Genomic DNA, 57,671 nt, shown 5'->3' on the forward strand with positions numbered 1-57,671 from the left:
TCTGTCACAGCAGCGATATCATGCTCATCTGCCGGTCTATACTTCATAAATTAACGCTCCCCCCATCCTTCACATTAGCCACTCGCCAATCCAGACAACTTTTTCAAAGCAGAAACAATCTTGACAACCCCTTTGCGCTGAGACATTTCAGCCTCGTAGAAGCGCCTGCCGCTCTCACCCATTTCTTGCCAGCCATCTTTTTTAGCCAACATCTGGGTGATGGCCAGTTCGATACTCGAGATGTTATCAGGCTCTGCACAGACACCAGCACGTGCCTCACTTACAATTTGATTGGCTTCCCCGCCGACGGCCATCAGGACAGGTTTACTCGAACTCAGATACGCCTGAATCTTAGAGGGTATGGTAATCTTAAACAGGGATTCGTCCTTCAAATGCACAACCAGCACATCCGCCTGGCGTAGATAATTGACTATCTTCTGAGGCGCAACATAGCCGAGGAAGAAGACGTTATTCGCGCCAATAGCCTGCGCGTGAGCGATCAACTCATCCTTCTCAACTCCCGAGCCTATTATCGCCAGGCAGACAGATTTATCCACGCATCGCGAAAACGCAGAAATCACGCTTTTCAGCGACTGCGCCGCCCCCAAGTTCCCTGCGTAGACGAAGGTATGTTCAAAACCGGACGGCAAAACTCGTTCGCAGTCTTCTGTAACAGTCTCGCCTTGATTGGCATACCAGTTATATACAACGCTTATTTTTTCCGCCGGAACACCCCGGGCTATCAGAGCCTCTCTATATCCGCGTGACAACACCACCACATGAGCAGACTGTTTATATACGAAATTACACAGTCTATTGATCATGCCGTATAGGACACCCTTCCCCTGCGTACCTGTTGCCACAAGAGCGTCAGGCCAGAGATCCTGAACATCCGTAACGAAAGGTACACCCCTGATCATTTTAAAGAGCGACGCCACTATCCCCGTTGTCACCTGAGGATGATAGGCATAGATAACGTCAGGTTTTCGTATCACCGCCACCGCAATAAAAGAACTGACCATGAACGAGAAATAATTCAGCGCCCGAAAAAGCCTAGACTTTGAATGTGAGATAAAAGAAAAGACCCTGATCACTCGTATTCCAGAATGCGTCTCCACCTGCCAGGGTTTTAGCTTGTATCCTGGAAAAATCTTGCCTACTGGATAGTTCGGAAAAGTCGTCACGACATCGACATCGAAGCCTTGCCTCTGCATTTCCTGCAAGAAGCCCAGCCCTTTTATTGAGTACTCTGGATCGAACAACTGACTGATAAATAGTATCCTCATTTAAAACTTCTTCCAGACCACCCGCCCCACATAATCGACATAGCTATGAATGATCCGGACCACCTTTTCAGCAACATTCGGCATGCTGTAATCCTCTACCTGACGCAATAGACGCTGGCTCCCTGCAGGCTGCTCTTCAAGCACGCTGAGCGCCTGCAGAACGCGTTCAACCTCAAGCCCGACCATCATGACCGATGCCTCCTCCATTCCTTCCGGCCGCTCATGTGCCTCGCGAATGTTCAAAGCGGGAAAATTCAGGATAGAAGACTCTTCAGAGATAGTGCCGCTATCAGACAGAACGGCTTTTGCTGTCATTTGAAGCCTGTTGTAATCCTTGAAGCCGAGCGGCTTGAGCAGTCGGACCTGGGGATGGAACTGAGCGCCCATGGCGTTAACTCGCTTCAAGGTGCGTGGATGCGTCGAGACGATTACAGGAAATCCATACTGCTCGGCCACTGTATTCAAGACCTCGACCAACTTGCTGAAGTTCTTATCGGAATCGACATTCTCCTCACGATGCGCACTGACCACGAAGAACTTACCCGCCTCCAACCCCAAGCGCGCCAACACGTCCGACTGCTCGATACCATCCCGATAGTGATTGAGCACCTCGAACATGGGGCTGCCTGTCTTGATCACCATGTCCGGTGGCAACCCTTCGCGCAGCAAGTAGTCCCGGGCAATGGTGCTGTAGGTCAAGTTGATATCGGCAGTATGGTCCACGATACGCCGATTGATCTCTTCCGGTACACGCATGTCGAAACAACGATTACCGGCTTCCATATGGAAAGTCGGTATCTTGCGGCGTTTGGCTGGAATCACGGCCATACAACTATTGGTATCACCGAGTACCAGCAAGGCCTCCGGCCGCACGTCGGCCAAAATCCGATCCACCGCGATGATCACATTACCGATGGTTTCAGCCCCCGTAGCGCCGGCCGCATTCAGGAAATGATCGGGCTTGCGAATGCCCAGGTCCTGGAAAAATATCTCATTCAGTTCGTAGTCATAGTTCTGTCCAGTATGGACCAGCACATGATCGCAGTACTGGTCCAGCTTTGTCATGACGCGTGACAAGCGAATAATTTCCGGACGCGTACCTACCACAGTAACAACTTTCAATTTTTTCATTGCGACTCTCTTCAAGGGTGCCTTTATGCCTCGGTACCGACGGGACGCGCATAGGTATCTGGGTGGTCACGGTCGAAAATCTCGTTTGCCCAGAGCATCACAATCATTTCCTCGTCACCGACATTGGTGATGTCATGAGTCCAGCCAGGTACGGTTTCGACTATTTCTGGCTTTTCTCCAGCGGTGAATAGTTCATGCCACTCGCCAGTCACGATATGGCGGAAGCGGAAGCATGCTTTGCCCTTGATCACGAGGAACTTTTCCGTCTTCGTGTGATGGTAATGACCACCTCGAGTAATGCCAGGATGAGCGGTAAAAAAGGAAAACTGACCAGAATCTCGGGTCTTCAGCATTTCTACGAACACGCCACGCGGATCACCATACTTCGGCACTTCATACGTAAAACGCGCAGGCGGCAAGTAACTGACGTACGTCGAGTAGAGGGCACGCACCAGACCAGTACCGACGGCCTCGGTAACCAATGTGCTACGGCTATCGTGGAAGGCTCGTAATTGTTCGGCGAGCTTGCCGACCGTGATGCTGTATTGCGGATCGACGGTTACAAAGGGGGCTCCGGTCAAACGGCCATCCAGTACCGCGATGAAGTGTGCGATCACATCATCGATATACACCAGGGTGACCGACGCCTGAGGGTCATTGATCTGGATAGGTAAGTCACGGGCAATGTTGTGGCAGAAGGTCGCCACCGCCGAGTTGTAGTTCGGGCGTGCCCATTTACCAAACACGTTGGGAAGACGGAAAAGGTGCACAGCGGAGCCATGGCTACTGGCTAGGTCAAGCAGCGCCTGCTCCGCGCCTCGTTTGCTGCTGCCATAGGGGTTGTCCAACTCGGCCTGGCTGGATGAGGTATACAGCAGAGGAATGGGCCGCCCGCTGCCTACAATAGCCTCGCACAAGCTGCGCGTCAGGTCAGCGTTTCCGCTTTGAAACTCCTGGGGGTCCTTCGGTCGATTTACGCCTGCCAGGTGAAACACGAAGTCGGCCTGCGCGACGAGCCCCGGCAGTTCGGCCAGCGAATCACTCCGGGTAAAGCACAGCACCTCGACCTCCTGCCGTTCCCCCAAGTGGGCAACCAGATTACGGCCGATAAAGCCATTGGCGCCGGTGATCAGCACTTTCATTGGTTACTCCTCCGGCGTCGCGTGTTCGCCACGCTGGATGGCAAGCATAAAGTCCAGCTTGAGCAGTAACTGCTGCATCCCCTCCACCCCAAGGCGCTCGGTGTTGTGGGAGTTATAGTCTTGCATGTGAGAAATTCTTTCCTCGCCCTGCTCGACGAACTTGGCATAGTTGAGATCGCGCAAATCCGGCGGCACACGATAGTAATCGCCCATGTCCTCGGCACACGCCATCTCCTCCCGGCTGAGTAACGCCTCATACAGCTTTTCGCCATGCCGAGTACCGATCACCTGAATCGGATGCTCGGGTTTGTCGAGCATCCGCGTCAACGCCTTGGCCAAGGTTTCCACCGTGGCTGCCGGTGCCTTCTGCACAAACAGGTCGCCGTTGTTGCCATGCTCGAAGGCATACAGCACCAAGTCCACGGCATCGGCCAGAGTCATCATGAAACGCGTCATGTTCGGATCGGTCAACGTCAGCGGCTTGCCGGCGCGGATCTGCTCGATGAACAAGGGGATCACCGAGCCACGTGAAGCCATGACGTTGCCGTAGCGAGTACCGCAGATAACCGTCTTGTCATCGTCGGCATAGCGCGACTTGGCGACCATGACCTTTTCCATCATTGCCTTGGAAATACCCATGGCGTTGATCGGATACACAGCCTTGTCCGTGCTCAAACAGACAACGCGCTTGACGCCGTTCTGGATGGAGGCCTCCAGCACGTTTTCGGTACCGATCACATTGGTTTTCACCGCTTCCATCGGATGGAACTCGCAGGACGGCACCTGCTTCAAAGCCGCAGCATGGAATATGTAGTCAACGCCACGGGTTGCGTTCAAGGCACTGCGGTAGTCCCGCACATCGCCGATGTAAAACTTCAGCTTTGAGTTGGCGTAGCGCTTACGCATGTCATCTTGCTTTTTCTCATCGCGGCTGAAGATGCGGATCTCATCGATATCGGTGTTCAAGAATCGCTTGAGCACCGCATTACCGAACGACCCCGTTCCACCGGTGATGAGTAGCTTTTTACCTTTGAACATATACAAACGGCCTCATCAAACTAATCCATGAATCTTCTTATGCCGACACGCGCAACTCATCAAGCACATACGCCAGTTCCTCGACGGAATAGACCCGCCTTATTTGACTATCCGTCAACGACGGCAGCATGTGCTCAACATAGGCCCGGTCTCTTTGATCCGTTAAAACGGCCACGGGTGTGGAATTGTTATAGATCGCCTCCACTAACACGGTAGACTTCCTGGCCACACAGACCTTGCTAGAGATAGAGGCGTCATAATCACTGACAAACGTCACCCGCCCGGCATAGTCTCGATAATGCTCCACACTGTCTCTAGGGTGAAGCTTTACGGCCACCGGATAGCCCAAACCGAGCAGTTCCCCCAATATTGCGCGGTTTACTTCCAGACCGCGCGACTCCGGGAAGAATACCAGGCCCCTGACAGGCGAGACTTCTTGGTGGCGCGAGAACATCTGCCGTGCCACATACTCATCAAACAGGAATTGCTGCGCCCCCGGGTACAGACCAGTTAGGTGCCGGCGGGCCTGCTCTGTTGTGCAATAGAAGGTATCACCGACCAACCCGGCTGGGGTCCGGAAGGCATACTCAATACCGTGCGGCACACATACGGCGCGCACCCCATAGTGCTTGCACAGCCTCTTTTCCAGAATGGCGAACCTGTCCTCCTTATTACCGGTGTAATAAGTGTCACACCTGCCGCTCTTGACCAGCAACTCGAAGTAATACTCAAAGATGCACTTGTGGGCTATTCTCTTTGAGAAATAGTACAGAACGAACCCGGCGCCCTCCCAGCCCAATAGCTTTCTGCAATCACTCGCCACCAATAAATAGTCACGAACGGCCAACAGCGGCACTATCAGCAGTGAGAAGCCCCGCTGGTGCGCCGTGCCGAATGCATACATCGACGCCGCAGAGGACTTCCTTTGCAGAAGGTCATCATAATAAAAAGCCACCTGCCCGGTTTCAGACAGAAAGCGCATTTTCCCGTAGGCCGCGGGGCTTCGAATGACAGAAAAAACAGGGGCAACGTCCGTTGCCCTTGCGTGTCTGGTGAGCAAAGCCAACCCGGGAAGAACCAGGGCACTTAGCAAAACCAGGAAGAACGCCAGTACATACAGTGCTGCCCCCGATAGACAGAAAAGTAATCGGCTAGCACAACCGATGGGCAGGCCTTCGCCCTTCGCCGCCATCGCGACACTGGACCACTGACCCACACGCGCCCTGAACCGTACCCGCTCCGCTCCGCTCAACCTAAACAACGAGGCGATCTCCATTACCCTCAGGTAGAAGTGCATGAAGATCTCATTGATATAGTCGGAAACCCCAACCACGCCGTCCGCAGCGTGGTTGATCTGATCGAGGAAACTCCGCGAATAGACCGCCCCCGGATCCAGCGCCAATCCGTCTGGCCCCACCAGCTCTCCAGACCGGATGCAATCAATGAACTTTATCAAAAAAACCACCAAAAAATATCCAACAACCGAACACTAAGGTTTGTTACTCCCATACTCGAATATATTTGAAACATACTCGAACGAACCAAGCAAAAAATACACAGTTGTCACCAGAACACCAGCATTGAGCCCTTTATTAACAGGCAGAGCGTAATACAAGAAAACAAAGTATGCCAGTATATTAACCCGATCGCCACCAACCAGCATCACCACCAACACCAGCGGCACGAAAACAAGAAGAGCTCCGAACTTATCCCTGGCATAATAAAGCGCAAGCAACAAAAAAACAAAGACCCTAAGCAATTCGTCAAAACCACGAAGCCCATCATAGTACGAATAAAATTTCGACAGCAACTGTCCCGACACAAGAGAAACCGGAACCAATAGAAGAACAACAACTACCAAGAAAGTAGCCGAAACCCTTCCCGTCAATAAAAACCGACAAACCTGCCCACAGAATATTCTAAAAAAGATAGCAGCGTAGACAATGACGGTTTGCGCATGCGAAACCAAAGCAAGGAACGAAAAAAAATAAAACAATCTAAGCCTTTCAGCATACAAAAGAGACAAGCCCAAAAAAATAAAACCGAACTTCAATCTCTCCGCTGAAAAATACATCGCAATCAAATAATAGTTAGTCGCAACAAGAAACGCAGAAACAACAACCGAAGCCCCCCATCGCCTAAAAACCCCAAAGGCAACCCACGCCAGAAACGAATTGGCAATCGAAACAAATATATCCTTATCCAGGTAACGCCCAGCGAGCCAAGAGAAGAAGAAGTGGACAAATTCCAAGGAGTCTATTGACTCCGTATAATAAATATAACCTTCAACAAGAGACAAGCCCATTAGGCCTTCATAAACCTTCCGGTAATGCACCTGATCCCCTAAAACATAAAGAGGACCAATGTACATACTCCCCACAAAAACGAACAAGACCACTAGCATCCGAACTGGGAAAGCTAGTAACCCTTCCAACCTCTGCGCATCAACATGCACATTAGCCCCCATGATAATCAAAGACAATCACCGAGACTCTCAAGCGTGTAGTGTGCGTCACTAAAGTCAAAATTCGACTCGGACCATCCGCTTACAAAGGCAAAATCCAAGCCGGCGCGTGTTGCAGACTCAAAATCGTACTGACTATCCCCGAAAAACACAGCCGGCTTGGCGATAGTCCCTCGCTCAATTTCCCGTGCCAAGATCAAATCCTTATTATCAGGGCTTCCGAACACCCCCCCATCAAACAAGGACTCAAGATTTCGAATTGAGAAAATTCGCCGCAACTCGTCTTGATCGCCACCAGACACAATTAACCAGCGACTATTAGGAGTTTTTTCACGAAGCAAGTGCAAGCCTTCCGCCATCTCGCAATTTAACAACCCTTGCCACACACTCTCCGCATAACTCTCCAACAGAGTTTTCAACTCAGCCTCATCAATTTTTTTCCGCCCCACCACCTCACTCAAAAAGAATTCAAACTTCTTATAACGCGAGACCCCCCCATGACCAACGTGATAGTCGACCAATGCCTGTGCCGCTGACTCCCCATAGGGGAGAGCCGCGACATAAAAGGCCTGTGTTTTAACACTATTGGAGTTTAAAACAACACCATCACAATCAAACACCAGCGTTCTATATTGACTGACATCAAATACCGTCATTGCATCATTCTCTGCAACTCTCGTTCAACGGCCTGGACATCCTCTGGCACATCTACCGCCAAGCTGCCCGGCTGCGTCTCGATCATCCGAATCGAGGCGCCCCACTCCAGAAAACGCAGGATCTCGATGTCTTCGCTCTGCTCCAGGGTGCTCTTACGGCCAAACTGGCCATAGCGCAGGAGATCCTCCCGGCTAAACGCATAGATACAGACCTGCTTGTAATAGACCCGCGGCTGATTTTCCTTGCTCTTGAAGCCGGGCAGCGCCAGCCGTGACATATACACCAGACGGTGGTCATCGGTAAAAATGACCTTGGGGATGTTGACGCTATGGGGATCTTCCTGGTCGCTGATCGGGCAAAAACCATTGATCACGTCCCGCGGGTAGCGCTTCTTGAAGTCCAGCACCTTGAGAATATCGTTCGGATCGAGCAGCGGTTCATCGCCCTGTACGTTCAGATAAATATCTGCATCGATTGCTGCGGCGGCTTCCGCCAGGCGATCGGTGCCGGTCAAAGCCTTGTCGCTGGTCATGATCGCGTTGAAGCCCGCCCCCTCCACAACCTGCGCAATACGCTGGTCTTCGGTTGCGATATAGACATCCTGCTTAGGCAGCGCTTTGGCACAAAGCTCTGCCACCCAGAGGATCATGGGCTTGCCCAGAAGGGGCACCAGCGGCTTACCGGGAAAACGTGAAGACTTGAAACGTGCCGGAATGATGATGACAGTTCTCATGAACTCGCGCTCTTAACTAGGCATTCATTGAATAGACGGAGGTGCTGGCCAACTCGTACAGCGTCGGTGTAATGGCCAACAGCGGAAGGGCGTCGGTCGCCGTCTGATAGGCCTGGAAAATTTTGTCGGCCTCTTGTCGTCGCGGATCGTCTGCGCCGTAGCCGTCAAAACCCGCAAGGTAGATCGACTTAGCCTGGCCACTGGTGGCAATCGCCAAGGCATAGGCAATCACGAGAGACGTTGGCAACTGGGCAAAGTTCTGGTGGAAGGCAAAGGCACCGGCTTGTACGCTCAAGCCGAAGTCCAGCAACTGCTTGCCCGCAAGGGCCCCCTGCACGTCTTCCGGCAACATCGACGCTGGAGTCGCCAGAGGCTGCGGCAAACGGGCATGCTCATTACAGTCTGCCAGCAGACGCACAGGATGGCAGGCAGCCCGTATGTCGATGAGTTCATCATCCAGGCTTTTCTGTGTGTTCAGCGCGATCACAAACGGCTTCTGCTGGCGAATGAAGGTTTCCAGTGCCAAACGATGCGCCTGCACCCCTGGCCCGGTACCCAGGATCAGAACATCCCGCCCCTTGATCATGTCCGCGGGAGTCCAGCTGCCTCTGGGTGCTCCGCGGTAGAAGTGACGTGCCGCCTCCAGCGTGGTGAGACTGAACTTCTTGCCGCCCTCGGTCTTCAGGTGATCGATCACCGCGAGGATATCCTCCTCGCTGTAGCGACTGTCACCTAGCATTTCCTGGATATAGGAAGGGTGAATGCCATGCTTGCCAGCCAGAAAGTAATAGGGATTGCTGCCCCAGCCGTAATGAGCCTGCATCGGCTGGAAGTGCCTGCGGATCACCGCCAGCAACGGCGTGATGTTAGTTGCCGTGCTGCGCTGGCCCTCGAGGGCCAGCACCAGGTATTCGGTCTTGGCGTTACCGGGGCCGCGGCCCATGCCCGTGACAGTTCCGTCGACCCAAGCCGCACCGGACTCAACGGCAGCAATGGAGTTGGCGAGCGCTTGTCCCATGTTGTCGTGGGTATGGATACCCAGGGGGCCGGACCAGCCCGCCTTGAAGGCCTCAACCACCTGGCGGGTATGGGCCGGGCTCATGCTGCCCATGGAGTCGGCGAAGTAGAGCACATCGACCGGGTAGTCGCTGGCCATTCTGGCCAGCGCGGTCAGGTCACCCAAGGCCCGATCCGCAACCTGCATCAGATTGAAACCGACAAGGTAGCCCCGCTCTTTCAACCAGGTGGACGCCGATAGGGCTTCTTCGAACTCATGCACATGGCAGGCGATACGCACAAGCGAGATGGGTGACTCACTTGCCGGCCCGAACAGGCGCTGCAGCCGTGTCGGCACGTCTTCTCGATGACCTACTAGTTCGCTGGCATTGACCATCACCCCTAGTTTCAGGCCCTCAGGTATCGACAGACTGCGAATGAAGCTGTCAGTGGTATAGGCACACCCACCCTTGAAACCATCCCGATTAAACGAGCGAAGTCCCAGTTCGACGTAATCCGTGCCGATGCTGAGCATGGCCTGAAGATAATCTTCAATCAGTTCCCGGGAAAAGTTCCAGGAGTTGTAATAGCCACCGTCACGCAGGGTGCAATCGAGAAGCACGATAGATTTCATCAGAACAGTTACCTCAACCGAGTGAGCGACCAAACATCGCCCGATGCTTGATTCTGAGCAGTGACTTTAGGTCCCTATCAAACCAGTCCATCAGATAGTTTGCAAAGAAAGTACAGGCCAAGGTGGCAATCGCTGCCCCTTCGATGCCGTAAATAGGGATAAGCAAGAAATTCAACCCGACGTTTACCAGCGCTGCCAGCGCGGTACGCAAGGCAAATTTCCTCTCCATTTTTTCAACATTGAAGTAGCGCGCCGAAACGGATCCCATCGCGGCGAAGACTGCGGTCCACATAATTATATCGACAACTGGCGCTGCGGCTCGGTAGGCGCCACCAAATGCAAGAACCATCAAGTTCTCACTCACCAGAGAAACTGCAATGGCCGCCAACACGCTCATCCAGATCAGCAGCCCGAACAACTGCGCCAATCTCTTGTGATAGTTTGCTTCATCACCCTGTTTCAACTTGACTATCGCAGGCAGCAGCGACACCGTGATGATCGCCGTTACAATGGCCCAGGCCTCATACACCCTAACGGCGGCCGAATAGATGCCGACCTCATGCAGGCCCAGCATGTTCCTGATCATTAGCTGATCAATTCGCATGTAGACTTGGATAGCGACAGCCCCCAACACCAACGGCCAGGCACTCCTCAACATCTGCCGTGCGTCGTACCATGAAAACAACCGAAAAAAACCTGAGCAGTTATTTCCCAACGCCGCGACAACCAATATCACGGCGAGCACCGCGTAATCCACCATGAATGCCACGACAAACCATATCAGATCGGCTTGGGCAAATATCAGGCACAACTTGACCAGCGCCATAAGGAACAAAGCAAGCGACTTGCAGATCGCCGAATACTTGGCCTTCACTTGTGATTGAAAATAGAAATCGACAACCAGAAATGAAGTAAATATAGTACTGACAGCAATAATACTCGCGTAGACCTTTACCGAAAGAATCTCACCCGAACTCCACACCACGACGCCGACCAGCAGGCAGCAGCACAGCGCAGCGACAACCATCATCCAGAAGGCCGTCCCCATCAACAGTAGTCTTTTCTCCGGCGCACTAACCAGTTCGCGAACCAAGATCGCATCCATTCCCAGACGACAGATGGCAATCATGAAGGTGGCAATCGCCAGCACATAACTCAACACGCCAAACTCTTCAGGGCCGAGATAGCGCGCAATATAGATTCCCACGAAGACACCCGAGAGAATCCGCAGAAACTGCTCGGCCAGCATCCAGGATGAATTCAGGAAGTAGCGCCGAAAAGTGCTGTTCTTCAGAATCTGAGCCTTTGCAATCACGTCTAGCTCATCTCGCACGACAGCCGTCAGCCAAAACGATACCGGTCATTCGGCACGCCACGCGGAAGTCTTCCGCTAATGAGGCCAAACTCACACCCCACTCACACATTTGCATAAATGCTGCATACCATATTGCCGCCCTAGTCGATAAAGCCAACTCACTCTGGCTTCTGATGTCTTCTTACTGGCCCCGCAACCGCGCGGTAAAAGCTTGCCGGTCTACTCTGTCTTCCGCTGCGCAGAGACCACCTGTGCTGGCACTCTAGAAATCACAACTGCCTGATGCTAGTGTCTTTGCATATGGCACTTACGTACCACGTCAGGCAACTACTCCCGAACCCTCGGCTCGCCATACTCTACCCTGACCCCTGGCAATTATTCACACATCCGTTCATCAAACCTCTCCTTCTGTTTGTTCCGCAGGGGCCCGATCTTCACCTATGGTATGGACTTGAGTCCGAATGTCATAGCGTTGCCTGCCCAGATCGGCATAGTCGGTGCCTTAACTACAGCTTTATGCCACCTGCGCCAGGACAACGCGGGCCCGGTCGAGTGAGCAAGGCGATGGGTCCGGGGACCGCTGCGTGAATCTCAGGCAATGGACGATTCGACCACTGCTGCAGATTCCGTTCCCCGTGATGACGATGACCGGACGAGCGGTTTCCACCAACGGATGGACCATTGGCAGGCGCGCCTGGCGTCTATCGACGCTTGGCGACGGCGCGAACTGCTGCGAATTACGACAGCACACCACTCGCTGCGGCCCTTCGTTGCGCCAGAAGGGCCTGGGCACGCGGCAAGTCTGGGTAGAACGGCTCGCCTGTGGCGAGCCAAAGCTATTCGGTAGCTGACAGTAGGCCCCGGTCGTGCCGTCAGCCGCGATATGAAGCAGAAAGTGGAGGCAGCTCATGTGGTTGATCCGTGTTAGTCCGTTAACGATGCCGGCGGGTCGAGCGGTGCCGGCGATACACCCCTGACCTGGGGCCATATGCCTACCCCAAGAGCGGGTAGAGCTTGCTTGTTTCTGGATACGAACAGAATGCGTCATGCATATCGCTTGAGCTGGGAAGGCCCGGTGCGCACAGCCCCCTCCCTACAGGCCGTCATATCAGGACGCCAACTCCGACTGATCGGAACGACGTCGCAAGATGGCGCGACGCAAGGCACTGCGCAGCAAGGCGATAAATAGACCCAACATGCCACCGAGCACCACGCCCAAAGCCAGAGTCAGCGCCCTCTTGGGCTTGATGGGCTTTAGGGGCTCCACAGCGAGTTGGTCGACAGACACTAGTTTGAGATCAGCCACGTCGACGCTGAGGTTGCGCAAGCGGGTAGCCTCCTCTCGCCAGATGGCCAGGTCCTTGAGGAACAAGTCTTCGTTCTCGCGCTGCTTGAGCACTTCGATCTGCCGGTTATGTGCCAGCAGTTGCAGCTCCTTGGCAATTTGCGCGATACGCGGCTCGGTGAAGTCGTCGGAGCGGCGTTGCAACAACGCATTGCGCTCTGCCTCCAGGGCTTCGCTGCCCATGAAGTAGAGTGGTATCTGCTGGTTGTTGACCTCGGTACGGATCACACTACCCTGCGTGAGCCGCTCGCCCTCGCCCAAGGCGGAAGGCGTGGTGGGTTTGCCAATACCCAGCGCCTTGGCTATGCGGATCGCCTCCTCCAGTTGAGTGATGCGATTGTCGCGATGGACCTTGAGCTGTTGACGCAAGGCTCTGAGCTCGTCTTGTAGCTGCGCACGCTTGAGGCTGTCGGCCTCGAGCAGCGCGGCGATCCTGGCCTCCTTACTCGCTTCGTAGCTAGCGCGGGCCGCCGCCATCTTCAATTCCAGTTGATTCAGGCGGTTCTGGACCACCGTTTGCAGATCATCTGCAATTCGTTCGCGCTCCGACTCAATGGCATGGTCGACTAGGCCATTGACCAGGGCTACGCCGTTGACGTCCGCCGGATAGGTCAGCTGGACTCCGACGTAGGCGCTCATGTTGTCGGCTCTCTTCGAGTCGGGCTGGAGCATTTTAAAGGCCTCCCGATTGAAGCCTTCGAAAGTTTGCTCAAAGCTACGACCTGGCTCACGCAAAGCCTCGAACAGCTCTGGATTGGCCCGGAAGAACGCCATACGACTGTCATAAGACTCCAAAGCCTCCCCTACGCGCTGCAAGGCCTGGCCAGGCTCCAGTTCATAGACGCCGGTGTGGTTAAGGGCATCCAGGTCCTTGATCGCCGCAGGGCGCAACAGGCTTTGCACTTGATATTCAGGGGTGGTGAAAAAGGCATAGGACGCCGCCGCCGTGGCGATCAACAAGGTCACCACGGCAATGAGCAGTTTCTGCTCCCAGAGTGAAAGAAATAACGTGGCCAGATCGATTTCTTCGTTCGCAGCTGGTTGCACAATGGGGGAGATTGCATTCACGGCCAAGATCCATCTTTCAAAATAGTTGCCACCGATACGCCAGTTTCCGGCGACTGTTGGTGCCCGATCGAGCCATAGCTGCCTGGCGCAACCCTTTCAGGGAGACGCGGCCTATAGGACTTGTAGCCGTTACTGCAGCAGGGGCTCGGCGGCATTGTGCCTGCGACAGGCAACATTACAAGTCTTGACAGTCCGCTTTCAGATACCGAAGGACAAACGGGCACTCTGTGCGATATTCAACAGCCGTTGTGCCTCATATTTTGACGCCAGCCCCTCTAAGTGCTCTAAAACTCTCGACATGCACGCTGCGGGAGCTAGATGCTTTCGCTTCGAGGACGCACCTTCTGAGTGGCTGGGTGAACCTTATACTGATGCAGTAGGCCTGATATCTGAGCAAGGCCCGGGCGGATGCCGATTTGCCGAGGCAATTATGTACGGCTACACGAATATGACCTAGGCTGCGTCGCTTTGCCTGGGCCGCAACAAGTTACGCAACAACGCCACAAAGACACCAAGCATCAGGCCAGCGACTCCGCCCAGACCAATCACCAGCGCTTTCTTCGGCTTGACCGCTGAGAGCGGTTCGAGTGCCCGCTGATCAACCCTGACCAGTTGCAAAGTGCCAGCATCGAATTTGACCCCTTTTAGTTGTGCCGCCTCCTGACGCCATTTCGCCAGGTCCTTGAGGTATAGATCCTCATTCTTGCGCTGCTCAAGGATTTCCACCTGCCGGTTGTGACTCAGCAGGGCCAGTTCCTTCTCGAGCTCAGCAATCCGCGGCTCACTGAAGTCGTCCGAACTACGCTCGCTCAAGGCCTGACCTTCGGCCTTCAAGGCATCGACCCCCATGAAGTAGAGCGGAATGTCCCGGCTGTTGACCTCTGTGCGCATAACCCGCCCCTGGAGCTGCGCGTCGGCCATGGCCGATGGCGTGGTGGGTTTGCGAATGCCCAGAGACTCGGCGATCTGCATAGCTTCGTCGAGCTGCTTGATACGATTCTCCCGACGCATCTTCAATTCACCACGCAAGGCGCGCAACTCGTCCTGCAATTCTGCCCTGCGCAAGGCATCCTGCTCGAGCAGGCTGGCTATTCGTGCCTGCTTGCTCGCCTCATAACTTGCCCGGGCGGCCTCGATCTTTTGCTCGAGGGCAAACAGGCGGTTGGCTATCAACACGTTCAGGTCCGTGGTTATGCGTTCGCGCTCTGTCTCCTGCACGGCAGCAACCAACCCATTGACTACCGCCACGCCATCCACCCCCTTGGGGTAGGTCAGCGACATACCGACAAACTCGCTCAGGCTATTGGGTTTCTTCAGATCGACCTGCAACATGGCGAACGCCGAGCGGTTGAACTCTTCGAATACCTGTTCAAGCGAACGCCCAGGCTCAAGCAGTCCGGTAAACAGCTGTTGATTGTCCCGGAAGAACTGGAGGCGGTTCTCGTAGGAAGACAACCCTGCACCGACACGCCTCAATGCTTCGCCCGGAGTCAGCTCATAGACGCCGGTGCCGTTCAACTCATCGAGAATACCCCGATCCACCGGACGCAGCACACTCTGCACCTGATAATACGGCGTGGCCAGGAAGGCATAGGCTGCAGCACCCAGGGTAATCAGGCAGGCGAACGTTAGAATCAGGTGTTTCTGCTGGAGCAGTGAGCGAAGCAGTTCGATCAGGTCGATTTCATCGTTGCTATAGCTGGGCTGTTGCGGTTGGTCTGGCATAGGCCGGCAAGGGGTCCGTCTGAACAATGGTCTGTCGCATGGCATGCGATCACTTCAAAATCCCCCTCCTTGAGTACCCTGCCTCTCGTGTGCAGACAGTAGGAGGTGCACTCCTTGCCCCAGCCTGAATGTGACAGCAGCCCAGCAGATTTGTTCATCGCTACCCCGAAGCCACAAGATCAGTTCTGCCGCAGGTCGATTTACGCCTCTATCCATTTGCAGACAGCGACTTGCACATCAGTAAGGGGGCAACAAGTTGCCCCCTACCGTTCTAGTTAATGCCTCATTCTGTTTTGGTAGCTGCCACCTTTATACCGCCAATGTGAAGTCCATCTGGGTGATGGTCGTCGCATCGTTGATACCGACCAGGCGGATGGTCCCGCCTCCGACCGACACCAATGTGTCGGCACCGGCATCCGCGATGGTTACGCTGGCGGCAAAAGTCGCCGCAGTCACACCCAGTGCGGCGATGTTGAGCAGATCCTGGCCGCCGACGGGATCGGCGTCGAAGTCCGTAATGATGTCGTTGCCGAAACCTGGGCCGAACATGAAGATATCGTTGCCCTGGCCGCCGACGAGCGTATCGTTGCCGGCTCCGCCTGTTAGGGTGTCATTGCCCACACCGCCCCTGATGACATTGGCCAGCGCGTTGCCGGTACCACTGAAGTTCCCGGTACCGCTGTAGGTCAGATTCTCGACGTTAGCCGTCAACGTGTAGCTCAGCAACGAGGTCCAGACCGTATCGCTCCCCCGCCCGGCGAGTTCGACCACCACATCCCCAGCGTCGGTAACCGCATAGATGTCGTTGCCCGCTCCGCCGTACATCGTATCGGCACCCGCACCACCGACTATCACATCGTTGCCCACGCCGCCCCTGATGACATTGGCCAGCGCGTTGCCGGTACCGCTGAAGTTCCCAACACCGCTGTAGGTCAGATTCTCGACATTGACCGTCAGGGTGTAGCTCGACAGGGACGTCCAGACCGTATCCGTACCGCCATCCGCAAGCTCAATTATCACATCACCCATGTCAGTCACAGCATAGATATCGTTGCCCGCACCGCCGATCAACGTATCGTTACCTGCTCCACCGATTATTGAGTCGTTACCAATGCCCCCCACGACCCAGTTATTCAGCGCATTGCCTACCCCCGTAAAGTTGCCACTACCGCTGAACGCAAGCCTCTCGACGTTAGCGCCCAGTGTGTAGCTCAAGAGTGATGTCCAGACCGTATCTGTGCCTTCCCCGGCAAGCTCGACCACCACATCCCCCACGTCGGTAACCGCATAGCTGTCGTTCCCCGCTCCGCCGATCAGCGTATCGGCAGCTCCTCCACCAACTATTGAATCGTTGCCAATGCCCCCCCTGATGACATTGGCCAGCGCGTTGCCAGTACCACTGAAGTCATCGACACCGCTGTAGGTCAGATTCTCGACATTGGCCGTCAAGGTGTAGTTCGCCAGAGACGTCCAGACCGTATCGGTGCCTTGCCCAGCAAGCTCGACCACCACATCCCCGGCGTCAGTAACCGCATAGATATCGTTGCCCGCTCCGCCGAACATGGCATCGTCACCAGAACCGCCGATCAGGATGTCATTGTCAGCCCCCCCATCAAGTACATCGTTATCCGCACCACCATCGAGCCGGTCGTTGCCAATCCCTCCCTCCAGCACATCATTCCCGGCCAGTCCATTAAGAATGTCGTCTCCAGCAAGTCCCTGGATCTCATCATCGAACTCAGTGCCATTCAGTACATCGCCAGCAGTCGTACCGGCGATCAGGTTGACCACCGCCGCGGTTGCCAGCGAAGTCACAGTCTCCAGGTTTCCGAGGTCATCGGTGTAGCTGACCACGACTCGCAGCGCTTGCCCGGTCAATGCCAGGCTCGGCGTGAAGGATGCCGCGGTTGCGCCCAGGATGTTGTTGAACACCCCGCCGGTCCCGGCCTGCCACTGGTAGGACAGCGTCGGGTTCACCGGACCATCGGGATCGGTGAAAGCACGGCTGGCGGTCAGCAGCTGGCCCACATTCGGCGTGGTATCGCTGATCAGCATGGTGCCAACCGGCGCGTCATTGACCGAAACAGCTGCCACCGCACCAGTCACCGCCGAGAATACGGTCTCGAGTACGCCGTTGGCATCCTTGTAGATAGCCTTGACGCGCAGGGTCAGGCCGGCGAGATCGTCGGTCACCCGGAAGGTCTGATTGTTCGCGCGTTCGTCACCCAGTGCGGTGATGGCAACGATGTCCTCATATACCCCGGTGCCGGTGAAGTCGGCTTGCCACTGATAGCTCACCGGCCCGGTCACCCGACCGAGCCCCGGGTTGTCGGCATCGGTCACGGTATCGACGTTAGCCGACAGCAAGGAACCGACTTCCGGGTTGTTGTCATTGATCGAGGCCAGGCCCACTGCTTCGGCGTTCAGGCCAGGCACCAGCACCACGGACTGGTCGTTGAACTGCAGTCGCTCGATATTGCGCAGCGTGTCGGTGCCCTCGACGCCGCCCAGGCCATCCGGGCCGTTGTCGGTGACGGTGAAGGTGCCGTTGGCATTTTCGACGATGGTGTAGTTAGCCAGCGGGCCGGAATAAGTGGCCGTGTCGAAGTTGAAACTGCCATCGCTTGGCAGGATCTCCCGGACGATTACCAACTGTCCCGGGTTGATCAGGCCGGCGAATACGTCATCCACCAGCTCCGTCATGCTGTTGGCGCTGCGGATCTCCGCGCCGGAGCCATCGGCATTCTCGCGCACGCTGATGCGCACGTTCAGCCACAGGTCGCCGTCGATCAGGTCGTCGCCACCGTTACCCTGCAGCAGGTCGCTGCCGTCGCCGCCGAGGATGATGTTACCGGCGCCAAAGGTGGTTACGGTCGGCACCGTAGGCGTGCCGAGCATGCCGTCGAGGAAGCCCTGCAGGCCGTCGATCAGGGCGATATTGGTCAGCACGCTGCCGTTGAAGCCAGACGCGGCGATCATGCCGGCATCGAAGTCATCGCCTAGCAGGATGTCGCTGTGGGCCGAACCCGACAGGCCTTCCATGGACTCGAAGCGGGCGAGCACCGTGCCGTTGGATGGCGGCAGAATCACTTCGTCGAAGGCGCGCAGACGCATGTCGACGTAGGCACCGGCCGGGTCATCCTTGAACACCGCCCAGTCGAAGCCCGAGCCACCGATATAGCGGTCGGTAGGGCCACCATTGCCCATCATGATGTCGTCGCCACCCTCGCCGCCCATGCGGTCGATGCTGCCACCGCCGACGAACACGTCGTTACCGATGGTCGCATCCAGCCCGCGGACGTCGAAGTTGTCGCCGGAGCTGCCGTCGGCCATGCCCAGTTCGAGCCAGTCATCGCCTTCATTACCGAGTACGAACTCGTCGGCTATGTCGCCCAGAATAAAGTCGTTGCCCGGCCCACCGAAAGTCTCGTCACTGTCCTCACCGGTGACGATGAAGTCGTTGCCGAAGCCGCCGAGGATCAGGTCGATGCTGTTGCCGCCGTGGATGGCGTCGTGGCCGTCGCCACCTTGCATGTTGTCTTCGCCGCCCTGGTCGGTGAGGATGTCGTCGCCGTCGCCGCCGAGCACGATGTCGTTACCATCGCCCCCTTCGAGCCGGTCATTGCCCTGATCGCCGTGCAGGGTGTCGTCACCGATGCTCGATACCAGGATGTCGTCGGCAGCGGTGCCGCCGAGCACGATGTGCTCATCGCCGGTATAGCGCAGGTAGTTGGTGTCGCCCCCCGGGGTATCCGGATTGTCGCGGATCACGTCCGGCGTCAGTAGCGCGCCACCCAGCGGATCGGAGTTGCCGGCGATGCCGTCGGCCCCCACCTCGTCATCGGCGGTGCCCTGGATGCCATCCAGGCCGGCCTCATCCAGGCCGGTGAACTGCCGGCTCTGGTCGACCTCGAGGATGAAGCCCGGGGTCGAGAACACGTCACCCGGCAGGTGGGTGGCATCGGTGTTGGCCATGATCATGCGGGCGAAGGAGTTGTTCTCCAGCTCGGAGAGGAAGTTCAGCCCCGCGGTACGCTCCAGGTAGTAGAAGCGGTCGCCGTTCTGCAGTTTCTCCAGCTGGTTCTCGAACACGAAGTTGAAGGTCGAGCCGAGCATGCCGCCGAACGGCATCTGCCGCTCGGCCAGGCCGCCGACCCACAGGTCGATGTCATCGACGCCGGTGGTGGTAATACCGCCCACCATGGCGTAGATGCCGGTGCTGTTGAGGAAGGCGATGCGGTCGACGTCGTCGGCGACAAAGGTCCTCTCGTCCAGCTCCCCGGCATTGATCACGGCACTACCGCCCAGCACCAGTGCCGCGGCAACCGCGCGCTTCTCGGCCAGGGTATCGACATCGACGGCCAGCAGTTCGGCATGGGTGCCGTAGGCGGCGATGAAGTTCACCAGGGAGGTCGGGTGACGCATGTTCATCGCGAAGTCGACCCAGCTCGAGTACGGCGTGAGCTGGCTGTCGCCGGTGTTTTCCCAGAAGTCGCGACGCGCGGCATTCAGCGAAGGCGTGCCGGTATCACGAGCCCGGGCGATGTTGATCGCCGGCAGGTCCAGCGGCAGGCCCAGCAGATTGTTGCGCAGGGCTTCGGTGACGAAGTTGTCGATCTCGTTACCGGCCTGGCGGGTCACGCCGCGGACGATGGCACCCGCCGCCTCTTCTGGGGTAAGGGTGCCGTTCTGGCTGAACTCCAGCGGATTGAGGAAGGCCTGGATCAGCCCGACCTCGCTGGAGGCGTAGTTGGGGTCCAGACGATCGACGGTTTCCAGCAGCATGGTGTGGCCGAAGCGGTACACGGCATGGGCGAACTCGGCGACGATCGCCGGGTTGATCTCGCCGTCATAGCCCTGGCCTTCGCCGAGGAATACATCGACCTGCGGTTGGATCTTGCGTGCGAACTCTTCGAACACCAGATGCTGGTATTCCATCTCGGTGGTGAACTTGGCCACATGGAACAGTCGTTCACCATTCCACTCGAGGGCGTCGATCTCGACCTGAGTGGTCGGCAACGCCACGATCGGGGTGAGCAGCCAGTTATTGATGAAGTCCACGTCGTTCGACGCCAGCACCACGTCCTTGGTGTGGGCGACGACACGGTTATGCTCGGAGTGGAACACATGGTGCACGGAGGTCAGCGCGATGTTCTCGTTGACCCTGCCGTCACCGGCGATGAAGTGCGCCTCGAGCAGCTCATTGTCGAAGAAGCCGTTGGTCGAGATAGGATCACCGGTCACCGGGTCCACGCCATTGGACAAGCCAACGGCATCATCGCTATCGGCCATCAGTGGCGCGCCGGTCTGCGCATCGAACGGGTTGGCCGCATGGGCGATATCGACCAGGAAGCTATGACCGGTGCGCAGGGCACCGACCGCCGCCGGGCTGACCGGAGCCAGCGGATCGCCCTCGACCAATACATCGTCGGCCGTGCCGAGCAGTCCATCGGGGCCCAGGTCGGTGACCAGCTGCACGCGGCCGTTCGGCCCCGGAATGAAGTTGCCGTACGGATCGACCGCCACCAGCGGCACGTTGAGCGCATCGTGGTCGCTCAGTTCGATGCCGAGGATGTCGCGGGCCTGGGCTTTGATTATGGCCCAGGTGGCCATGCCGCCGATGCTCATATCGTCGGCAGTGCCAAAAATGCCGTCAACACCGACATCACGGTTGGTGATCAGCTCGCCTGTGGCAACCGGCTGGCTTGCACCATTGAGCGCGTATGCACGCAGGAATACCTGGTGCGCGGGGTGCGAGGCATAGGTCTGGTTCTGGTCAACGAACGGCGAGGTCTGGTTGTTGTGGATATGGATGTCATCGGACGTGCCCAGCACGCCGTCCGCACCCGGCTGCACGTCGACATTGGTGGCGCGGGTGAGCAGCATGAACTGCTGGGCCGGGTTGGTCAGCTCGTCGCCGGTACCGGCGATGCCGTCGGCACCATGGGTGATCAGCGGATCGTCCGGCTGCAGCGGCACGAAGACGTTGCCGTTACCGCCCTTCTGCACCAGGTCCAGGCCATGGTCGAAGAACTGACCGAAGAAGGTGAACCAGGCGTTAAACGGTGCCGACAGACCTTCGTCCGGCGCCGTATTGGGCAGGATCAGGGTCTGCCCGCGCGGGATCTCGACGCCGTCCAGGTCGAGAATGCGCGGCGTGCCGTCGACGTTGAACAGCGGATCGCCGGTGACCGCATCGAGCATCTGGGTGCCCAGTCCGGCATCGAGGAAGGCCTGCACCGCCGATGGATTGGTGATGGTCTGGTCGGCGATCAGGTTGCTGATGATGCGTGGATCGGCGTCGGCGACGTCGGTGGTCGAGGCGTAGTTGGTGTTGGTGATCTCACCACCAGGCGCCGGTCCGTTGATGTCGAAGCTATCGCCGTCCATGTCGTCGCGGAATTGCTGCTCCAGCAGGAAGGGGAAGCCTTCATCGGTCGCACCGAAGCCGCTCTGTCCTTGCACCAGGTTATTGAACGAACCATCCACCGTGCGCAGGCCGAACGGCACTCGCGAATTGGGCAGCAGCGACAGCAGGTCCGCACCGGCGGCATGCTGCTCGGAGATGAAGATCTGCTCGAGGATGAACTGCAGGTCCGAACGGATCAGGTGCAGGCCGCCACCCGGGCTGACCACTGCCGACTCGGCTGGTATGGCCGCCGGGGTCGGGAAGACGCCGGCAGCCACCGGGGCGGTACCAGCCGAGAAGACCATTTCCGTGGTGCCGAGGTCATCCCGGTAGATGGCCTTGACCCGCAGCGCCAAGCCTTCCAGGTCCGGGGTCACGCGGAAGGTATTACCCAGCTGGGTTACCGGGTTACCGCCGCCCAGGGCGACGATGTCTTCGAAGATGCCATCGCCGAAGGTGTCGACCTGCCAGATGTAGCTGATCGGCCGACCGTCGAGGGTGCCGCCAGCATTGTCGCCATCGGTGATGCCGGCAACCGAGGCGGTCAGTACCTGCCCCACCTGCACCGTGCCGCTCACCTGTATCAACCCGTCTGGTGACCAGTTGCCAAACTGCTGGGTACCGGCGATCTGCGCGACGAACTCACCGGTCGTGTCGTCGCGCACGAAGGCGACATCGTTGAATTGCAGCCGTTCGATGCCGCGCAAGTGATCAATGCCGTCACCGTCGATGAAGGTATCGATCACGGTGAAGACATCGTCGCTGAAGTCCGCCGTGCCCTTGTCGTCACGGCTGATCACGTAGTCCTCCAGCACGACGCCCAAGTCCGGGTCCAGGCTGGAGAAGTTGCCGGTGAATACCGCCGTGTCGAAGCTATCGGGATCGAGCAGAATCTCGCGGACGATTACCAGCTGGCCCGGGTTGTAGGTGCCGTTGAGCATCAGCGGGATCATCGGCTTCATGCTGTCGAAGCTGGCGATCTCCACCCCAGTGCCGTCGGTGTTCTCACGCACGCTTATGCGTACGTTCAGCGTGCGTTCGCCGTCGATCAGGTCATCGCCACCACGCCCTTCGATGATGTCGCTTCCACCACCGCCGAGGATGATGTTGCCACCACTGAAGCTGCTCGTGCCCGGCGCCAGCATGGCGTCGAGGAAAGCCTGCAGGCCGTCGATCAGGGCGATGCCTGCGGCATTCAGCGTGCTGTTCTGCACTCCATCGACGTTGATGGTGGTGGCATCAGAATGGTCGCCACGCAGGATGTCGCCTTCGGCCGAGCCGAACAGGCCTTCGACCTGGACGAAGCGGTCGAGGATGCCCTGATTGGAGGCCGCCACCGGCGGCTCGATCAGGTCATTGACCAGCATGTCGACGCTGACGCCGAAGCGGGCGAACTTGTAGCCGACCCAGTCGAAACCACCACCGCCACTGAAGTGGTCTTCGCCCTCGGAGCCCATCATGATGTCGTCACCGCCCTCGCCGTCGACTTCGTCGAAGCCGCCGCCGGTGATGAACACATCATGGCCAAGTATGGTGCTGGCCGCCTGGGGATCGAAGTTGTCGCCGGCCGCACCATCAGAGGTGCCCAGTTCGATCCAGTCGTCGCCCTCGTTACCGAAGGTCGGCAGGTTCAGCGGCGCCCCGTAGATGAAGTCATCGCCAGGCCCGGCGAAGGTCTCGGAAACGTCTTCACCGGTGATGATGAAGTCCTTGCCATGGCCGCCGAGAATCAGGTTCTCGCCGTTGCCGCCCTGGATCACGTCGTTGCCGTCGTTACCCTTGAGCACATCGTCGCCGCCCATGTCGGTGATGATGTCATCGCCGTCACCGCCCTCGATGACGTCATTGCCGTCGCCGCCTTCCAGGCGGTCGTTACCGCCGTCACCCCAGAGGGTGTCGTCGCCGATGCTGGAAATCAGGGTGTCGTCGCCATCGGTGCCGCCGAGCACCACGTGCTCGTCACCGGTGTAGTGCAGGTAATTGGTTTCCACCGCCTCGGTGCCCGGGTCGTCGCGCATCACCAGCGGAATCAGCGGGTCTTCGCCGACTGGGTCGGCCATGCCGAGCCCTTCGTTGAACTGGCGGCTCTGGTCTGCTTCGAGAATCAGGCCGGGAGTGGAGAAGATATCCGCCGGCAGGTGCAGGGCATCGGTGTGGCGCATCACCAACTTGGCGAAGGAGTTGTCTTCCATCTCGGTCAGGAAGTTCAGCCCCGCCAGACGGCCCAGGTAGTAGAAGCGGTCGCCGCTCTGCAGAGCCTCCATCTGGGTCTCGAAGACGAAGTTGAAGGTCGAGCCAAGCAGGCCGCCGAAGGGCATCTGCGCCTCGGCCAGACCGCCGACCCAGAAGTCGATGGCATCGACCCCGGTAATGGTCACGCCATCTGCATTGTTGGCCCAGTCGCCGGTACCGTGGAGGAAGTCCAGGCGGTCAGCCGATATTACGCTGTCACCGTTCTCATCGACACCGAACACCAGCTCCATGGCCGCGGCACGCTTGTCCGCCAGGGTCGAAGCACTGGTGATGGTCGAGTGGGTGCCGTAGGCCGCGATGAAATTGATCAGCGACAGCTCATGCTTGAGGCTGCCCAGCAGGTCGACCCAGCTGGTGTAGGGCTTGAGCTGGCTGTCGCCGGTCGCTTCGTAGAACGAACGGCGCGCCGCGTTCAGCGACGGTACACCGGTGTCGCGGCCACGGGCGATGTTGATCGCCGGCAGGTCCAGCGGCAGACCCAGCAGGTTGTTGCGCAGCGCGCCCGTGACGAACTCGTCGACCTCGTTACCGGCTTGACGGGTCAGGCCGCGCACCAGGGCACCGGCCGCCTGTTCGGCCGTGACGGTAACGCCGCCGAGCTGATTGAAGGCCAGCGGGTTGAGGAACGCCTCGATCAAGCCCATGTCGCTGGAGACAAAATTAGGGTCGAGGCGGTTGACCGTCTCGGTCAGCATCGAGTGGCCGAAGCGATACACCGTATGGGCGAACTCGGCGACGATACTCGGATCGATGGTGATGTCGAAGCCGTCCGGGGCCAGGAACTCATCGACCTGCGGCTGCACCTTACGGGCGAACTCCTCGAACACCAGGTGCTGGTACTGCATCTCGGTGCCGAATTTGGCCGCCTGGAACAGCCGCTCGCCGTTCCACACCAAGGTCGAAAGGTCGGCCGGAACCGCAGCCACCGGGGTCAGCAGCCACTGGTTGAGGAAATCCAGGTCACCGGCATTGGCTGCCTCGATCGCCACGTCCTTGGTCAGCTCGACCAGGCGGTTGTGCTCGGAGTGGAACACATGGTGAATGGCGGTCAGGCCGATGTTCTCGTTGACCCGGCCGTCACCGGTGATGAAGTGGGCATCGAGCAGCTCATTGTCGAAGGTGCCCGGTTCCGACAAGCCCACGGCGCTGTCGGAGTCGGCGGCCAGCATGTCGCCCGTCTGGCTATCGATCGGGTTGGCGGCATGGGCGATATCGACCAGGAAGGCTTGGCCGGTACGTACTGCGCCGGTCAGGCTGATCGGCGCCAGCGGATCGCCTTCCACCAGGAAGTCATCGGCGGTGCCCGGCAGGCCGTCCGCGCCAAGCATGACCACCTGCGGGAAGCCGTTGACGCCAGGAATGAACTTGCCGTAGGCGTCGGTCGCCAGCAACGGAATGTCGGTCACATCGGCGTCGGTCAGGTCGATGCCCAGCAGCGCGCGCGCCTGCGCCTTGACCACCGCCCAGGTGGCCATGCCGGTGCCGAGTACATCGTCCGCGGTACCGAACTCGCCATCAGGCCCCAGGTCCCGGTTGTTGATCAGCCTACCGGTCGATACCGGCTTGCCGTCGGCGTTCAACTCGTAGGCTCGCAGGAACACCTGGTGCGACGGATGCGAGCTGTAGGTCTGGTTCTGGTCGACGAACGGCGAGGTCTGGTTGAGGTGCTCGTGCACGTCATCGGCAGTGCCAAGGATGCCATCCGGACCCGGCTGATTGGTCGCCCGTGGCAACACCATGAACTGCAGCGCCGGATCGATCAGTTCGTCGCCGGTGCCGGCAACGCCATCAGGACCGTGGGTGATCAGCGGGTCGTCCGGCTGCAGCGGCATGAACACCAGACCGTTGCCGCCCTTTTGCACCAGATCCAGGCCGTGATCGAAGAACTGGCCGAAGAAGATGAACCAGCTGTTGAAAGGTGCAGAAAGCCCCTCGTCCGGCGCCGTATTGGGAATGAACAGCGACTGGCCCGCGGGGACCTCATTGCCCTCCAGGTCCAGCAGGGTGCCGATCGGGAAAGGCACGCCTCCCCCATCGAGCTGGCTGCCGTCGGCCAGCACGCCCATGCCGGCATCAACGAAGGCCTGCACCGCCGCCGGGTTGGTGATCGTCTGGTCGACGATCAGGTTGGAAATCGTGCGCGGCTGCGAGTCGATCACCATGCCGCTGGTCTGGGTATAGGACGTGCCCATCTCCGCCGGGCGGAACACCGGATCGAGCATGCGCGGGAACAGGTTGTCGGCCGCACCGAACTCCGTCTGCCCAGCAAGCAGGTTGTTGTTGGAACCATCAACCGTGCGCAAGCCAAACGGCACCAGGGTATTGGGAAGCAGCGACAGGATGTCTTCGCCATTTGCATCCCCCTCGGCAATGAGGATCTGCTGAAGGATGAACTCAAGATCGGATTTGATGAAGTTGGCCATGACATTTTCCTCAACACTGGCTGCAACCGGGCAAATTCAGGCTGCAAAGAACCGCTCCGCTTTTTGCGAAGTGAATTGAAAACCTTGGCTTTTTTAAGGACGCCCTCAGCCACAAGGCTGGAGATGGCTCGCAGCCTTTGCTGGTCGGTTATCGATGGCTGCCCCTAGGACCGCACGGGCCTGTCAGGCGGAGCTACGTCGAAGACGGGGACTGAACGGGATGCGGAGATGACCTGATGCTGTGCCACCCAGACCGCCTCCTATGCGGTGTACGAAATTGCCTCTGTCCACGGTGTTACTCCTGAGTTGTACGTTGGCAAGGACAGATGTCGGCGCCCTCTCACCTTCGCCGGACAGCTGCCATGGACGTCTTTCTCTTTTCACACGCTTTTCACACTCCATGGTCCTTAGGAAAGTTCCACACCAGGGGGTTGTCAAGGAATTGTCCAATTCCAACAAAACTCAAGAAAAGGCACTTAATATATTGTTTTAAAAGCACTTTTAGTTTATGAGTGACAGAGAAGAGTCGTTTTATCGAGGAGTTCGGCAAAGATTCGGAGCGGATGAACGGCACTCTGCGACATCGCAAGCGCGAACAGGGATGAGAACAATAACTAAACACGCGAAGCGGCCCGGCGTCCTGAGCCTCGGGCAACTGCAGTGGTCAACGGCGATCTCACGGCCTCGCAGGCCGCTCACAAGGCCTTCTCGTCTAGAGCAACGGGAAGAGCTCGGCTCGATTGAGAATGCTGCGCTCGCCGCCTCTGCGGGCCCCGCAGGCTATTGGCGCTGCGAACGATTGCGGCAAGAGTCCAGGCTGGCGCTTTCCGCCTCTCGCATGACTGTGGACGAGCCGCTGCATCACCAGCAGGCTGTCTGGCAGATGTTTCGAGACTACCCATGGACCGACGCCACAGGTGATGGTCGTCAACGGGGTAGGAAGCCCATTGACGACCATGGTCGAGGAGAAGTCCGCGTGTAAGGCCAGACTCGCCCCTGCTCGTGTGGCAGCCCGGTTGAGCAGAGCCTGCGCAGACTGGGCCCGGTGCAGAAAGGTTTGAAGCGCGGTGTTCCCACCGCACTTCCACAGATTTCACGCTTCACCCTGGCGGGCTCCTTACACCGCCAGGATGAAATCCGCCTGGGTGATGGTCGTCGCATCGTTGATGCCAACCAGACGAATGGTCCCGCCGCCGACCGAGATAAGCGTATCGGCGCCCACATCGGCAATGCTCACGTTGACCGCGAAGTTCGCCGCAGTTACCCCTAGAGCGACGATATTGAGCAGGTCCTGGCCGCCGACGGGATTTGCGTCGAAGTCCGTGATGATGTCGTTGCCGAAACCTGGGCCGAACATGAAGATATCGTTGCCCTGGCCGCCGACGAGCGTATCGTTGCCGGCTCCGCCTGTTAGGGTGTCATTGCCCACACCGCCCCTGATGACATTGGCCAGCGCGTTGCCGGTACCACTGAAGTTCCCAGTACCGCTGTAGGTAAGATTCTCGACGTTAGCCGTCAACGTGTAGCTCAGCAACGAGGTCCAGACCGTATCGGTCCCCTGCCCGGCGAGTTCGACCACCACATCCCCAGCGTCGGTAACCGCATAGATGTCGTTGCCCGCTCCGCCGTACATCGTATCGGCACCCGCACCACCGACTATCACATCGTTGCCCACACCGCCCCTGATGACATTGGCCAGAGCGTTGCCGGTACCGCTGAAGTTCCCAACACCGCTGTAGGTCAGGTTCTCGACGTTAGCCGTCAGGGTGTAGCTCGACAGGGACGTCCAGACCGTATCGATGCCTTGTCCGGCGAGTTCGACCACCACATCCCCCACGTCGGTAACCGCGTAGATATCGTTGCCCGCTCCGCCGTACATCGTGTCGGCACCCGTACCACCGACTATCACATCGTTACCCACACCGCCCCTGATGACATTGGCCAGGGCGTTGCCGGTACCGCTGAAGTTCCCAACACCGCTGTAGGTCAGGTTCTCGACGTTAGCCGCCAGCGTGTAGCTCGACAGTGACGTCCAGACCGTATCGATGCCTTGTCCGGCGAGTTCGACCACCACATCCCCCACGTCGGTAACCGCGTAGATGTCGTTGCCCGCTCCGCCGATCATCGTGTCGGCACCCGCACCACCGACGATAACATCGTTACCCACACCGCCCCTGATGACATTGGCCAGGGCGTTGCCGGTCCCCCTGAAGTTTCCGGTGCCGCTGTAGGTCAGGTTCTCGACATTGGCCGTCAGCGCATAGCTCGACAGTGACGTCCAGACCGTATCGATGCCCTGTCCGGCGAGCTCGACCACCATATCTCCCACGTCAGTAACCGCATAGATATCGTTGCCCGTTCCACCGGACATGGTGTCGTTGCCAGAGCCGCCGATTAATGTGTCATTACCAGCACCACCATTAAGTACATCGTTTCCCGTTCCACCATCGAGCCGATCATTTCCAAGCCCGCCATCTAGAACATCATTTCCGGCCAATCCATTAAGAATATCGTCCCCATCAAGCCCTCGAATCTCATCATCGAACACCGTGCCATTGAGCACATCATTGCCGGCCGTGCCAACAATCAAATTGACCACCGCCGCGGTCGCCTGCGACGTCACTGTCTCCAGGGTGCCCAGCTCATCCGTATAGCGCACCACCACCCGCAACTGTTGCCCAGCCTGCGCCAGCGTGGGGGTGAAGGTCGCAGTGGTGGCGCCGGCGATGTTGCTGAAAACACCACCTGTGCCGGCTTGCCATTGGTAGCTGAGCAGCGGGCTGACCGGGCCGTCCGGGTCGGTGAAGGCCCTGGTCGCCGTCAGCATCACGCCGGTCCGTGGGCTCATGTTGCTGATCAGCATGGTGCCCACCGGCGCATCATTGACCGATACTGCGGCCACTGGGTCGGTCACTGCCGAGAACACGGTCTCGAGCACGCCGCGGGCGTCCTTGTAGACTGCCTTAACCCGTAGGCTCAGCCCCGCGAGGTCAGCAGTAACCCGGAAGGTTCGACCGGTGGCCAGGATGTCGCCAAGCCCGGCGACCACGATAATGTCCTCGAACACGCCCGTGCCGGTGAAGTCTGCCTGCCATTGGTAACTCACCGGACCGGTGATGCGGCCCAATCCCGGGTTGTCGGCATCAGTCACGCCCTCAACACCGGCGCTGAGCAAGGAGCCGACTTCCGGGGTGCTGTCGTTGATCGACGCCAGCCCCACCGGCTCGGCATTCAGGCCCGGCACCAGCACTACCGACTGGTCGTTGAACTGCAACCGCTCGATATTGCGCAGCGTGTCGATGCCGTCCGGCCCGACAATTCCGCCAGGTAGCAGGTCATCGCCCAGGTCCTCGACCGTGAAGGTGCCATTGCCGTTCTCGGTGATGAGGTAGTTGGCCAGCGGCCCCGAGTACATGGCCGTGTCGAAGTTGAAGCCGCCCTCGCCCGGCAGGATCTCGCGGACGATCTGCAGCTGACCGGGGTTGATGGTGCCGGCGAACACCGCATCCAGCAGGGTGAGACCGGCAGGTGTGCCGGCCAGGGCCCCGGATTTGTTCTGCAGGACACCGGTCATGCTGTTGGCGCTGGCGATCTCGACATTGCTGGCGTCACGCACGCTGATGCGCACGTTCAGCCACAGGTCGCCATCGATCAGGTCGTTACCGCCATTGCCCTGGATGAGGTCGCTGCCGTTGCCACCCAGGATGATGTTGCCAGCGCCGAACGAGGTTACGGTCGGCACGGTAGGCGTGCCGAGCATGGCGTTCAGGAAACCCTGCAGGCCGTCGATCAGGGCAATATTGGTCAGCACGCTGCCTCTGAAACCAGAGGCAGCAATCATGCCGGCATCGAAATCATCGCCGATCAGAACGTCGCTGTGGGCGGATCCCGACAAGCCCTCCATCGACTCGAAGCGTGCCAGCACCGAACCGACGGACGGCGGCAGGATGGCTTCATTGAAGGCCCGTAGGCGCATGTCGACATAGGCGCCGGCCGGGCTGTCCTTGAACACCGCCCAGTCGAACCCGGAGCCGCCGATATAGCGATCCGTTGGGCCGCCGTTGCCGACCATGATGTCGTCGCCACCCTCGCCGTTCATACGGTCGATGCTGTCGCCGCCGATGAATACGTCGTTGCCGATGGTGGCGTCCAATCCGCGCACATCGAAGTTGTCGCCGGCACTGCCGTCGGCCATGCCCAGCTCGATCCAGTCATCGCCTTCGTTACCGAATACGAACTCGTCGGCTATGTCGCCCAGGATGAAGTCGTTGCCTGGGCCACCGAAAGTCTCGTCGCCGTCCTCGCCGGTGACGATGAAGTCATTGCCGAAGCCGCCGAGGATCAGATCGATGCCATTGCCGCCATGAATGGCGTCATGGCCATCACCGCCCTGCATATTATCGTCACCACCCTGGTCGGTGATGATGTCATCGCCGGCGCCGCCGAAGATAATGTCGTTGCCCTCGCCGCCCTCGAGCCGATCGTTGCCTGCATCACCGTGCAGGGTGTCGTCACCAATGCTGGCGATCAGGATGTCGTTGCCGGCAGTGCCGCCGAGCACCACGTGCTCGCCACCGGTATAGCGCAGGTAGTTGCTGTCTGCGCCCGGGGTCGCCGGATTGTCGCGGATCACGTCTGGCCGCAGCAGTGCGGTACCGACCGGATCGGCCCGGCCGTCGACACCCAGCCCGGTGAACTGCCGGCTCTGGTCGACCTCGAGGATGAAGCCCGGGGTCGAGAACACGTCACCCGGAAGGTGCGTGGCGTTGGTGTTGGCCATGATCATGCGGGCGAAGGAGTTGTTCTCCAACTCGGTTAGGAAGTTCAGCCCCGCCGTGCGCTCCAGGTAGTAGAAGCGGTCGCCGTTCTGCAGTTTCTCCAGCTGGTTCTCGAACACGAAGTTGAAGGTCGAGCCGAGCATGCCGCCGAACGGCATCTGCCGCTCGGCCAGGCCGCCGACCCACAGGTCGATATCGTCGACGCCGGTGACGGTCACGCCGCCGACCAGGGCGTAGGCGCCGGTGCTGTTGAGGAAGGCCAGGCGATCGCCAGCGATGGCGTCGGCGTCGAAGATGCGCTCCGTACCACCGACCCCTCCGGCATTGATCGTCGCGGTGCCGCCAAGCACCAGCGCCGCGGCCACCGCGCGCTTCTCGGCCAGGGTGTTGACGTCGGCCGCCAGCAACTCGGCATGGGTGCCATAAGCAGCGATGAAGTTCACCAGCGAAGAGGGATGACGCATGTTCATCGCGAAGTCGAACCAGCTCGAGTACGGCTTGAGCTGACTGTCGCCGGTATTCGTCCAGAAATCGCGACGCGCCTCGTTGAGCGAGGGCGTGCCGGTATCGCGGGCACGGGTGATGTTGATGGCGGCCAGATCCAGTGGCAGACCCAGCAGGTTGTTACGCAGCGCCTCGGTGACGAAGTTATCGATCTCGTTGCCGGCCTGCCGGGTAACCCCGCGCACTATGGCCCCGGCGGCCTCTTCAGGGCTGAGTGTGCCGCCCTGGTTGAACGCCAGCGGATTGAGAAAGGCCTCGATCAGCCCCAGCTCGCTGGAGGCGAAGTTCGGGTCCAGGCGGTCGACCGTCTCGAGCAGCATCGAGTGGCCGAAACGGTACACCGCGTGGGCGAACTCGGCGACTATCGCCGGGTTGATCTCGCCGTCGTAGCCCTGCCCCTCGCCAAGGAACACATCGACCTGGGGCTGGATCTTGCGGGCGAACTCCTCGAACACCAGGTGCTGGTACTGCATCTCGGTGGAGAACTTCGCCACCTGGAACAGCCGATCGCCATTCCACTGCAGAGCTGCGACCTGCCCCGGGTTGCTCGGCAGCGTCACGATCGGGGTGAGCAGCCAGTTGTTGATGAAATCGACGTCGTTCGACGCCAGCACCACGTCCTTGGCGTGCTGCACCATGCGGTTGTGTTCCGAGTGGAACACATGGTGCACGGCGGTGAGGGCGACGTTCTCATTGACCCGGCCGTCGCCGGCCATGAAGTGCGCGTCGAGTAGCTCGTTGTCGTAGAAGCCGTTGGTCGGGTTAGGCGCGCCAGTATCCGGGTTGTTGCCATTCGACAGGCCAACCGCTCCATCAGTATCCGCGGTAAGCGGCGCACCGAAGGCGCTGAAGGGGTTGGCGCTATGGGCAATGTCCACCAGGAACATGTGCCCGGTGCGCAGGGCGCCTACAGTCGCCGGGCTGATCGGTGAAGCCGGGTTGCCCTCTACCGTCAGGTCATCAGCCGTACCGGCGATACCATCGGCGCCGACCCCGACCACCAGTTGGGCGAAGCCATTCGGACCGGGGATGAACTTGCCGTAGGCATCGACCTTGACCAGCGGCACATTGAGCGCGTCATAGTCGCTGAGCTCGATGCCCAGCAGGTCGCGCGCCTGGGCCTTGACCACCTTCCAGGTGGCCATGCCGCCAAGCACAGTGTCCGCGTTGGGGCCAACTCCGCCGAAGCGACCATCGGCGCCCAGATCGCGGTTGACGATCAGCTCTCCGGTCGCCACCGGGCGACCGCCCACCAGCTCGTAGGCGCGCAGGAACACCTGGTGCGCCGGGTGCGAGGTGTAGGTCTGGTTCTGATCGACAAAGGGCGAGGTCTGGTTCTTGTGAATATGGATGTCGTCGGACGTGCCCAGCACATTATCCGGCCCCGGCAGCACCGAGGTATTGGTGGCGCGGGTGAGCAGCATGAACTGCTGGGCCGGGTTGGTCAGCTCGTCGCCATCGCCGAAGATGCCATTGGGACCATGGGTGATCAGCGGGTCGTCCGGCTGCAGCGGCACGAACACGCTGCCGTTACCACCCTTCTGCACCAGGTCCAGGCCGTGGTCGAAGAACTGCCCGAAGAAGGTGAACCAGGCATTGAAGGGCGCCGACAGGCCCTCGTCCGGGGCGGTGTTGGGAATGGTCAGGGTCTGCCCACGGGGGATCACCACGCCGTCAAGGTCGAGGATGATCGGCGTGCCGTCGGCGTTGAACTGCGGATTGCCCAGCTCGTCGACGGCCTGGGTGCCCAGCCCGGCATCGAGGAAGGCCTTCACAGCCGAGGGGTTGGTGATGGTCTGGTCGGCGATCAGGTTGCTGATGATGCGCGGATCGGAGTCGACCACATTGGTGGTCGAGGCATAGTTGGTATTGGTGACGCCATTGAAACCGCCGCCTTCATCGCCCTCGTTGCGGAACCGCTGCGGCAGTAGCAACGGGAAATTCTCGTCGGTGGCGCCGAAGCCGGTCTGGCCCTGCACCAGGTTGTTAAACGAGCCATCCACCGTGCGCATGCCGAACGGCACCCGCGAGTTGGGCAGCAGCGACAGCAGGTCTTCACCGGCGGCGTGCCGCTCCGAGATGAAGATCTGCTCGAGCATGAACTGCAGGTCGGAGCGGATCAGGTGCAGGCCGCCGCCGGGGCTGACCGTAGCCGACTCTGTCGGCAACACAGCGGGCGTCGGGAAGACACCGGCGGCCACCGGCGCAGTGCCCAGGGAGAAGACCATTTCCAGGGTGCCGTTGTCATCCTGGTAGATGGCCTTGACCCGCAGCGCCAGGCCCTCCAGGTCCGGAGTCACGCGGAAGGTGCGGCCGAGCTGGGTCGCCGGGTTACCGCCGCCCAGGGCGACGATATCCTGGAAGATGCCGTCGCCGAAGGTGTCGACCTGCCAGATGTAGCTGATCGGCCGGCCATTGAGGGTGCCGTCGGCATTGTCCTGGTCGGTGATGCCGGCCACCAATGCAGTAAGCAACTGGCCCACCTGCACCAGGCCGTTGATCTGGATATTGCCCAGCGGCGACCAGTTGCCGAACTGCTGGGTGCCGGCGACCTGCTCGACGAAATCGCCGGTCACGTCGTCGCGTACCAAGGCGATATCGTTGAACTGCAGGCGTTCGATGCCGCGCAGCCGGTCGACGCCGTCGCCGTCGAGGAACGTATCCCTTACCGTGAAGACGTCGTCGCTGAAGTCCGCCGTTCCCCTGGTGTCACGGGTTATCAGATAGTCCGGCACGCCGAGAGTGGAGAAGTTGCCGGTGAACACCGCCGTATCGAAGCTCGCTGGCTTGAGCAGGATCTCGCGCACTATCACCAGCTGCCCCGGGTTGTAGGTGCCATTGAGCATCAGCGGGATCATCGGCTTCATGCTGTCGAAGCTGGCGATCTCTGCCCCTGTACCGTCGCGGTTCTCGCGCACGCTGATGCGCACATTGAGGGTGCGCTCGCCGTCGATCAGGTCGTCGCCGCCACGGCCCTCGATGATGTCGCTACCGCCGCCACCGAGAATGATGTTGCCGGCGCCGAAGGAGGTGGTCGGCACGCCGAGCATCTCGTTGAGGAAGGCCTGCAGGCCGGTGATCCGGGCGATGCCGTCGGCGTTGAGGGTGCTGTTTTGCGCACCCTCGACATTGATGGTGGCCGCGTCGGCATGGTCGCCGCGCAGGATGTCGCCGTGATCGGAGCCGAACAACCCCTCGACCTGGACAAAGCGATCGAGGATGCCCTGATTGGAGGCCGCCACCGGCGGTTCGATCAGGTCACTGACCAGCATGTCGACACTGACGCCGAAGCGCGAGAACTTGTAGCCGACCCAGTCGAATCCGCCGCCGCCACCGAAATGGTCCTCGCCCTCGGAGCCGATCATGATGTCGTCGCCGCCCTCGCCGTCGACTTCGTCGAAGCCGCCGCCGGTGATGAACACATCATGGCCAAGTACGGTGCTGGCCTCCTGCGGGTTGAAGTTGTCGCCGCCAGCACCATCGGAGGTACCCAGTTCGATCCAGTCGTCGCCTTCGTTGCCGAAGGTCGGTCCATTCAGGGGTGCACCATAGATGAAGTCGTCACCCGGGCCGCCGAAGGTCTCGGAAACGTCCTCGCCGGTGATGATGAAGTCCTTGCCACGGCCACCGAGAATCAGGTTCTCGCCGTTGCCGCCGTGGATCACGTCGTTGCCGTCACCGCCCTTTAGCACGTCGTCGCCGCCCATGTCGGTGATGATGTCGTCACCGTCGCCGCCCTCGATGACATCATTGCCGAAGCCGCCCTCCAGGCGGTCGTTACCTCCGTCGCCCCACAGGGTGTCGTCGCCGATGCTGGAGATGATCACATCATCGCCATCGGTGCCGCCCAGTACCACATGGTCGCCGCCGGTGTAGCGCAGGTAATTGGTGTCCGGTCCTTCGGTGCCGGGATCGTCACGCATCACCAGCGGAATCAGCGGGTCGTCGCCGACCGGATCGGCCCGGCCGTCGGGCCCAAGACCGGTGAACTGCCGGGTCGGATCGACCTCGAGAATGAAGCCCGGAGTGGAGAAGATGTCTGCCGGCAAGTGGATGACATCAGTGTGGCGCATCACCAACTTGGCGAAGGAGTTGTCCTCCATCTCGGTGAGGAAGTTAAGGCCCGCCAGTCGCGCCAGGTAATAGAAGCGATCGCCGCTCTGCAGCGCCTCCAACTGGGTCTCGAAAACGAAGTTGAAGGTGGAGCCGAGCATGCCACCAAAGGGCATTCGCTTCTCGGCCAGGCCGCCGATCCAGAAGTCGATGGCATCGACCCCGGTGGTGGTCACTCCGTTGGCGCCGCTGGTCCAGGCCCCGGTACTGTTGAGGAAGTCGAGGCGGTCGGACGCGACCGTGCTGTCACCATTCTGATCGGTGCCAAACACCAACTCCATGGCCGCGGCACGCTTGTCCGCCAGGGTCGTGGCACTGGTGATGCTGGAGTGGGTGCCATAGGCCGCAATGAAGTTGATCAGCGACAGCTCATGCTTGAGGTTGCCCAGCAGGTCGACCCAGCTGGTATAGGGCTTGAGCTGACTGTCGGCGGTCATCTCGTAGAAAGAACGACGCGCCGCGTTCAGTGACGGCACACCGGCATCGCGACCACGGGCGATGTTGATAGCCGGCAGATCCAGCGGCAAGCCAAGCAGATTGCTGCGCAGCGCCCCGGTGACAAACTCGTCGATCTCGTTGCCCGCCTGGCGGGTCAAACCGCGCGCCAGGGCCCCCGCAGCCTGCTCAGCCGTGACGGTGACGCCACCGAGCTGATTGAACGCCAGGGGGTTGAGGAAGGCCTCGATCAAACCCATGTCACTGGAGACGAAACTAGAATCCAGGCGGTTGACGGTCTCGGTCAGCATCGAGTGACCGAAACGGTAAACCGTGTGGGCGAACTCGGCGACGATGCTCGGATCGAGGGTGACGTTGAAGCCATCCGGCGCCAGAAACACATCGACCTGCGGCTGGACCTTGCGGGCGAACTCCTCGAACACCAGGTGCTGGTACTGCATCTCGGTGCCGAACTTGGCGGCCTGGAACAGCCGCTCGCCGTTCCACACCAGGGCATCGATCGCCGGCTGAGTGCTCGGGGCCACGGCCACCGGGGTCAGCAACCACTGGTTCAGGAAGGCTACATCGCCGGCCACCGCCGCCTCGATTGCAACCTGCTTGGTGAGCTCGACCAATCGGTTATGTTCGGAATGGAATACGTGGTGCACGGCCGTCAGGCCGATATTCTCGTTGACCCGGCCGTCGCCGGCCATGAAGTGGGCGTCGAGCAATTCATTGTCGTAAGTGCTGCTGATGCCATCGTCGGCTCCGGCTATGCCATCCGCATCCGGGGCCAACAGCGCGCCAGTCTGGCTATGGAACGGATTGGCGGAATGCGCGATATCGACCAAGAAACTCTGGCCAGTGCGCACGGCACCGGCCAGGCTGATCGGCGACAGCGGATTGCCTTCCATCAGGAAGTCATCGGCCGTCCCGGGCAGGCCATCCGGGCCGACCATCACCACCTGCGGGAAGCCGCCGGGGCCGGGGATGAACTTGCCGTAGGCATCGGTTGCCAGCAGGGGGATGTTGGCGACATCCGCGTCGGTCAGATCGATGCCCAGCAGCGCGCGCGCCTGGGCCTTGACCACGGCCCAGGTGGCCATGCCACCGAGCTCCACATCATCGCCATTACCGAACACGCCATCTGGCCCCAGGTCGCGGTTGGTGATCAGCCGGCCGGTCGTTACCGGCTTGCCATCCGCATTCAGGGCGTAGGCGCGCAGGAATACCTGGTGCGAGGGGTGGGAGCTGTAGGTCTGGTTCTGGTCGACGAAGGGCGAGGTCTGGTTGAGGTGCTCATGAACATCATCGGCGGTGCCGAGAACCCCGTCCGGGCCGGGGTGATTGGTCGCCCGCGACAGCACCATGAACTGCTGCGCCGGGTTGGTCAGTTCGTCGCCGGTGCCGGCGATGCCATCGGGACCATGGGTGATCAGCGGATCGTCCGGCTGCAGCGGCATGAAGACAAAGCCACTGCCCCCCTTCTGCGCCAGGTCGAGGCCGTGGTCGAAGAACTGGCCAAAGAAGGTGAACCAGCTGTTGAACGGCGCGGACAAACCTTCGTCCGGCGCGGTATTGGGGATGAACAGGGATTGGCCCGCGGGGACCTCATTGCCCTCAAGGTCCAGCAGGGTGCCAATTGGGAAAGGTACGCCGCCCGCGTCGAGTTGGCTGCCGTCGGCCAGGACACCCATACCGGCGTCGACGAACGCCTGCACTGCTGCTGGATTGGTGATGGTCTGGTCGACTATCAGGTTGGAGATGGTGCGCGGCTGCGAATCGATCACCATGCCGCTGGTCTGGGTATAGGACGTGCCGCCTTCGGCCGGGCGGAACACCGGGTCAAGCATGCGCGGGAAAACATTGTCGGCCGCACCGAACTCGGTCTGCCCGGTGAGCAGGTTATTGAAGGAACCGTCGACGGTGCGCAAGCCGAAAGGCACCAGGGTGTTGGGCAGCAAGGACAGGAGGTCTTCCCCGCCCGCATTGGCTTCGGCGATCAGGATCTGCTGCAGGATGAATTCGAGATCGGATTTGATGAAGTTGGCCATTTCTGTTCCCTCGGTGCTCAGTGCACAAAAAACTTGAAACAGGAAGCCACGTGCATGCGTAACCTCGCGCAGGCGTGGCTCAGCGTTGCAATACAAAGAGTCAGTGATGTGAGGGAATCGGCCGAACGACGCTCCTCACCGACCGCCGTAGCGAATCAGTGCCCTATGAGGGTTGGCTTTGTCCCGTCAGCGCCGAAGGAATATTCGGCGTTGAGCCTCAGATGCCTGGAGGCCCGTGGAATTGTGGGTCGAAGAAGTGCCCTAGCGTTGCCAGTCTGGCTGGCGGGTGACCCGGGATGCTGCTCATGACGTTTCTCGAACTTTAGTGGCTGGCACAAGCCACCGCGCCCTCTCCTGCGCAGCATGCATCGCCAGCGATCACTCACGTTTGAACTAAAGGTGCCCGCGAAGCTATTGTCAAGATTCAGGCGAAAAAACAGATCAATGAGTTCAATCTAGATATCCAGTTGTTTTTACGTGTTTTTTACATTAATAAATATGAAACTCAGCACACTGAGCGATACGTAGGATACAGTCGTAAGCGCTCTCGCCGGCCCCATGAACCAATCCCGCCGCAGGACCCGCAGCACGGGGCCATTACTGGCCCCTGCGCAGGCCGGCAAAGCAGTCTCTTCGCATCCGTAGCGCAGGGTTCGGTGGCCGAGGCAATGCTCCGCTTTGAGCGCGCCATTCGCCGAGAAGGGCGGGAACATCGATGCCGGCAACGCTGGAGCGAGCCCTCAGGCAGAGGCGTCGCAAGGCTTAACATCGAGCAAAAAGAAAAGGGATCGACTACGACGCGGGAGGCAGGGCTTGGTGTTCCCGGGCAAGATGACTGAATAAGCCATGAGTAGCGGCTATCCAGCGTAGTGCAAGACTGACTCAGAACCCGGCCTGGCAGTCAGGCGTCACAATGCGGATCACGGCCTACAGATAGACAGCGCTCGGAACTCGGGCGAAGTGAAAGGTTGAACGCGCCTTCGATCGCGGCAGGCTTACTCGTCTTCATTAACCCGGTCACGCAGCTCTTTGCCCGGCTTGAAGTGCGGCACAAACTTGCCGTCCAAACGCACCGATTGACCGGTCTTGGGGTTGCGCCCGACCCGTGGCGCCCGATAGTGCAGGGAGAAGCTGCCGAAGCCGCGAATCTCGATGCGGTCGCCAGTGGCCAGTGCCTGGGACATTTGCTCCAGCATGGTCTTGATCGCCAGCTCGACGTCCTTCGACGACAGCTGCCCCTGGTGGGTGACAATCCTTTCGATCAACTCCGACTTGGTCATGGTTTTCCCTTCTTTTTCAAGCGGCTAGATCACTCGATAGAATGGTTTTAGCATGCTGGTCAGCATTTGAACAGCCCAAAAAACAAGGTGTTAGCCATCGTATCCGAGACTTCACGCTCAATACCCGTGCTAGGGCGAACCACTCGGATCCACTGAAGGAGACCAGGTGCACAGGCCAAAAGTGCCAGGAGCGACAGCCCTCGCGCCCCTGTTCCACCTGAACCACGCCCACAAAAAAGGGCGACCGAAGTCGCCCTTTTTCTGGATTACCCGAACTTAGTTCTGGTTTTCCATCTGCGCACGAATCAGATCACCGATGGTGGTCGGACCGGAAGTCTCGACTTCCTGCTTGCTGCGCATTTCCTTGATCGCTTCCTTCTCGTCCTCGACATCCTTGGACTTGATGGACAGGCTGATCACGCGGCTCTTGCGGTCAACGCTGATGATCTTGGCTTCGACTTCTTCGCCTTCCTTCAGCACGTTGCGCGCGTCTTCGACGCGGTCACGGCTGATTTCGGAGGCCTTCAGCGTAGCTTCGATGTCGTTGCCCAGATCGATGATGGCGCCCTTGGCGTCAACTTCTTTCACGGTGCCACGGACGATGGTGCCCTTGTCGTTGATCGACACGTAGTTGGAGAACGGATCGTCTTCCAGCTGCTTGATGCCCAGGGAGATGCGCTCGCGCTCCGGATCAACGGAGAGGATGACGGTTTCCAGCTCGTCGCCCTTCTTGAAACGACGGACGGCTTCTTCGCCCACTTCGTTCCAGGAGATGTCGGACAGGTGAACCAGGCCGTCGATGCCGCCGTCCAGACCGATGAAGATACCGAAATCGGTGATCGACTTGATGGTCCCGGAGATCTTGTCGCCCTTGTTGAACTGGCTGGAGAAGTCTTCCCACGGGTTGGTCTTGCACTGCTTGATACCCAGGGAGATACGACGACGCTCTTCGTCGATGTCCAGAACCATGACTTCCACTTCGTCGCCAACCTGAACGACTTTCGACGGGTGGATGTTCTTGTTGGTCCAGTCCATTTCGGAAACGTGCACCAGACCTTCCACGCCTTCTTCCAGCTCTGCGAAGCAGCCGTAGTCGGTCAGGTTGGTCACGCGCGCCATGACGCGGGTGCTTTCCGGGTAACGGGCCTTGATGGCGACCCATGGATCTTCGCCCAGCTGCTTCAGGCCGAGGGATACGCGGTTACGCTCGCGATCGTACTTCAGAACCTTGACATCGATCTCGTCGCCAACGTTGACGATCTCGGACGGGTGCTTGATGCGCTTCCAGGCCATGTCGGTGATGTGCAGCAGGCCGTCGACGCCACCCAGGTCCACGAACGCGCCGTAGTCGGTGAGGTTCTTGACGATACCCTTGACCTGCTGGCCTTCCTGCAGGGACTCCAGCAGAGCCTCGCGCTCGGCGCTGTTCTCGGCTTCCAGCACGCTGCGGCGGGAAACGACAACGTTGTTGCGCTTCTGGTCCAGCTTGATGACCTTGAACTCGAGCTCTTTGCCTTCCAGGTGGGTGGTATCACGCACCGGACGTACATCGACCAAGGAACCTGGCAGGAACGCACGGATGCCGTTAACGTCGACAGTGAAGCCGCCCTTAACCTTACCGTTGATAACGCCCTTGACCACTTCCTCGGCGGCGAAAGCTGCTTCCAGAACGATCCAGCACTCGGCGCGCTTGGCTTTTTCGCGGGACAGCTTGGTTTCACCGAAGCCATCTTCAACCGCGTCCAGCGCAACGTGGACTTCGTCACCGACCTTGATGGTCAGCTCGCCTTGTTCGTTGAAGAACTGCTCGAGCGGGATGACGCCCTCGGACTTCAGGCCGGCATGCACGGTGACCCAGTCACCGTCGATGTCGACCACGATGCCGGTGATGATGGCACCCGGCTGCATGTCGAGGGATTTCAGGCTTTCTTCAAATAGTTCTGCGAAGCTTTCGCTCATGTTGATTCCTGTTGATTCAGGGCAGGGAATCTGCCCAATCCACACTCCAGACAATGTGGGTTCGTTCAAGTAAAAAGAGGCCTACGGGACTTGGACTGGTCTCCCGCACGCCTCCTTGTCGAGCCGTCAGCCTAAGCCGCGACTCTTTTTCACCCGGCGAGATCGCGAATGGCGACCTCGCTCAGAATGCGTTCAAGCACCTGCTCTATCGAGAGTTCGGTGGAATCCAACTGAATCGCGTCGGCGGCCGGTTTGAGCGGCGCTACGGCGCGTTGGGTGTCACGCTCATCGCGCGCACGAATCTCGTCGAGAAGACTCGCGAGATTAACATCATCGCCCTTGGCCTTCAACTGCAAGTAGCGTCGACGGGCACGTTCCTCGGCGCTGGCGGTCAGGAAAATCTTCAACGGCGCATCGGGAAACACCACGGTGCCCATGTCGCGTCCGTCGGCCACCAGGCCCGGCATCTCCTGAAACGCCCGCTGGCGCTGCAGCAGCGCCTCGCGCACGGCCGGCAGGGAGGCCACCTGCGAAGCACCTGCACCGATCTGCTCGTTGCGAATCAGATCGGTGACGTCCTCGCCCTCGAGGGTGATGCGCTGGCCCAAATCGTTGCTGGCGGCCTTGAACTGCACGTCCAGATGGGCGGCGAGCAGCTTCATCGCCTCTTCATTGGTCAGATCGACACCATGGTTGCGCGCGGCAAAGGCCAGGAGCCGGTACAGCGCCCCCGAGTCGAGCAGACTCCACCCCAGGCGCTTGGCCAACAGACCCGCGATGGTGCCCTTGCCCGAGCCGCTTGGCCCATCGATCGCGATAACCGGCGCCTGAAGGGTCATGACTTACCCTCCTCGGCGACCCGGATACCGACCTGCGCGGCCAGGGCCAGGAAATTCGGGAAGGAGGTCGCGACGTTGGCGCAGTCATGGATGCGGATCGGCGCGCTGGCACGCAACGACGCCACACTGAAGGACATGGCGATGCGATGGTCGCCATGGCTGTAGACCTCGCCCCCGCCAATGCTGCCGCCTTCAATGACGATGCCGTCCGGCGTCGGCTCGGCCTTGACCCCCAGCGCCTGCAGACCGTCGGCCATGACCTGAATGCGGTCGGACTCCTTGACCCGTAATTCCTCGGCGCCGCGCAGCACGGTGCGCCCCTCGGCGCAGGAGGCGGCAACGAACAGCACGGGGAACTCGTCGATGGCCAGGGGCACCAGATCCTCGGGTATGTCGATGCCCTTGAGCTTGGCCGAACGCACGCGGATGTCCGCGACCGGCTCGCCGCCGACCTCGCGCTGGTTCTCCAGGCTGATATCGCCGCCCATCAGCTTGAGGATATCGATCACCCCGGTGCGAGTCGGGTTGATGCCGACGTGCTCCAGCACCAGCTCGGAATCCTCGGCGATGCTGCCGGCCACCAGGAAGAACGCGGCGGACGAAATATCCGCCGGCACCTCGATGCGGGTGGCCACCAGCTTATGCCCCGACTCGACGGTCGCGGCATTGCCCTCGACCGTCACAGGGCAGCCGAAACCACGCAGCATGCGCTCGGTGTGGTCACGGGTCGGCGCCGGCTCGATGACCGTGGTGGAGTTCGCCGCATAGAGACCGGCGAGCAGCAGGCAGGACTTCACCTGGGCGCTGGCCATCGGCATCTGGTAGGTCATGCCGCCCAGGCGACGACCGCCGCGAATGGTCATAGGCGGACGCCCCTCGGCGGCGGTCTCGATCTCCGCGCCCATCTCCCGCAGCGGCTTGGCCACGCGATTCATCGGCCGCTTGGACAACGAGGCGTCGCCGGTCAGGGTGGTATCGAAGGGTTGCGCGGCGAGCAGGCCGGCCAGCAGGCGCATGGAGGTGCCGGAGTTGCCCAGATAGATCGGCCCAGGCGGCGGCTGCAGACCATGCAGACCGACGCCATGGATGGTGACCCGGCCATGGTGCGGGCCTTCGATCACCACCCCCATGTCGCGGAATGCCTGGAGAGTCGCCAGGGCGTCCTCGCCTTCGAGGAAGCCTTCCACCTCGGTGGTGCCTTCGGCCAGGGAGCCGAGCATGATCGAGCGGTGGGAAATGGATTTGTCACCGGGAACGCGAATCCGCCCAGAGAGTTTGCCACCGGGATTAGCCAGGAAAATCAGATCGTTCGAATGCATAGCGTCCACATAAGCCCTGCGGGCCAAAATTTTGCTGAAATGCTCGCGGGCCACCCGGGCGCGGGTAAACACGCCCAGCAATTGATGCCCGTCCCCAGCGTCGACCGCGTCGCGCAAGGCGTCGAGGTCGTCGCGAAATAAGTCCAGGGTATGCAGCACGGCCTCGCGATTGGCGAGGAAGATGTCGTGCCACATCACCGGATCACTGCCGGCAATCCGCGTGAAGTCGCGAAAGCCGCCTGCAGCGTAACGAAATATCTCCAGATTCTCGCTGCGTTTGGCCAAGGAGTCGACCAGACCAAAGGCCAGCAGGTGCGGCAGATGGCTGGTGGCAGCCAGCACCTGATCATGGTGCTCGACCTGCATATGCTCGACATCGGCACCCAGCGCGCGCCAGAGGCGGTCGACCAGTTGCACGGCCTGCGGCTCGGACTCCGCCAAGGGCGTGAGTATCACCTTGTGCCGGCGAAACAGCTCGCCATTGGCCGCCTCGACGCCACTCTGCTCCGAGCCGGCAATCGGGTGACCGGGCACGAAGCGCGCCGGCGCCGCGTCGAAGGCCCGACGCGCGGCGCGCACCACACTGCCCTTGGCGCTGCCGACATCGGTGAGCACGGCGTCGCCGAGGTCGAGCTCGGCCAGCTGACCGAGCAGCTTCTCCATGGCCAGGATCGGCACCGCCAGCTGGATCACTTCGGCGCCCCGACAGGCCACCGCCAGGTCCTCCTCGCAGCGGTCGACCACGCCAAGCGCGACGGCCATGCGCCGCGACTCGGGGTCCAGGTCGACGCCTACCACCTCACGACACAGGCCGCGCTCGCGCAACCCCTTGGCGAACGAGCCGCCGATCAGGCCGAGGCCGACCACCACCAGGCGACCAATCATCGCCCCCTCGACGCTCACGCCAGCCTTGACCTCGCTCACGCGCCAAGCACCTTGGCCAGGGCCGCCAGGAAGCGGGTGTTCTCCTGCGCGGTGCCAATCGACACCCGCAGATGATTGGGCATGCCGTAGCCAGCCACAGGGCGAACGATCACCCCTTCGCGCAGCAAGGCCTGATTGAGCGCCGCGGTATCGCGGGCGAAATCCACGGCAATGAAGTTGCCGCGTGATGGGATCCAGGACAGGCCCAGGGCGCGCAGACCGTCTTGCAGTTGCGCCATCCCGGCATCGTTGGCCTGGCGACTGCGCCGCAGGTACTCCTCGTCGTCCAGCGCCGCGCAGGCCGCGGCCAGCGCCAGGCTGTTGACATTGAACGGTTGCCGCACGCGATTGAGCACGTCGGCGACCTGCGCCGAACTGATCGCATAACCGACCCGCAGCGCAGCCAGGCCATAGGCCTTGGAAAAGGTGCGCGAGACCAGCAGATTCGGGAAGCCGGCCAGGTAGTCGAGGCCATCCGGCAGCTCGTCGCCCTCGGCGTATTCGATATAGGCCTCGTCCAGCACCACCAGCACGTCTTGCGGCACCCGCGCGAGAAAATCGCTCAGCGCCTGCGGGCCGAACCAGGTGCCGGTGGGGTTGTTCGGGTTGGCGACGAACACCACCCGGGTCTGCTCGTCGATGGCGGCGAGCATGGCCTCCAGGTCATGCCCGAAGTCCTTGGCCGGCGCCACTTTGCCCTGGGCACCGACCGCCTGGGTGGCGATCGGGTAGACGGCGAAGGCGTATTCGCTGAACACCGCATTCTGGCCTGGCGCCAGGTAGGCGCGGGCGACCAGGTCGAGGATGTCGTTGGAGCCGTTGCCCAGGGTGACCTGGCTGGACTGCACGCGGCAGCGCTCGGCCAGCCGGCGCTTGAGCTCGAAGCCATTGCCGTCCGGGTAACGGGTCAGCTCGGCCAGTTCGCCGCGAATCGCCTCCAGCGCCTTGGGACTGGGCCCCAACGGGTTCTCGTTGCTGGCCAGCTTGACGATGCCGGCCGGATCGAGGTTCAGCTCGCGGGCCAGTTCATCGACCGGTTTGCCCGGTACATAGGGCGACAGCTTCTGTACGCCTGGCTGGGCCAGGGCGAGGAAATCACAACTCATTGTTTGCCTCTTGTCGAACCGCCCCGCACGGGCTGCGCGTCGCGATGAGGACGCCGACCGCCCGGAACCGAACCTGGCGCCATTGCCAACAACCTAGAGCACCGCCTTGGGGTAGGAACCCAGCACCTTAAGCGCCACGGCTTCCTGGTTGATCTTTTCCAGTACGTCCTTGATCAGCGGGTCGCGGTGATGGCCAACGAAGTCGATGAAGAACACGTAGGTCCACTTGCCACTGCGCGACGGACGGGTCTCGATGCGCGTCAGGTCGATGCCGTTGTTGTGGAACGGCACCAGCAATTCGTGCAACGCACCCGGCTTGTTGCGCATGGACACGATGACCGAGGTCTTGTCGTCGCCGGTCGGCGGCACTTCCTGGCTGCCGATGATCAGAAAGCGCGTGGAGTTGTCCGGACGATCCTCGATCTTCTCCGCCAGCTTGGTCAGGCCGTACAGATTGGCCGCCATATCGCCGGCGATCGCCGCCGAGTTCCACTCGCTCTTCACCCGCTTGGCCGCATCGGCATTGCTGGAGACCGCCACGCGCTCGACGTTCGGGTAGTGCGCATCCAGCCACTTGCGGCACTGCGCCAGCGACTGGGCGTGGGAGTAGATGCGGGTGATCTTGTCGGTCTTGGTGGTTTCGCCGACCAGCAGATGGTGGTGGATGCGCAGCTCGACCTCGCCGCAGATGACCATGTCGTGCTCGAGGAAGCTGTCCAGGGTGTGGTTGATCGCCCCCTCGGTGGAGTTCTCCACCGGCACCACGCCGAAGTTGACCGCACCGGCAGCCACCTCGCGGAACACCTCGTCGATCGCCGCCATCGGCACGCTGATCACCGCGTGGCCGAAATGCTTCATCGCCGCGGCCTGGGAGAAGGTGCCTTCGGGGCCTAGGTAGGCGACCTTCAGCGGATTCTCCAGGGCCAGGCAGGAGGACATGATTTCACGGAACAGGCGCGCCATTTCCTCGTTGTCCAGCGGCCCCTTGTTGCGCTCCATGATGCGCTTGAGCACCTGGGCCTCGCGCTCGGGGCGGTAGAACACCGGCTTCTCGCCTTCCGGCAGGGCCTTCATCTTGACCCGTGCCACTTCCTCGGCGCAGCGCGCGCGATCGCTGATCAGCTCGAGAATCTTCTCGTCGAGATTGTCTATGCGCAGGCGCAGGGCCTGCAGTTCCTGTTCGGAGAGTACTTCCGTCATCAGCCGTGCTCCTTCTCGAACTCGGCCATGTAGGCCACCAGCGCCTGCACCGCGTCGAGGCCCACGGCGTTATAGATGGAAGCGCGCATGCCGCCGACCGAGCGATGCCCCTTGAGGTTGAGCAGACCACGCGCCTCGGCGCCGTCGAGGAACGGCTGGTCGAGACGCTCGTCGGCCAGGCGGAACGGCACGTTCATCCAGGAACGGGCGTTCATGGCGATCGGGTTGCTGTACAGCGCGCTGGCGTCGATGGCGCCGTAGAGCAGCTCCTTCTTCGCACGGTTGCGCTGCTCCATGGCAGCGACCCCGCCCTGCTCCTTGAGCCACTCGAACACCAGACCGGACAGGTACCAGGAGAAGGTCGCCGGGGTGTTATACATCGAGCCGTTGTCGGCGGCGACCTGGTAATTGAGCATCGTTGGGCAAGCACTGCGTGCGCGGCCGAGCAGGTCCTCACGGACGATCACCACCACCAGGCCGCTGGGGCCGATGTTCTTCTGCGCGCCGGCATAGATGAGGCCAAACTTCGACACGTCGATCTCACGGGAGAGGATGTCCGAGGACATGTCCGCCACCAGCGGCGCGTCGCCGGCCTCGGGAATCCAGTCGAACTCGAGGCCGCCGATGGTCTCGTTCGGCGTGTAGTGCAGGTAGGCGGCATCCTTGGACAGCTGCCACTCGTTCTGCCCGGGGATGGCGAAGTAGTCATAGCCCTTGGCGCTGGCGGCGACATTGATGCTGCCGAAGCGGCGTGCCTCTTCGATGGCCTTCTTCGACCAGATGCCGGTATCGATGTAGTCGGCCACGCCGTCTTCCGGCAGCAGGTTCAGCGGGATCTCGGCGAACTGCTGGCTGGCGCCGCCTTGAAGGAACAGCACCTTGTAGTTCGAGGGGATGGCGAGCAGGTCACGCAGATCCTGTTCGGCCCTGGCGGCGATACCCATGTACTCGTCGCTGCGATGGCTCATCTCCATCACCGACAGGCCCTTACCCTGCCAGTCGAGGAGTTCCGCCTGGGCGCGCTGCAGGACAGCTTCCGGAAGCGCGGCCGGGCCGGCGCAAAAGTTAAAGGCTCGCTTGCTCACATCCACTCTCGCTCAAATGTTGAGCGGGCACCGCATCAGGGCCACCCGCCGAATCCTCCACCGCGGCAGGCGGGACCATGTCCCGCCCTGGCGGATCACTCCTCGCCGGTCGGGCTCTGCTCGACCGTTTCATCCACCGCCTCGCCGGCTACCACTGCCGCGACCTCGGCCTCGTCCAGCTCGTCCTCGTCTTCCTCGGACGGCTCCTGCACGCGTTCCAGGCCGACCAGCTGCTCGTCCTTGGCCAGCTTGATCAGGGTCACGCCCTGGGTGTTGCGGCCCAGGCTGGAGACTTCGCTGACGCGGGTGCGTACCAGGGTGCCCAGGTCGGAAATCAGCATAATCTCCTCGCCATCTAGCACCTGCACCGCACCGACCAGCTTGCCATTGCGTTCGTTGCTGACCATGGCGATCACACCCTGGCCGCCACGCCCGCGGCGCGGGAACTCGGCCATCTCGGTACGCTTGCCATAGCCGCGCTCGGAAGCCGTGAGAATCTGCGCCCCCGACTCCGGAATCAGCATGGAAATGATCTGCTGGCCTTCGGCCAGACGCATGCCACGCACCCCGCGGGCAGTACGGCCCATGGTGCGCACCTTGCTTTCCTTGAAGCGAATGACCTTGCCGCCGTCGGAGAACAACATGACTTCCTTGGCGCCGTCGGTTACCGCGGCGGCGATCAGCGTGTCGTCCTCATCCAGCTTGAGGGCGATCAGGCCGGTACTGCGCGGCCGGCTGAACTGCACCAGCGGGGTCTTCTTCACCGTGCCCTTGGCGGTCGCCATGAAGATGTAGGCACCGGTCGGCTCGTCCTGCTCGTCATCGGCCACTTCGGCGTCGGAATCCTCGACCACCTCGGCCTCGATCACCTCGCCTTCCAGCGCCTCGTCCAGTTCCTCTTCGTTACCGGCGCTCTGCTGCAGGGCTTCCAGATCGATCTGCAGCATGGCGGTGATGCGCTCACCCTCGTCCAGCGGCAACAGATTGACCAGCGGACGACCCCGGGCGGCACGGGAGGCCTCGGGAATTTCGTAGGTCTTCAGCCAGTACACCTTGCCCTTGCTGGAGAACAGCAACAGGGTGGCGTGACTGTTGGCGACCAGCAGGTGTTCGATGTAGTCCTCGTCCTTGATCCCGGTCGCGGACTTGCCCTTGCCGCCACGGCGCTGGGCCTGGTAGGCGGCCAGCGGCTGGCTCTTGGCGTAGCCGCTGTGGGAGATGGTCACCACGCGCTCTTCTTCGGTGATCAGGTCGGCCAGGGTCAGGTCCAGGCGGGTGTCGAGAATCTCGGTGCGGCGGGCGTCGCCGAACTCGGCCTTGACCGCTTCGAGCTCCTCGCGAATCACCTCCATCAGGCGCGTCGCATCGGTGAGGATGCGGATCAGCTCGCCGATCTGGGTGAGGATCTCCTGGTACTCGGCCAGCAGCTTCTCGTGCTCCAGACCGGTCAGGCGGTGCAGGCGCAGGTCGAGAATGGCCTGGGCCTGCTCCGGCGAGAGGAAGTACTTGCCGTCACGCAGACCGAACTGCGGGTCCAGGTCCTCGGGGCGGCAGGCATCGGCGCCGGCACGCTCGACCATGGCCTCGACCGCGGTTGATTCCCAGGGGGTGGAGATCAGCGCTTCCTTGGCCTCTGCCGGAGTCGGCGAGGCCTTGATCAGGGCGATCACCGGGTCGATGTTGGACAGCGCCACCGCCTGGCCTTCGAGGATGTGCCCGCGCTCGCGCGCCTTGCGCAGCTCGAACACGGTACGCCGGGTCACCACCTCGCGGCGGTGCAGGATGAAGGCCTCGAGCATGTCCTTGAGGTTGAGCACCTTCGGCTGGCCATCGATCAGGGCCACCACGTTGATGCCGAACACGCTCTGCATCTGGGTCTGGGCGTAGAGGTTGTTGAGGATCACCTCCGGCACCTCGCCACGACGCAGCTCGATGACGATGCGCATGCCGTCCTTGTCCGACTCGTCGCGCAGCTCGGTGATGCCCTCGAGCTTCTTCTCCTTGACCAGCTCGGCGATCTTCTCGATCAGCCGCGCCTTGTTCAGCTGGTAGGGCAGCTCGGTGACGACGATCTGCTGGCGACCGCCGACCTTGTCGATGTCCTCGACCTCGGCGCGCGCACGGATATAGATGCGCCCGCGACCGGTGCGATAGGCCTCGATGATGCCGGCACGGCCATTGATGATCGCCGCGGTCGGAAAATCCGGACCGGGGATGTACTGCATCAGCTCGTCGACCGTCAGCTCGCTGTTGTCGATCAGCGCCAGGCAGCCATCGATGACCTCGCCCAGGTTGTGCGGCGGGATGTTGGTCGCCATGCCCACGGCGATACCGCTGGAGCCGTTGACCAGCAGGTTGGGAATCTTGGTCGGCATGACCGCGGGAATCTGCTCGGTGCCGTCGTAGTTCGGCACCCAGTCCACGGTTTCCTTGTGCAGGTCGGCCAGCAGCTCGTGGGCCAGCTTGGTCATGCGCACTTCGGTGTAACGCATGGCCGCGGCGTTGTCGCCATCCACCGAACCGAAGTTGCCCTGGCCGTCGACCAGCAGGTAACGCAGGGAGAACGGCTGGGCCATACGCACGATGGTGTCGTACACCGCGGTGTCGCCGTGCGGGTGGTACTTACCGATCACGTCACCGACCACACGGGCGGACTTCTTGTATGGCTTGTTCCAGTCGTTACCCAGCTCACTCATTGCAAAGAGCACGCGACGGTGCACGGGCTTCAAGCCATCGCGCGCATCCGGCAGGGCCCGCCCGACGATCACGCTCATCGCGTAGTCGAGGTAGGACTGCTGCAGTTCGTCTTCGATATTGACCGGGAGGATTTCTTTGGCCAGTTCGCCCATGAGTAGCCTGGTTCCTTTTTCTGGTGAAACTTCGCGCCACTCATCCTGAACGAGGCGAAGCTTGCCGTCGCGACCCTAGGCCGGCGACGACTCACGACAAATCAATGAGTTATGCCATGTATCTGCGCAGTTAAGACGCCCGCGATGGGCGCCCCTGAAAACCGCCGGAGTTTACCACAGTCGCCGCCGCCCACCTATCCCCAGAGACCAGCCAGGTACGGCCGCGCAAGCGCCTGCCAAGCCGCGCTCAGTGCAGGCGCTTGCGACACATCAACTGAGCCATCTTCGCCGCATCCGGGCGCTCCACCACGCCCTTCTCGGTGACGATGAAGTCGATCAGGTCGGCCGGGGTCACATCGAACACTGGGTTGACCGCATCCACCCCAGACGCCACGCGCATGCCACCCACCTCCAGCAACTCGAGCCCGTCACGCTCCTCGATGGGGATGTCGTCGCCGCTCTCCAGGGCCATGTCGATGGTCGAACTAGGCGCCACCACCATGAAGCGCACGCCGTGGTGCATGGCATTGACCGCCAGCTGATAGGTGCCGATCTTGTTCGCCACATCGCCATTGGCGGTGATGCGATCGGCACCGACTATGACCCAGGTGATGCCCTTGGTTTTCATCAGGTGGGCGGCCGCCGAATCGGCATTCAGGCTCACCGGAATCCCCTCATTGGCCAACTCCCAGGCGGTCAGCCGCGAACCCTGCAGCCAGGGCCGGGTTTCATCGGCAAACACGTGCTCGACCAGGCCATCCAGAAAGGCCGCGCGAATCACCCCCAGCGCGGTGCCGAAGCCGCCGGTGGCCAGGGCCCCGGTGTTGCAGTGGGTGAGCAGCGCCTGCTGATTGCCCTGATGTTTGCGGATCAGCTCGACGCCGAGCTGCGCCATGGTCAGGTTGGCTTCGCGATCGCTCTGATGAATGCCGCAGGCCTCCGCCTCCAGCGCCAGCAGCGGGTCCTCGCCGTCCTTCAGACGCTGCAGGCGCTCGCGCATGCGATTGAGCGCCCAGAACAGATTGACCGCGGTCGGCCGCGAATCGGCGAGCACCTGGAAGTCCTCCTCCAGCGCCGCCCGCCAGTCGCCGCCGGCGCTCAGGCGCGCACGGGCGCCCAGCACCACACCATAGGCTGCGCTGATGCCGATCGCCGGCGCCCCACGCACCACCATCGCCCGAATGGCCTCGGCCACGGCGGCGGCCGATTCGTAGACGTGCCAGACCTCCTCGAAGGGCAGCACACGCTGATCGAGCAGATGCAGGACACCATCGCGCCACTCGATGGCCTTGACCTTTTCGGCCGCTAGCAATTGCTCGCGCATGACCCACCTCGCAGTCCCAAAGAAAAAGCCGGCCATTATACGCACATGGCAGGCTGACCCAAGCCTGCACAGGCATCACCGGCCACAGGCCACGCCTATCCTGCGCACCCCGCGTCGAACTGCGCCGAACGCAGGCCGCCGCCCCGCAGCATGGCTTTCGACTTCAAGCCCGCTCCATTCCACTATAAACTCGACGCCTTTAAGTCCGCCGGAAGTCCGACCATGTCTGCAGCCCCCCTCGACCTTCTCCTGCTTCCCACCTGGCTGGTCCCGGTGGAGCCAGCCGGCGTGGTGCTGCAGGAGCACGGCCTGGGCATCCGCGATGGCCGCATTGCCCTCATTGCACCGCGCGAAGAAGCACTCAGGCACCCGGCCCTGGAAGTACTCGAACTGCCTGGCCGACTGCTGACTCCGGGCCTGGTCAACGCCCACGGCCATGCCGCCATGACCCTGTTCCGCGGCCTCGCCGACGACCTGCCGCTGATGACCTGGCTGCAGGAGCACATCTGGCCGGCCGAGGCCAAGTGGGTCGACGAGGACTTCGTCCGCGACGGCACCGAGCTGGCCATCGCCGAACAACTGAAAGGCGGCATCACCTGCTTCTCCGACATGTACTTCTTCCCCGAGGCGGCGAGCGAGGTGGCGCACAACAGCGGCATCCGCGCCCAGATCACCATCCCGGTGCTAGACTTCCCGATCCCCGGCGCCCGCGACGCCAGCGAAGCGCTGCGCAAGGGCCTGGAGCTGTTCGACGACCTCAAGCACCACCCGCGCCTGAAAATCGCCTTCGGCCCCCACGCCCCCTACACGGTGAGCGACGACAAGCTGGAAAACATCCGCATGCTCGCCGAGGAGCTCGACGCCGGCATTCATATGCACGTGCAGGAGACTGCCTTCGAGGTCCAGCAGAGCCTCGAGCATCGCGGCGAGCGCCCCCTGGCGCGCCTGTCCCGCCTCGGCCTGCTCGGCCCCCGCTTCCAGGCCGTGCACATGACCCAGGTCGACGACGACGACTTGGCCCTGCTGGTCGCCAGTAACAGCAGCGTGATCCACTGTCCGGAATCCAACCTCAAGCTGGCCAGCGGCTTCTGCCCGGTGGAACGGCTCTGGCAGGCGGGCGTCAACGTGGCCGTCGGCACCGATGGCGCGGCCAGCAACAACGACCTGGACCTGCTCGGCGAAACCCGCACCGCCGCCCTGCTGGCCAAGGCCGTGGCCGGCTCCGCCACCGCCCTGGACGCCCACCGCGCCCTGCGCATGGCCACCCTCAACGGCGCCCGGGCACTGGGCCTGGATGAGCAGACCGGCTCCCTCGAGCTGGGCAAGGCCGCCGACCTGGTGGCCTTCGACCTCACCGGCCTGGCCCAGCAGCCGGTCTACGACCCGATATCGCAACTGATCTACGCCACCAGCCGCGCCTGCGTCGAGCATGTCTGGGTCGCCGGCAAGCGACTGCTCGACGGCGGCCGACTGACCCGCCTGGACGAACAGCGGATAGTCGCCAATGCGCGCAGCTGGGGCGCCAGGATCGCCGGTCAGGCCTAGCCCCGCTGGCGATCCGACCAAGCAGAGAGGGTCGCACTGCGACAAACTGACATACATTGGCCCGCCCGCAAGCGCCCAACGCGCACCGCGGAACTGGCACCATAAACACTCGAGCCCCGAGCCTCCGGCTTGGCGTTTTATTCAGGGATGCCCATGAGCAACGTCGATCACGCCGAAATCGCCAAATTCGAAGCCCTCGCCCACCGCTGGTGGGATCGCGAGAGCGAATTCAAACCGCTGCACGACATCAACCCCCTGCGGGTCAACTGGATCGACGAGCGCGTCGGCCTGGCCGGCAAGAAGGTCCTCGACGTCGGCTGTGGCGGCGGCATCCTCAGCGAGGCCATGGCCCAGCGCGGCGCCACCGTGACCGGCATCGACATGGGAGAGGCACCGCTGGCGGTGGCCCAGCTGCATCAACTGGAGTCCGGCGTGTCGGTGGAGTACCGGCAGATCACCGCCGAGGCCCTGGCGGCGGAGCGGCCCGAGCAGTACGACGTGGTCACCTGCCTGGAAATGCTCGAGCACGTGCCGGACCCGGCCTCGGTGATTCGCGCCTGCCACGCCATGGTCAAGCCCGGCGGCCAGGTGTTCTTCTCCACCATCAATCGCAACCCGAAGGCCTACCTGTTCGCCGTGATCGGCGCCGAGTACCTGCTGCGCCTGCTGCCGCGCGGCACCCACGACTTCAAGAAGTTCATCCGCCCATCCGAGCTGGGCGCCTGGTCCCGCGCCGCCGGCCTGCAGGTCAAGGACATCATCGGCCTGACCTACAACCCGCTGACCAAGCACTACAAGCTGGCGCCGGACGTCGACGTCAACTACATGATCCAGACCCTGAAGGAGGCCTGATGCGCCTACGCGCGGTTCTTTTCGACATGGACGGCACCCTGCTCGACAGCGCGCCGGACTTTATCGCCATCTGCCAGGCGATGCGCGCCGAGCGAGGCCTTGGCCCCATAGACGACAAACTGATTCGCGACCAGGTCTCCGGCGGCGCCCGTGCCATGGTCGCCACCAGCTTCGCCATGGACCCGCAGGATGCGCGGTTCGAAGCCTTGCGCCTGGAGTTTCTCGAACGCTATCAGCGCCACTGCGCCGTGCTGACCCGGCCGTTCGACGGCATCGAGCAACTGCTCGCCGATATCGAGCAGGCCAAGCTGATCTGGGGCGTGGTGACCAACAAGCCGCTGCGCTACGCCGAGCCGATCATGCAGCAGCTGGGCCTGGCCGAGCGCTCGGCCATTCTGATCTGCCCCGATCACGTGACCAACAGCAAGCCGGACCCCGAACCCATGACCCTGGCCTGCAAGCAACTGGGCCTGGACCCGGCCAGCGTACTGTTCGTCGGCGATGACCTGCGCGACATCGAGTCCGGCCGCGCCGCCGGCACCCGCACGGCCGCCGTGACCTACGGCTACATCCACCCCGAGGACAACCCGAGAAACTGGGGCGCCGACGTGGTGGTCGACCACCCGATGGAATTGCGCGCCGTGCTCGACCGCGCGCTGTGCTCCTGCTGAGCCACAGCCCGCACCGCTTCGCCAGCCTCGTCTGCGGCTGGCACTAAACTCAGTTCACACCTTGAATCAATGAGGCGCTCGCCATGTTCGACTATTCCGCCCGTCCCGACCTGCTCAAGGATCGCGTGATTCTGGTCACAGGTGCCGGTCGCGGGATCGGTGCCGCCGCCGCCCAGACCTTCGCCGCCCACGGCGCCACCGTGCTGCTGCTGGGCAAGACCGAGGACCACCTGAGCAAGGTCTACGACGCCATCGAGGAGGCCGGCCACCCGCAGCCGGCGGTGATTCCCTTCAACCTGGAGACCGCCCTGCCCCACCAGTACGACGAGCTGGCGGCGATGATCGAGCGCGAGTTCGGCCGGCTCGACGGCCTGCTGCACAATGCCTCGATCATCGGCCCGCGCACGCCACTGGAGCAGCTGTCCGGCGACAACTTCATGCGCGTGATGCAGGTCAACGTGAATGCCATGTTCATGCTCACCAGCACCCTGCTGCCGCTGCTCAAGCTTTCCCCGGATGCCTCGGTGGTCTTCACCTCCAGCAGCGTCGGCCGCAAGGGCCGCGCCTACTGGGGTGCCTACGCGGTGTCCAAGTTCGCCACCGAAGGCCTGATGCAGGTGCTGGCCGATGAACTCGACGGCATCGCCAGCGTTCGCGCCAACAGCGTCAATCCGGGTGCCACCCGCACCGACATGCGCGCCCAGGCCTATCCGGGGGAGAACCCTGCCAACAACCCGACCCCCGAAGCCATCATGCCGGTCTATCTGTACCTGATGGGACCCGACAGTAACGGCGTGAACGGCCAGGCTTTCGACGCCCAGTGAGCAAAGCCGCCATCCAGGATGGCGGCAAAATATTGGCGCATCGTTGCCGGGCGGCAGCGATTTGCCGCCCGGCAACGACGGCAATCTGCCAGTAATGGCCCTAGGCCTTTACGCAACCCCTCTCAGCGCCTGACTCTTCGCCATTTTTCCAGTTCACCGAGGCTTTTGGCACGGTATTCGCTCTACCCCCTCTGTCAACGCATAAAAAGCGACAGAGGTTGAGCGTCTATGGGTCCCCCAAGCCAGACCAACACCATTGATTTCGACGCAGCAAAGCTGCAGCGTCTAGGCTTCGCCGGCCAGCGCCCGCGCCCTGCGCGCCAGGTCAGCCTGTCCCAGTTGCGCCAGCAGCTGGCCCTGCAGCTGCAGACCAGCCTGGACGCCGAGCGCGTGCTGTCGTTGTTCTTTGCTGCAGCCCAGCAACTGGTGCCGCTGGATGCCCTGAGCTACCAGCAGCCGATCAGCGACCTGCGCCTGGAGTGGGGTGAGCGCGCCAGCCATTCGGCCGCCTATCGCCTCAGCCATGAGGGCGAATACCTCGGTGAACTGGTGTTCCGCCGCCGCAGCCGCTTCAGCGACGAAGAGCTTGGCCAGCTGGAATCGCTGCTGGCCAGTCTGCTGTTTCCGCTGCGCAATGCCTTGCTCTACCGGGCAGCCATACAGAATGCCCTGCGCGACCCCCTGACCGACACCGGCAACCGCATCGCCATGGACCAGGTGCTCAAGCGCGAAGTGGACCTGGCCCGGCGCAACCTGCTACCGCTGTCCCTGCTGATGCTCGACCTCGACCACTTCAAGGAGGTCAACGACAAGCACGGCCACTGCGTCGGCGACGAAGTGCTCAAGGCCGTGGCCGCCACCCTGAAGAGTCAGCTGCGCAACGTCGACATGGTGTTCCGCTACGGCGGCGAAGAGTTCCTCGTGGTGCTGTCCGGCACCTGTCGCGAAGCCGCGGGCATGATCGGCGAACGCCTGCGCCATGCCGTACTCGAGTTGCAGTGCCTGGCCCAGGGCCGCCCAATCGACCTGTCGATCAGCCTCGGCTGCGCCACCCTGCTGCCGGGCGAAACGGCGGACAGCCTGCTGCGCCGAGTCGACAGCGCGCTGTATGTGGCCAAACGTGAGGGCCGCAACCGCCTGACCATGGCCGGCTGAGCCGACCTGAACGAAAAAGGGGCTCAGTGAGCCCCTTTTTCATTTGCAGCAGCGCCTGCGTCGCGCTTACTGCGGCTTGCGGCCGCCGCGACCGAAGCCCGGGCGCTGGCCCTCGCCGCTCGGCTGGCCGCGCCGCTTGGCCGGTGCACCCGCCGGCTTGCGGCCGGGCCGGTCGACCAGCTCGACACCCGGACGGGGCTTGCTCGGGCGCTTCTTATTGACGTCCTGCGGGCGCT

The 57,671-nt window shown here is 61.1% G+C and carries 30 protein-coding genes (2 of these 30 cut by a window edge); 5 read left to right on the forward strand and 25 right to left on the reverse strand.

Features of this window, described 5'->3' with window-relative positions:
- From ACSX1D_RS12800 to mtnA, 24 genes are all read right to left on the reverse strand, one after another.
- Positions 1 to 47 carry the 5' end (the start) of a GNAT family N-acetyltransferase gene (locus ACSX1D_RS12800; protein WP_439858862.1) on the reverse strand. The gene continues 553 nt to the left of window position 1, outside the view, so the window shows 47 of its 600 coding nt (coding positions 1-47); the start codon lies at positions 45 to 47; its stop codon lies beyond the left edge, outside the window.
- A gap of 27 nt (positions 48 to 74) precedes the next feature.
- Positions 75 to 1,286 carry a glycosyltransferase family 4 protein gene (locus tag ACSX1D_RS12805; protein WP_439858863.1) on the reverse strand — a complete coding sequence of 404 codons (1,212 nt, stop codon included), beginning with the start codon at positions 1,284 to 1,286 and terminating at the stop codon, positions 75 to 77.
- A complete protein-coding gene (wecB, locus tag ACSX1D_RS12810) occupies positions 1,287 to 2,417 on the reverse strand; it encodes a non-hydrolyzing UDP-N-acetylglucosamine 2-epimerase (protein WP_439858864.1) in 1,131 nt (376 codons plus the stop codon). It lies immediately after the preceding gene.
- Between the two features lie 23 nt (positions 2,418 to 2,440).
- Positions 2,441 to 3,559 (reverse strand): UDP-2-acetamido-2,6-beta-L-arabino-hexul-4-ose reductase, encoded by a 1,119-nt coding sequence (gene wbjC, locus ACSX1D_RS12815; protein ID WP_439858865.1) that lies wholly within the window; start codon positions 3,557 to 3,559, stop codon positions 2,441 to 2,443.
- Positions 3,560 to 3,562: 3 nt separating this feature from the next.
- Positions 3,563 to 4,597, reverse strand: a complete 1,035-nt coding sequence (locus ACSX1D_RS12820) for a polysaccharide biosynthesis protein (RefSeq protein WP_439858866.1) — start codon at positions 4,595 to 4,597, stop codon at positions 3,563 to 3,565.
- 37 nt (positions 4,598 to 4,634) lie between these two features.
- A complete protein-coding gene (locus ACSX1D_RS12825; RefSeq protein ID WP_439858867.1) occupies positions 4,635 to 6,053 on the reverse strand; it encodes a hypothetical protein in 1,419 nt (472 codons plus the stop codon).
- A 33-nt stretch (positions 6,054 to 6,086) separates the two neighbouring features.
- Positions 6,087 to 7,079 carry a hypothetical protein gene (locus tag ACSX1D_RS12830; protein ID WP_439858868.1) on the reverse strand — a complete coding sequence of 331 codons (993 nt, stop codon included), beginning with the start codon at positions 7,077 to 7,079 and terminating at the stop codon, positions 6,087 to 6,089.
- Entirely contained in the window at positions 7,070 to 7,717 is a 648-nt protein-coding gene (locus tag ACSX1D_RS12835) for an HAD family hydrolase (RefSeq protein WP_439858869.1), read from the reverse strand. The genes ACSX1D_RS12830 and ACSX1D_RS12835 overlap by 10 nt, the downstream gene beginning before the upstream one ends.
- Complete coding sequence (locus ACSX1D_RS12840; protein ID WP_439858870.1) at positions 7,714 to 8,451, reverse strand: 3-deoxy-manno-octulosonate cytidylyltransferase; 738 nt, start codon at positions 8,449 to 8,451, stop codon at positions 7,714 to 7,716. Before ACSX1D_RS12840 ends, ACSX1D_RS12835 begins: the two co-directional genes overlap by 4 nt.
- A gap of 16 nt (positions 8,452 to 8,467) precedes the next feature.
- Positions 8,468 to 10,081: an aldolase catalytic domain-containing protein gene (locus ACSX1D_RS12845; RefSeq protein WP_439858871.1), complete on the reverse strand. Its 1,614-nt coding sequence runs from the start codon at positions 10,079 to 10,081 to the stop codon at positions 8,468 to 8,470.
- 13 nt (positions 10,082 to 10,094) lie between these two features.
- Positions 10,095 to 11,396 (reverse strand): flippase, encoded by a 1,302-nt coding sequence (locus tag ACSX1D_RS12850; RefSeq protein ID WP_439858872.1) that lies wholly within the window; start codon positions 11,394 to 11,396, stop codon positions 10,095 to 10,097.
- A gap of 1,108 nt (positions 11,397 to 12,504) precedes the next feature.
- Complete coding sequence (locus ACSX1D_RS12855) at positions 12,505 to 13,809, reverse strand: Wzz/FepE/Etk N-terminal domain-containing protein (protein ID WP_439858873.1); 1,305 nt, start codon at positions 13,807 to 13,809, stop codon at positions 12,505 to 12,507.
- Between the two features lie 453 nt (positions 13,810 to 14,262).
- Complete coding sequence (locus ACSX1D_RS12860) at positions 14,263 to 15,534, reverse strand: Wzz/FepE/Etk N-terminal domain-containing protein (RefSeq protein ID WP_439858874.1); 1,272 nt, start codon at positions 15,532 to 15,534, stop codon at positions 14,263 to 14,265.
- 309 nt (positions 15,535 to 15,843) lie between these two features.
- Positions 15,844 to 26,619 (reverse strand): peroxidase family protein, encoded by a 10,776-nt coding sequence (locus tag ACSX1D_RS12865; RefSeq protein WP_439858875.1) that lies wholly within the window; start codon positions 26,617 to 26,619, stop codon positions 15,844 to 15,846.
- Positions 26,620 to 27,736: 1,117 nt separating this feature from the next.
- Complete coding sequence (locus ACSX1D_RS12870) at positions 27,737 to 38,503, reverse strand: peroxidase family protein (protein WP_439858876.1); 10,767 nt, start codon at positions 38,501 to 38,503, stop codon at positions 27,737 to 27,739.
- A gap of 995 nt (positions 38,504 to 39,498) precedes the next feature.
- Entirely contained in the window at positions 39,499 to 39,783 is a 285-nt protein-coding gene (gene ihfB, locus ACSX1D_RS12875) for an integration host factor subunit beta (RefSeq protein WP_003243558.1), read from the reverse strand.
- A gap of 276 nt (positions 39,784 to 40,059) precedes the next feature.
- Positions 40,060 to 41,742 carry a 30S ribosomal protein S1 gene (gene rpsA, locus ACSX1D_RS12880; protein ID WP_213638305.1) on the reverse strand — a complete coding sequence of 561 codons (1,683 nt, stop codon included), beginning with the start codon at positions 41,740 to 41,742 and terminating at the stop codon, positions 40,060 to 40,062.
- A 149-nt stretch (positions 41,743 to 41,891) separates the two neighbouring features.
- Positions 41,892 to 42,581: a (d)CMP kinase gene (cmk, locus tag ACSX1D_RS12885; protein ID WP_439858877.1), complete on the reverse strand. Its 690-nt coding sequence runs from the start codon at positions 42,579 to 42,581 to the stop codon at positions 41,892 to 41,894.
- Positions 42,578 to 44,785: a bifunctional prephenate dehydrogenase/3-phosphoshikimate 1-carboxyvinyltransferase gene (locus tag ACSX1D_RS12890; protein WP_439862318.1), complete on the reverse strand. Its 2,208-nt coding sequence runs from the start codon at positions 44,783 to 44,785 to the stop codon at positions 42,578 to 42,580. Before ACSX1D_RS12890 ends, cmk begins: the two co-directional genes overlap by 4 nt.
- 35 nt (positions 44,786 to 44,820) lie before the next feature.
- Entirely contained in the window at positions 44,821 to 45,930 is a 1,110-nt protein-coding gene (hisC, locus tag ACSX1D_RS12895; protein ID WP_439858878.1) for a histidinol-phosphate transaminase, read from the reverse strand.
- 93 nt (positions 45,931 to 46,023) lie between these two features.
- Positions 46,024 to 47,130 (reverse strand): prephenate dehydratase, encoded by a 1,107-nt coding sequence (gene pheA, locus ACSX1D_RS12900; RefSeq protein ID WP_439858879.1) that lies wholly within the window; start codon positions 47,128 to 47,130, stop codon positions 46,024 to 46,026.
- The gene (serC, locus tag ACSX1D_RS12905; RefSeq protein WP_439858880.1) at positions 47,130 to 48,215 is read right to left on the reverse strand and encodes a 3-phosphoserine/phosphohydroxythreonine transaminase; all 1,086 of its coding nucleotides are present in this window, start codon (positions 48,213 to 48,215) and stop codon (positions 47,130 to 47,132) included. The genes pheA and serC overlap by 1 nt, the downstream gene beginning before the upstream one ends.
- Positions 48,216 to 48,310: 95 nt before the next feature.
- On the reverse strand, positions 48,311 to 51,064 hold the full coding sequence (gyrA, locus tag ACSX1D_RS12910; RefSeq protein WP_439858881.1) for a DNA gyrase subunit A: 2,754 nt from the start codon (positions 51,062 to 51,064) through the stop codon (positions 48,311 to 48,313).
- 247 nt (positions 51,065 to 51,311) lie between these two features.
- Positions 51,312 to 52,388 carry an S-methyl-5-thioribose-1-phosphate isomerase gene (mtnA, locus tag ACSX1D_RS12915; RefSeq protein ID WP_439858882.1) on the reverse strand — a complete coding sequence of 359 codons (1,077 nt, stop codon included), beginning with the start codon at positions 52,386 to 52,388 and terminating at the stop codon, positions 51,312 to 51,314.
- Positions 52,389 to 52,610: 222 nt separating this feature from the next.
- Between mtnA and ACSX1D_RS12920 the strand changes: the two genes are divergently transcribed.
- The 5 genes from ACSX1D_RS12920 to ACSX1D_RS12940 all read left to right on the forward strand — a co-directional run bounded on the left by ACSX1D_RS12920 (position 52,611) and on the right by ACSX1D_RS12940 (position 57,435).
- Positions 52,611 to 53,933, forward strand: a complete 1,323-nt coding sequence (locus ACSX1D_RS12920) for a TRZ/ATZ family hydrolase (RefSeq protein WP_439858883.1) — start codon at positions 52,611 to 52,613, stop codon at positions 53,931 to 53,933.
- A gap of 153 nt (positions 53,934 to 54,086) precedes the next feature.
- Positions 54,087 to 54,785, forward strand: a complete 699-nt coding sequence (gene ubiG, locus ACSX1D_RS12925; protein WP_439858884.1) for a bifunctional 2-polyprenyl-6-hydroxyphenol methylase/3-demethylubiquinol 3-O-methyltransferase UbiG — start codon at positions 54,087 to 54,089, stop codon at positions 54,783 to 54,785.
- Entirely contained in the window at positions 54,785 to 55,456 is a 672-nt protein-coding gene (mupP, locus tag ACSX1D_RS12930; RefSeq protein WP_439858885.1) for an N-acetylmuramic acid 6-phosphate phosphatase MupP, read from the forward strand. Before ubiG ends, mupP begins: the two co-directional genes overlap by 1 nt.
- A gap of 83 nt (positions 55,457 to 55,539) precedes the next feature.
- A complete protein-coding gene (locus ACSX1D_RS12935; RefSeq protein WP_439858886.1) occupies positions 55,540 to 56,280 on the forward strand; it encodes a YciK family oxidoreductase in 741 nt (246 codons plus the stop codon).
- Positions 56,281 to 56,508: 228 nt separating this feature from the next.
- The gene (locus ACSX1D_RS12940; protein WP_439858887.1) at positions 56,509 to 57,435 is read left to right on the forward strand and encodes a GGDEF domain-containing protein; all 927 of its coding nucleotides are present in this window, start codon (positions 56,509 to 56,511) and stop codon (positions 57,433 to 57,435) included.
- Positions 57,436 to 57,501: 66 nt separating this feature from the next.
- On the opposite strand, the gene rluB is transcribed toward ACSX1D_RS12940, so the two are convergent.
- Positions 57,502 to 57,671, reverse strand: the end of a protein-coding gene (gene rluB / locus ACSX1D_RS12945; RefSeq protein WP_439858888.1) for a 23S rRNA pseudouridine(2605) synthase RluB. 979 nt of this gene lie beyond the right edge of the window; 170 of the gene's 1,149 nt are visible here — the last part of the coding sequence; the start codon falls outside the window, past its right edge; it ends in the stop codon at positions 57,502 to 57,504.

It is taken from the genome of Pseudomonas sp. MBLB4136 (assembly GCF_051904765.1).
In the GTDB taxonomy this organism is placed as follows: Bacteria; Pseudomonadota; Gammaproteobacteria; order Pseudomonadales; family Pseudomonadaceae; genus Aquipseudomonas.

Excerpts from the sequence above, each read along its gene's own strand:
- ACSX1D_RS12805 (WP_439858863.1), bottom strand. The coding sequence starts at position 1,286 with ATGAGGATACTATTTATCAGTCAGTTGTTCGATCCAGAGTACTCAATA.
- wecB (WP_439858864.1), bottom strand. The coding sequence starts at position 2,417 with ATGAAAAAATTGAAAGTTGTTACTGTGGTAGGTACGCGTCCGGAAATT.
- wbjC (WP_439858865.1), bottom strand. The coding sequence starts at position 3,559 with ATGAAAGTGCTGATCACCGGCGCCAATGGCTTTATCGGCCGTAATCTG.
- ACSX1D_RS12820 (WP_439858866.1), bottom strand. The coding sequence starts at position 4,597 with ATGTTCAAAGGTAAAAAGCTACTCATCACCGGTGGAACGGGGTCGTTC.
- ACSX1D_RS12835 (WP_439858869.1), bottom strand. The coding sequence starts at position 7,717 with ATGACGGTATTTGATGTCAGTCAATATAGAACGCTGGTGTTTGATTGT.
- ACSX1D_RS12840 (WP_439858870.1), bottom strand. The coding sequence starts at position 8,451 with ATGAGAACTGTCATCATCATTCCGGCACGTTTCAAGTCTTCACGTTTT.
- ACSX1D_RS12845 (WP_439858871.1), bottom strand. The coding sequence starts at position 10,081 with ATGAAATCTATCGTGCTTCTCGATTGCACCCTGCGTGACGGTGGCTAT.
- ACSX1D_RS12860 (WP_439858874.1), bottom strand. The coding sequence starts at position 15,534 with ATGCCAGACCAACCGCAACAGCCCAGCTATAGCAACGATGAAATCGAC.
- ACSX1D_RS12865 (WP_439858875.1), bottom strand. The coding sequence starts at position 26,619 with ATGGCCAACTTCATCAAATCCGATCTTGAGTTCATCCTTCAGCAGATC.
- ACSX1D_RS12870 (WP_439858876.1), bottom strand. The coding sequence starts at position 38,503 with ATGGCCAACTTCATCAAATCCGATCTCGAATTCATCCTGCAGCAGATC.
- ihfB (WP_003243558.1), bottom strand. The coding sequence starts at position 39,783 with ATGACCAAGTCGGAGTTGATCGAAAGGATTGTCACCCACCAGGGGCAG.
- rpsA (WP_213638305.1), bottom strand. The coding sequence starts at position 41,742 with ATGAGCGAAAGCTTCGCAGAACTATTTGAAGAAAGCCTGAAATCCCTC.
- cmk (WP_439858877.1), bottom strand. The coding sequence starts at position 42,581 with ATGACCCTTCAGGCGCCGGTTATCGCGATCGATGGGCCAAGCGGCTCG.
- ACSX1D_RS12890 (WP_439862318.1), bottom strand. The coding sequence starts at position 44,785 with ATGATTGGTCGCCTGGTGGTGGTCGGCCTCGGCCTGATCGGCGGCTCG.
- hisC (WP_439858878.1), bottom strand. The coding sequence starts at position 45,930 with ATGAGTTGTGATTTCCTCGCCCTGGCCCAGCCAGGCGTACAGAAGCTG.
- pheA (WP_439858879.1), bottom strand. The coding sequence starts at position 47,130 with ATGACGGAAGTACTCTCCGAACAGGAACTGCAGGCCCTGCGCCTGCGC.
- gyrA (WP_439858881.1), bottom strand. The coding sequence starts at position 51,064 with ATGGGCGAACTGGCCAAAGAAATCCTCCCGGTCAATATCGAAGACGAA.
- mtnA (WP_439858882.1), bottom strand. The coding sequence starts at position 52,388 with ATGCGCGAGCAATTGCTAGCGGCCGAAAAGGTCAAGGCCATCGAGTGG.
- ACSX1D_RS12920 (WP_439858883.1), top strand. The coding sequence starts at position 52,611 with ATGTCTGCAGCCCCCCTCGACCTTCTCCTGCTTCCCACCTGGCTGGTC.
- ubiG (WP_439858884.1), top strand. The coding sequence starts at position 54,087 with ATGAGCAACGTCGATCACGCCGAAATCGCCAAATTCGAAGCCCTCGCC.
- mupP (WP_439858885.1), top strand. The coding sequence starts at position 54,785 with ATGCGCCTACGCGCGGTTCTTTTCGACATGGACGGCACCCTGCTCGAC.
- ACSX1D_RS12935 (WP_439858886.1), top strand. The coding sequence starts at position 55,540 with ATGTTCGACTATTCCGCCCGTCCCGACCTGCTCAAGGATCGCGTGATT.
- ACSX1D_RS12940 (WP_439858887.1), top strand. The coding sequence starts at position 56,509 with ATGGGTCCCCCAAGCCAGACCAACACCATTGATTTCGACGCAGCAAAG.